53 protein-coding genes (2 of these 53 running past the window's edge) are annotated in these 56,487 nt (G+C 62.9%); 23 read left to right on the top strand and 30 right to left on the bottom strand.

Annotated features, from left to right (window positions below):
* Together CQ015_RS08120 and CQ015_RS08115 are read right to left on the bottom strand one after the other, a co-directional pair.
* Positions 1-342 carry the beginning of a spermidine synthase gene (locus tag CQ015_RS08120; RefSeq protein ID WP_258138082.1) on the bottom strand. It extends 483 nt beyond the left edge of the window, so only the first 342 of its 825 coding nucleotides appear in the window; it begins with the start codon at positions 340-342; its stop codon lies beyond the left edge, outside the window.
* Entirely contained in the window at positions 335-850 is a 516-nt protein-coding gene (locus tag CQ015_RS08115; RefSeq protein WP_105553682.1) for a GNAT family N-acetyltransferase, read from the bottom strand. Before CQ015_RS08115 ends, CQ015_RS08120 begins: the two co-directional genes overlap by 8 nt.
* A 141-nt stretch (positions 851-991) precedes the next feature.
* On the opposite strand from CQ015_RS08115, the gene CQ015_RS08110 reads away from it, so the two are divergent.
* Positions 992-1,369 (top strand): hypothetical protein, encoded by a 378-nt coding sequence (locus CQ015_RS08110; RefSeq protein ID WP_105553584.1) that lies wholly within the window; start codon positions 992-994, stop codon positions 1,367-1,369.
* Here the strand turns inward: CQ015_RS08110 and CQ015_RS08105 are convergent.
* Positions 1,366-2,055 (bottom strand): O-methyltransferase, encoded by a 690-nt coding sequence (locus CQ015_RS08105; RefSeq protein WP_105649820.1) that lies wholly within the window; start codon positions 2,053-2,055, stop codon positions 1,366-1,368. The genes CQ015_RS08110 and CQ015_RS08105 overlap by 4 nt on opposite strands.
* Positions 2,056-2,059: 4 nt before the next feature.
* The gene (locus tag CQ015_RS08100) at positions 2,060-2,368 is read right to left on the bottom strand and encodes a thiamine-binding protein (RefSeq protein ID WP_105553586.1); all 309 of its coding nucleotides are present in this window, start codon (positions 2,366-2,368) and stop codon (positions 2,060-2,062) included.
* 90 nt (positions 2,369-2,458) lie between these two features.
* Between CQ015_RS08100 and CQ015_RS08095 the strand changes: the two genes are divergently transcribed.
* Positions 2,459-2,908, top strand: a complete 450-nt coding sequence (locus CQ015_RS08095; protein ID WP_105553587.1) for a MepB family protein — start codon at positions 2,459-2,461, stop codon at positions 2,906-2,908.
* A 51-nt stretch (positions 2,909-2,959) separates the two neighbouring features.
* On the opposite strand, the gene CQ015_RS08090 is transcribed toward CQ015_RS08095, so the two are convergent.
* Genes CQ015_RS08090 through CQ015_RS08075 form a run of 4 tightly spaced genes read right to left on the bottom strand, consistent with a single transcriptional unit; the run spans position 2,960 to position 5,541 of the window.
* Positions 2,960-3,277 carry an AzlD domain-containing protein gene (locus tag CQ015_RS08090; protein WP_105649819.1) on the bottom strand — a complete coding sequence of 106 codons (318 nt, stop codon included), beginning with the start codon at positions 3,275-3,277 and terminating at the stop codon, positions 2,960-2,962.
* Positions 3,274-4,005, bottom strand: coding sequence for an AzlC family ABC transporter permease (locus CQ015_RS08085; RefSeq protein ID WP_258133577.1), 732 nt, complete (start codon positions 4,003-4,005; stop codon positions 3,274-3,276). Before CQ015_RS08085 ends, CQ015_RS08090 begins: the two co-directional genes overlap by 4 nt.
* Positions 3,986-4,675: a hypothetical protein gene (locus tag CQ015_RS08080; RefSeq protein ID WP_105649818.1), complete on the bottom strand. Its 690-nt coding sequence runs from the start codon at positions 4,673-4,675 to the stop codon at positions 3,986-3,988. Before CQ015_RS08080 ends, CQ015_RS08085 begins: the two co-directional genes overlap by 20 nt.
* Entirely contained in the window at positions 4,672-5,541 is an 870-nt protein-coding gene (locus tag CQ015_RS08075; protein WP_181150378.1) for a glycerophosphodiester phosphodiesterase family protein, read from the bottom strand. The genes CQ015_RS08080 and CQ015_RS08075 overlap by 4 nt, the downstream gene beginning before the upstream one ends.
* A 75-nt stretch (positions 5,542-5,616) precedes the next feature.
* On the opposite strand from CQ015_RS08075, the gene CQ015_RS08070 reads away from it, so the two are divergent.
* From CQ015_RS08070 to CQ015_RS19310, 6 genes are all read left to right on the top strand, one after another.
* Complete coding sequence (locus tag CQ015_RS08070) at positions 5,617-6,873, top strand: DUF445 domain-containing protein (RefSeq protein ID WP_105649816.1); 1,257 nt, start codon at positions 5,617-5,619, stop codon at positions 6,871-6,873.
* Between the two features lie 180 nt (positions 6,874-7,053).
* Complete coding sequence (locus tag CQ015_RS08065) at positions 7,054-7,947, top strand: LysR substrate-binding domain-containing protein (protein ID WP_105553591.1); 894 nt, start codon at positions 7,054-7,056, stop codon at positions 7,945-7,947.
* Complete coding sequence (locus CQ015_RS08060; protein ID WP_105553592.1) at positions 7,944-9,044, top strand: mandelate racemase/muconate lactonizing enzyme family protein; 1,101 nt, start codon at positions 7,944-7,946, stop codon at positions 9,042-9,044. Before CQ015_RS08065 ends, CQ015_RS08060 begins: the two co-directional genes overlap by 4 nt.
* A gap of 30 nt (positions 9,045-9,074) precedes the next feature.
* Complete coding sequence (locus tag CQ015_RS08055) at positions 9,075-9,353, top strand: muconolactone Delta-isomerase family protein (RefSeq protein ID WP_096285854.1); 279 nt, start codon at positions 9,075-9,077, stop codon at positions 9,351-9,353.
* Positions 9,354-9,547: 194 nt separating this feature from the next.
* Positions 9,548-10,405 (top strand): catechol 1,2-dioxygenase, encoded by an 858-nt coding sequence (gene catA / locus CQ015_RS08050; RefSeq protein ID WP_105553593.1) that lies wholly within the window; start codon positions 9,548-9,550, stop codon positions 10,403-10,405.
* 161 nt (positions 10,406-10,566) lie between these two features.
* Entirely contained in the window at positions 10,567-10,695 is a 129-nt protein-coding gene (locus tag CQ015_RS19310; protein ID WP_258133578.1) for a hypothetical protein, read from the top strand.
* 59 nt (positions 10,696-10,754) lie between these two features.
* Here CQ015_RS19310 and CQ015_RS08045 read toward each other — a convergent pair whose 3' ends face one another.
* The 7 genes from CQ015_RS08045 to benA all read right to left on the bottom strand — a co-directional run bounded on the left by CQ015_RS08045 (position 10,755) and on the right by benA (position 20,106).
* Positions 10,755-11,378 (bottom strand): GrpB family protein, encoded by a 624-nt coding sequence (locus CQ015_RS08045; RefSeq protein ID WP_105649815.1) that lies wholly within the window; start codon positions 11,376-11,378, stop codon positions 10,755-10,757.
* A 44-nt stretch (positions 11,379-11,422) separates the two neighbouring features.
* Positions 11,423-14,104, bottom strand: a complete 2,682-nt coding sequence (locus CQ015_RS08040) for a LuxR family transcriptional regulator (RefSeq protein ID WP_105649814.1) — start codon at positions 14,102-14,104, stop codon at positions 11,423-11,425.
* Positions 14,105-14,155: 51 nt separating this feature from the next.
* Entirely contained in the window at positions 14,156-15,523 is a 1,368-nt protein-coding gene (locus CQ015_RS08035; RefSeq protein ID WP_258138075.1) for an aromatic acid/H+ symport family MFS transporter, read from the bottom strand.
* A 190-nt stretch (positions 15,524-15,713) separates the two neighbouring features.
* Positions 15,714-16,553 carry a 1,6-dihydroxycyclohexa-2,4-diene-1-carboxylate dehydrogenase gene (locus CQ015_RS08030; RefSeq protein ID WP_308727280.1) on the bottom strand — a complete coding sequence of 280 codons (840 nt, stop codon included), beginning with the start codon at positions 16,551-16,553 and terminating at the stop codon, positions 15,714-15,716.
* Positions 16,553-18,100 (bottom strand): benzoate 1,2-dioxygenase electron transfer component BenC, encoded by a 1,548-nt coding sequence (benC, locus tag CQ015_RS08025; RefSeq protein ID WP_258138073.1) that lies wholly within the window; start codon positions 18,098-18,100, stop codon positions 16,553-16,555. Before benC ends, CQ015_RS08030 begins: the two co-directional genes overlap by 1 nt.
* A 98-nt stretch (positions 18,101-18,198) precedes the next feature.
* Positions 18,199-18,729 (bottom strand): benzoate 1,2-dioxygenase small subunit, encoded by a 531-nt coding sequence (gene benB, locus CQ015_RS08020; RefSeq protein WP_105553599.1) that lies wholly within the window; start codon positions 18,727-18,729, stop codon positions 18,199-18,201.
* Between the two features lie 18 nt (positions 18,730-18,747).
* Complete coding sequence (benA, locus tag CQ015_RS08015) at positions 18,748-20,106, bottom strand: benzoate 1,2-dioxygenase large subunit (RefSeq protein WP_105649811.1); 1,359 nt, start codon at positions 20,104-20,106, stop codon at positions 18,748-18,750.
* 242 nt (positions 20,107-20,348) lie between these two features.
* On the opposite strand from benA, the gene CQ015_RS08010 reads away from it, so the two are divergent.
* Positions 20,349-21,599 carry a benzoate/H(+) symporter BenE family transporter gene (locus CQ015_RS08010; protein WP_105649810.1) on the top strand — a complete coding sequence of 417 codons (1,251 nt, stop codon included), beginning with the start codon at positions 20,349-20,351 and terminating at the stop codon, positions 21,597-21,599.
* On the opposite strand, the gene xylB is transcribed toward CQ015_RS08010, so the two are convergent.
* Together xylB and CQ015_RS08000 are read right to left on the bottom strand one after the other, a co-directional pair.
* Positions 21,596-22,984, bottom strand: coding sequence for a xylulokinase (gene xylB / locus CQ015_RS08005; protein ID WP_105649809.1), 1,389 nt, complete (start codon positions 22,982-22,984; stop codon positions 21,596-21,598). The two genes, CQ015_RS08010 and xylB, sit on opposite strands and share 4 nt — an antisense overlap.
* A 2-nt stretch (positions 22,985-22,986) precedes the next feature.
* On the bottom strand, positions 22,987-23,778 hold the full coding sequence (locus CQ015_RS08000) for a DeoR/GlpR family DNA-binding transcription regulator (RefSeq protein ID WP_105649808.1): 792 nt from the start codon (positions 23,776-23,778) through the stop codon (positions 22,987-22,989).
* Positions 23,779-23,960: 182 nt separating this feature from the next.
* Here CQ015_RS08000 and CQ015_RS07995 point away from each other — a divergent pair, with 182 nt between their 5' ends.
* The 4 genes from CQ015_RS07995 (at position 23,961) to CQ015_RS07980 (ending at position 28,823) form a co-directional block, all read left to right on the top strand.
* On the top strand, positions 23,961-25,298 hold the full coding sequence (locus CQ015_RS07995; protein WP_105649807.1) for an MFS transporter: 1,338 nt from the start codon (positions 23,961-23,963) through the stop codon (positions 25,296-25,298).
* Between the two features lie 50 nt (positions 25,299-25,348).
* Positions 25,349-26,833 carry a mannitol dehydrogenase family protein gene (locus CQ015_RS07990; RefSeq protein ID WP_105553605.1) on the top strand — a complete coding sequence of 495 codons (1,485 nt, stop codon included), beginning with the start codon at positions 25,349-25,351 and terminating at the stop codon, positions 26,831-26,833.
* Positions 26,834-26,965: 132 nt separating this feature from the next.
* Positions 26,966-27,562, top strand: a complete 597-nt coding sequence (locus CQ015_RS07985) for a TetR/AcrR family transcriptional regulator (RefSeq protein ID WP_105649806.1) — start codon at positions 26,966-26,968, stop codon at positions 27,560-27,562.
* A 46-nt stretch (positions 27,563-27,608) separates the two neighbouring features.
* Complete coding sequence (locus tag CQ015_RS07980) at positions 27,609-28,823, top strand: MFS transporter (protein WP_181150377.1); 1,215 nt, start codon at positions 27,609-27,611, stop codon at positions 28,821-28,823.
* A gap of 88 nt (positions 28,824-28,911) precedes the next feature.
* Here the strand turns inward: CQ015_RS07980 and CQ015_RS07975 are convergent, their stop codons facing one another.
* Complete coding sequence (locus CQ015_RS07975) at positions 28,912-29,691, bottom strand: hypothetical protein (RefSeq protein WP_105649804.1); 780 nt, start codon at positions 29,689-29,691, stop codon at positions 28,912-28,914.
* Between the two features lie 132 nt (positions 29,692-29,823).
* Here CQ015_RS07975 and CQ015_RS07970 point away from each other — a divergent pair, with 132 nt between their 5' ends.
* Entirely contained in the window at positions 29,824-31,014 is a 1,191-nt protein-coding gene (locus CQ015_RS07970; protein ID WP_105649803.1) for an alanine racemase, read from the top strand.
* Positions 31,011-32,321, top strand: a complete 1,311-nt coding sequence (locus CQ015_RS07965) for a D-arabinono-1,4-lactone oxidase (protein ID WP_105649802.1) — start codon at positions 31,011-31,013, stop codon at positions 32,319-32,321. Before CQ015_RS07970 ends, CQ015_RS07965 begins: the two co-directional genes overlap by 4 nt.
* Here the strand turns inward: CQ015_RS07965 and CQ015_RS07960 are convergent.
* The 4 genes from CQ015_RS07960 to CQ015_RS07945 form a co-directional block, all read right to left on the bottom strand.
* The gene (locus CQ015_RS07960; protein ID WP_105649801.1) at positions 32,318-33,352 is read right to left on the bottom strand and encodes an endonuclease/exonuclease/phosphatase family protein; all 1,035 of its coding nucleotides are present in this window, start codon (positions 33,350-33,352) and stop codon (positions 32,318-32,320) included. The genes CQ015_RS07965 and CQ015_RS07960 overlap by 4 nt on opposite strands.
* A gap of 92 nt (positions 33,353-33,444) precedes the next feature.
* Positions 33,445-35,097: a thiamine pyrophosphate-binding protein gene (locus CQ015_RS07955; protein ID WP_105649800.1), complete on the bottom strand. Its 1,653-nt coding sequence runs from the start codon at positions 35,095-35,097 to the stop codon at positions 33,445-33,447.
* 230 nt (positions 35,098-35,327) lie between these two features.
* The gene (locus CQ015_RS07950; protein WP_105649909.1) at positions 35,328-36,998 is read right to left on the bottom strand and encodes an NAD(P)/FAD-dependent oxidoreductase; all 1,671 of its coding nucleotides are present in this window, start codon (positions 36,996-36,998) and stop codon (positions 35,328-35,330) included.
* A gap of 126 nt (positions 36,999-37,124) precedes the next feature.
* On the bottom strand, positions 37,125-38,606 hold the full coding sequence (locus tag CQ015_RS07945) for an amino acid permease (RefSeq protein WP_105553613.1): 1,482 nt from the start codon (positions 38,604-38,606) through the stop codon (positions 37,125-37,127).
* Positions 38,607-38,703: 97 nt separating this feature from the next.
* On the opposite strand from CQ015_RS07945, the gene CQ015_RS07940 reads away from it, so the two are divergent.
* Entirely contained in the window at positions 38,704-40,314 is a 1,611-nt protein-coding gene (locus tag CQ015_RS07940; RefSeq protein WP_181150376.1) for a PucR family transcriptional regulator, read from the top strand.
* Here CQ015_RS07940 and CQ015_RS07935 read toward each other — a convergent pair.
* Positions 40,311-41,111 (bottom strand): carbon-nitrogen hydrolase family protein, encoded by an 801-nt coding sequence (locus tag CQ015_RS07935; RefSeq protein WP_105553615.1) that lies wholly within the window; start codon positions 41,109-41,111, stop codon positions 40,311-40,313. The genes CQ015_RS07940 and CQ015_RS07935 overlap by 4 nt on opposite strands.
* Before the next feature lie 1,077 nt (positions 41,112-42,188).
* Between CQ015_RS07935 and CQ015_RS07930 the strand changes: the two genes are divergently transcribed.
* Positions 42,189-43,385, top strand: a complete 1,197-nt coding sequence (locus CQ015_RS07930) for a CynX/NimT family MFS transporter (RefSeq protein ID WP_105553616.1) — start codon at positions 42,189-42,191, stop codon at positions 43,383-43,385.
* Here CQ015_RS07930 and CQ015_RS07925 read toward each other — a convergent pair.
* Positions 43,382-46,216, bottom strand: a complete 2,835-nt coding sequence (locus tag CQ015_RS07925) for an FAD-binding and (Fe-S)-binding domain-containing protein (protein WP_105649798.1) — start codon at positions 46,214-46,216, stop codon at positions 43,382-43,384. The two genes, CQ015_RS07930 and CQ015_RS07925, sit on opposite strands and share 4 nt — an antisense overlap.
* A 127-nt stretch (positions 46,217-46,343) precedes the next feature.
* Between CQ015_RS07925 and CQ015_RS07920 the strand changes: the two genes are divergently transcribed.
* Positions 46,344-47,009, top strand: a complete 666-nt coding sequence (locus tag CQ015_RS07920) for a GntR family transcriptional regulator (protein WP_105553618.1) — start codon at positions 46,344-46,346, stop codon at positions 47,007-47,009.
* A 52-nt stretch (positions 47,010-47,061) separates the two neighbouring features.
* On the opposite strand, the gene CQ015_RS07915 is transcribed toward CQ015_RS07920, so the two are convergent.
* Entirely contained in the window at positions 47,062-47,421 is a 360-nt protein-coding gene (locus tag CQ015_RS07915) for a helix-turn-helix transcriptional regulator (RefSeq protein ID WP_105553619.1), read from the bottom strand.
* Between the two features lie 150 nt (positions 47,422-47,571).
* On the opposite strand from CQ015_RS07915, the gene CQ015_RS07910 reads away from it, so the two are divergent.
* The 5 genes from CQ015_RS07910 (at position 47,572) to CQ015_RS07890 (ending at position 53,601) form a co-directional block, all read left to right on the top strand.
* On the top strand, positions 47,572-49,155 hold the full coding sequence (locus tag CQ015_RS07910) for an ABC transporter substrate-binding protein (protein ID WP_258141575.1): 1,584 nt from the start codon (positions 47,572-47,574) through the stop codon (positions 49,153-49,155).
* Positions 49,152-50,159: an ABC transporter permease gene (locus CQ015_RS07905; RefSeq protein WP_105649908.1), complete on the top strand. Its 1,008-nt coding sequence runs from the start codon at positions 49,152-49,154 to the stop codon at positions 50,157-50,159. Before CQ015_RS07910 ends, CQ015_RS07905 begins: the two co-directional genes overlap by 4 nt.
* Complete coding sequence (locus tag CQ015_RS07900; RefSeq protein ID WP_105649796.1) at positions 50,152-51,705, top strand: ABC transporter permease subunit; 1,554 nt, start codon at positions 50,152-50,154, stop codon at positions 51,703-51,705. The genes CQ015_RS07905 and CQ015_RS07900 overlap by 8 nt, the downstream gene beginning before the upstream one ends.
* Complete coding sequence (locus CQ015_RS07895) at positions 51,702-52,418, top strand: ATP-binding cassette domain-containing protein (RefSeq protein WP_105649795.1); 717 nt, start codon at positions 51,702-51,704, stop codon at positions 52,416-52,418. Before CQ015_RS07900 ends, CQ015_RS07895 begins: the two co-directional genes overlap by 4 nt.
* A 199-nt stretch (positions 52,419-52,617) precedes the next feature.
* The gene (locus CQ015_RS07890) at positions 52,618-53,601 is read left to right on the top strand and encodes a diaminopimelate dehydrogenase (RefSeq protein ID WP_105649794.1); all 984 of its coding nucleotides are present in this window, start codon (positions 52,618-52,620) and stop codon (positions 53,599-53,601) included.
* Between the two features lie 12 nt (positions 53,602-53,613).
* Here the strand turns inward: CQ015_RS07890 and CQ015_RS07885 are convergent, their stop codons facing one another.
* The 5 genes in view from CQ015_RS07885 to ureC are tightly spaced (at most 47 nt apart) and all read right to left on the bottom strand, a layout consistent with a single transcriptional unit that may run on beyond the window.
* Positions 53,614-54,501, bottom strand: a complete 888-nt coding sequence (locus tag CQ015_RS07885) for an urease accessory protein UreD (protein ID WP_258138058.1) — start codon at positions 54,499-54,501, stop codon at positions 53,614-53,616.
* The gene (gene ureG, locus CQ015_RS07880; protein WP_105553624.1) at positions 54,501-55,112 is read right to left on the bottom strand and encodes an urease accessory protein UreG; all 612 of its coding nucleotides are present in this window, start codon (positions 55,110-55,112) and stop codon (positions 54,501-54,503) included. The genes CQ015_RS07885 and ureG overlap by 1 nt, the downstream gene beginning before the upstream one ends.
* Positions 55,113-55,159: 47 nt before the next feature.
* Positions 55,160-55,855: an urease accessory protein UreF gene (locus tag CQ015_RS07875; protein ID WP_105553625.1), complete on the bottom strand. Its 696-nt coding sequence runs from the start codon at positions 55,853-55,855 to the stop codon at positions 55,160-55,162.
* Complete coding sequence (gene ureE / locus CQ015_RS07870) at positions 55,836-56,309, bottom strand: urease accessory protein UreE (RefSeq protein WP_105553626.1); 474 nt, start codon at positions 56,307-56,309, stop codon at positions 55,836-55,838. The genes CQ015_RS07875 and ureE overlap by 20 nt, the downstream gene beginning before the upstream one ends.
* Before the next feature lie 35 nt (positions 56,310-56,344).
* Positions 56,345-56,487: the final stretch of an urease subunit alpha gene (gene ureC, locus CQ015_RS07865; RefSeq protein ID WP_105553627.1), read on the bottom strand. The gene runs 1,570 nt beyond the window's last position; the window shows 143 of its 1,713 coding nt (coding positions 1,571-1,713); its start codon lies beyond the right edge, outside the window; its stop codon occupies positions 56,345-56,347.

The following is a 56,487-nucleotide window of genomic DNA, read 5'->3' as shown; positions in this document are numbered from 1 at the left end:
GAGCTTCGCATCGAGTTCCACCACGACTTGGCGAGCATTCTCGTAGGCGGCGGCCACCCAGCGGGCCATCGAGCAACCGCCACCACCAAGGTGCAGCACGCGCAGCTTGCGAGCACGTCCGTCGAATTGTTCGGCGGGGAATCCGAAGGTGAAGACGGGTTCCATCCAGCGCATGTATTCGAAGTCCAAATAACCTGGATCATCGAGGTCTATATGCGAAGAGGGAACACCATTGACTTTGAGGATGAAGCGATTCGCCCCATAGGGGTCCGGTTCGATCTCGGCCAAACCGGTATCGATCTCGTAGCTTCCAAGCATGACGTTGCTATCGGTCTTAGCCATGTCGGCGCACCATCCGAACCTCACGCAGTCCGGCCCAAGAGCCAACGAGCTCTTCGGAAGTTCCGTCCGGGACGAATCCATGCTTGCTGTAGAAAGCGACTGCTCGCTCATTTCCCGCCAGTACCCAGACCAGAGCGTCACGCTGGCCAAGTACGGTGTCCATTAGATGGGCGCCGAGTCCACCGCCGTAGTACTCTTCCAGCACGTAGAGCACGCCTAGTTCGATATCGACCCCGGTGTCCTGATCTTCTTCAATGGTTGGAGTGCCACCGGCTAAGCCAATAATCTTTCCGTCGCCGGACTCGGCGATCCAGAATTGGGCTCCCCCGGCCAACCCACGTTCCCACCAGGCCAGCTGCTGCTCGAGCTGCGCTTCGTGGTAGGCGAAGAACTCTTCGTCGCGGAAGCCCGAATAGGCTTGGCGCCAGGCCAGCAACTTCATTTCAAGGGCCGCCCGCAAATCTTGTTCTTGGGCTAGTCGGATTCGATACTCGTTCAAAAGTGACACATACATACATTACGTCAGCGAGGCCCCCTGCGTCGCTAAGCACCACTACCCTCCTACTTAAGGACTATTGCTTGTGGCCGAGGAGTTTGAAAAACTGCCTAGATAGTTACTTAAAATGCTGTAGCGAAAGGGTGGTCACTGGTGGATCGGAACGAAAAGTTCGCGAACTTTACCGGCGGTGTCGTGACAGGCCTAACGCTGGTCGTCTGCCTGTCGCCGACGTTCTGGATCATCTGCTTCGGATCACTGCTTTTGATTATCAGTTTCAGCCTGCTGGCCAGGTTTGAAGGCATCTGGGGACCAACCACTGCCAAGCACTGGTACTACATTCTTCCGATGATCCTTGCTCCAACGATCGGGGGGCTGCTACGCGAAACGGGTTACGCATTATGGCTCGGGGCCATCGTCGCGGTGCTCGGCGGTTTTGCGACAAACTTGCTCGTTCGGCGTTTCCCGCCGTTCAAGATTCCGGCGTCTTCGGTGGCGAGCCAGTATTCCACCAGCTCGCTCTCTGGCTAGATCACCCGAGCAATAGCAAATCCGTCCCAGCCCTTGGTCCCAACGGTCTGCAGTGCGGTTGCCGAGACCCGTGGTGAATCGCGCAGCCACCTGAGCCCCTCTTGCACGCCCCGCACATCAGCCTCGTTGGCCCCGTGCTCGGCCGCGTCGTCAAGCACCGCACCACCGCGAATGACGTTATCGAGGATCAGCACCGTCCCGGGACGCGAGAGTTCTAGGGCAAGTTCCAAGTAGCGCACGTTATTGCGTTTATCTGCGTCGATGAAAACCAGTTCAAATGGCGCAGTGCCCGCGGCGATCAGATTCTCAAGCGATCCCTTGGCTGCGCCAAGTTTGATCTCAACGCGCTCCGAAAGTCCGGCACGTTGCAAATTCTCACGGGCAATGGAAGCATGCAGGGGCTCAAATTCGCAAGAGATCACCTGCCCGCGCTCACCCACCCCACGAGCTAGCCAGCTCGTTGAATACCCGCCCAGCGTGCCGACCTCAAGCACACGCCGAGCACCGACTATCTCGGCCATCAGCTGCAGGAACTTGCCCTGAGCGGTGCTGACCTCGATTCGAGGCAAACCTGAGTCATGCGCATGTTCTCTACCGGCCTCAAGTTCTGGGATTTCGAGCCCCAGTGCCTCGTTGAGGTAGGTGTCGACCTCCGCGCTCTCACGTTCTGCAGAATGGCGGATCATCTCATTACTCCTCGCTGGATTCGATCGCCTGCTCTAGGCGCCGGACTTTTCCGTCCAATTCACCCGTATACCCCGGGCGAATATCTGCCTTGAGCACCAGCGAAACTCGAGATCCGTATTTGCTTACGGCCATGGTGGCGTCTTTGACGACAGCCATGACTTCGTCCCATTCGCCTTCGATTTCGGTGAACATCGAACTGGTGCGGTTCGGAAGCCCGGAGGCGCGAACTATGCGCACCGCTTCGGCTACGGCGTCATGAACCGAGGCATCGGCGTTGTCGGTACTTGGGGCAACTGAAAAAGCTACGATCATGTCTCTACTCTCCCACCGACGCTCGAGCTTGTCACGACGTTGTTGCGGTTACCCGCGCGGGGATGCCGGCACACGCCTAAAATGATATTCATGGATTTCAGCGCCTTCTCTCGATACGCAGCACTTGGCTTAGCACCGGACGCGGACCCTCTGCTGGTTCGGGCAGAAGAGCAAAACAGCGACTACGAATCAGGGCTGGTCTCGTTCGGCGGCCGGCGGTGGAGGATCCGCACGGCCCGCATCACCGATACCAAACCTGGAGCGTTCCTCGCTTGCTGGACTCGAAACGCCGACGGACGCACCGAACCTTTTAGCTCGGACGAACAGATTTCAGGACTTCTGGTTTTTGTGCAAGACGCCGAGCGTTTCGGGGTCTTCCGGTTCACCGCCGAACTGTTGCGCAGTCTTGGTATCACCAGCTCGGAAGCGAAGCCCGGCAAACGCGGATTTCGGGTTTACCCCAGCTGGTGCACCGAGTTGAATCCGCAGGCGCAACGCACTCAGCGAGCCCAAGCTGCGGCTTTTAGCGTACTTGGCTAAGCGTCCTGGCTTCGGGCCACCGCGGACCTCGGCGAGCGCCTACCGGACCGCTTAGGCAGACAGTCCGGTGGCGCGCAGTGCGACCGCAGCCAAGGCGCCAACGAGCACCACCACGAGGTATGGGGCTTTGAAGACTAGCGCGATCGTTGCCGCGGCCAGCGCACCGATACGCGCGTCAATGACAAGTTCCTGCCCGCTGGTCACCGCGTTCATGGTGACCAGCGAGGCCAGCAGGGCGACGGTGAGGGTTGCTGCCACATGGCTCATCAACGGAGAATCAAGTACTTTTCGCGGCACAAAATAGCCGCAGATCTTCAGCGCGAAGGCCGCCGCGCAGGCGCCGAGCAGCCACCAGCTCAATTCGCTCATGACTTCTCCTGATCTACTTGCTGCAGGTCTCCGTGTTCGGTCGCCGGTTCGGCGCGGCGCCCGGTGAGCACCGCAAACGCCACCGCGCAGCCGGCGGTGATCAAAATTGGCACACCGGGAACCGTCAGCGGCACGGCAAACGCGGTGACCACGGCCGCGGCGAAGGCGACGATAATCGGCTGGGCGGATTTCAGCCGCGGCCACAATAGTCCGAGGAACGCCGCCACCGCGGCTCCGTCGAGCCCCCACGCTGCCGGATCCCCCATCCGTTCGCCGAGCAAGGCGCCAACGAGCGTAAACAGGTTCCAGAGCGCATACACGCCGAGCCCGGCGGTCCAGAAACCACGGTGCCGCTCGCTTTGGCTCGCCTGTCCAAGGCTTGTTGCGGTGGACTCGTCGATGGTGACCTGAGCCATCAGCGGAACCATGCGCGCCCCGGGGCGCAGGGCCTGCTTGAGCTGCATCCCGTACACCGCATTGCGCACGCCGAGCAGTGTCGCAGCAGAGAAAGCCGCCGAGGCGGCCCCGCCGCCGGAGATCACCCCGATGAAGGCGAACTGCGACCCGCCGGTGAACATCAGGGCGCTCAACGCCACCGTCTGCCAAAGGTTCAGCCCCGCGGCAATAGCCAGTGCGCCAAAGGAAATCCCGTAGAGGCCTGTCGCAAGCGCGATGGACAGGCCCATCTTGGTGGCCGGGGTCAGCCAGCTAGTCGGCGTGGCGGGCATCGTATCGAATCTTGTAGACACCGCGTTTGACCCGGGCTTGGCCAATTTTTACCTCGTCCAGCTGGTCCACGTGTTGCACATGGGTTCCACCGCACGGTTCGCTGTTCACTCCGGCGATGCTAACCGTACGGTGGCCCTGCTCGTCGATCAGGGTGCTGATTTCGCCACCTTGCGAAATCAGCTCATCCACCCGCTGTTGCAGCCAGGCTTCCGCCGCTGCCCGCTCGGTTTCGTCGCCCAGCGGCAAGTCCACGCTGGAGGGGTCAAAATCCAGGCGTGACTGTCCCTGGAAGTGCGAGTGGCCGCGGTGTTCCCAACCGCGCTCTTCCCCCGCAAAACCAAGAATGTGCCCCGCGGTGTGCAAGGCCGCATTGCTGCGCCGGTTCTCGGCGTCGATGCTCGACGTGACCGTTTCCCCTGCGGCATGGTCTCCTGCGCCGTAGAGAATCACCGTTCCGCTTGCCGAGCGGCCCACATCGACCCCAACGCCGTTGACCGAGCCGCGGTCCTCCGGCTGCCCGCCGCCGCGCGGGTGGAAGATATTGGGGCTCAGCGCAATCCAGTCCCCCGTCTCGTCGCTGCCCGTGGCGATGACCGTGGCTTGGGCGGTGAAGACGTAGGAGTCGTGGAGATACAGGTTATGCTGCGTAGCGGTTGTTTCGGTGCTCATGATTGCTCTAGTTCCTGCCGGAGCTCTGCCGGGCGGTTGCTGGTAATTTGGGTGACGCCCATGTTGATCAGGTACTGCGCGTCGGCGGGGCGGTCAACCGTCCAGATCCGGGCGGTCAATCCACGCTCCAGCCACCCGTGCACCAACGGCTCGTTGGCTCGGACCCAGGCGATGCCAGGGCCAATAATACCGGCGCCACCGGCGTCGATGAGTTCGATGCCCTCGGCCACCGAACGGCGCATGACCTCATAGACTGCCGCGCGTCCGGTCTGCCCGCCGGCCATCAGCTCGGTGACGTATTGCGGATCGATCTCGGTCATCAGCTGGCAGAGCTGTGCACGGTTGACCGTGCGCGAGAGGAACCGGAGGCAGTCCGGCTCGAAGCTCATCAGCGTCACCTGGATCTGCCCCCTCCGACCGGCTTTGCCGGTTTGCGGGTCGAACCCAAAGGCGGCAAGCACCTTCAGCGTTTCCTCCTCCAGCAGGTGGCCAAAGGGGCTCGGATGCTTGAGCTCTACGGCCAGCCCGATGCCGATGCCGCGTTCGTCGATGAGCTCAAGGAGTTCGCCAAGGCTCAGCAGCTGTTCATTTTCTGCCCCATACTCCGCGGGAACCGCTACCGGCAGGTAGGAGGAAAAGTCCATGGATCGCAGTTCGCCAAGCGTGTATCCGGCCAACTCTCCGGTGGTATCCGAGGTGCGGTCCACGGTCGGATCGTGGTGGCAGACCACTACACCATCCCGACTCAGATGCACGTCGCATTCGATGCCGTCAGCTCCCTCATCCATCGCCTGCAGATAGGCGGCACGGGTATTTTCGGCATATCTGTGCGAACTGCCGCGATGAGCGTAAAAGAACGTGTCCATAACTCCTACGCTACTGGTTTGCCGCTGTCGCATACGTGATTAATGCCGTGCCGCGCACTGGGTAAAGTGGGGCGCATGCCAGAACTTCTCGATCAGCGCGCCGAAGACCTACGAGGGATGAAACGAGTAGCTACCCTGCTCTTCTTGTTGATGTGCGCCCTGTTCATCATCAGCGTGCTGTTCCAGGAGCTTGTCCCCGGGCTTAGTTACCTGAAGGCGGCCGCAGAGGGCGGCATGGTGGGCGCCGTCGCCGATTGGTTTGCGGTGACCGCGCTTTTCCGGCATCCCCTCGGCCTGAAGATCCCGCATACCAACTTGATTCAACGGAAGAAGGCCGAGCTGGGCGCCTCGCTAGGCGACTTCGTCCAGCAAAATTTCCTCACTCCGGAGGTCATCTCAGCCAAATTGCGCCAGGCGGGCCTGGGCCTGCGCGCGGGCGGATACCTCTCCAGCGGCAAGGGAGCCGAAGCCACGACGGCACAGGTTTCCGCCGCGGCGATCGGTGCCTTGAAGTCCTTGGACGATGAGCAGGTGCTCACGGTGCTGCAGGTGCTGGCCACCGATTACATGGTCGCTCCCGAATGGTCCACGACCTTAGGCACGCTCGGCCAGAAACTCATAGACGACGGGCACCATGAGGCCGCGGTCGAATTGCTCGCGGAGCGGGCAGGTTCCTGGGTGGCGGAGCATCCGGAGGTTTTCCTCGAGGTAGTTTCCGGGCGCTCCCCCTCATGGGTTCCGCGTTTGGTCGACGAGATGCTGGCGCAAAAGGTTCATCAGGAATTGCGTGGATTGCTTTTCGCGGTGGCCGGAAATAAGCGCCATCCGCTGCGGCTGGCGCTCACCGGCTGGTTGGCGGAATTCACCGTGGCAATGCAGCACGATCCGGAAACCATCGCCAAGGTTGAGGGATTCAAGCACTCGCTGCTCGGCGATCAACAGCTGCGTGAGCTGGCAATACGTGGCTGGGCTTCGCTGAAGGCCGGGCTGATCGATTCCCTGCAGGACCCGGCCTCGCCCTTGCGCACCGCGCTCCGTTCGGCGATCGCCACCTTTGGCGGGCGGCTGCAAAGCGATACGCTGCTGCGCGCAAATTTGGAGGGCCGGGCCATCGATGGCGTTGCCGCGCTAGTTGCACGGCATGGGGCGGCGCTGGCCGGATTGGTCAGCGACACGGTCCAGGCTTGGGATCCTGCCGAGGCCAGCGAGAAACTCGAGCTGCAGGTGGGCCGGGATCTGCAGTTCATTCGAATCAATGGAACCGTGATTGGTGCGCTGGCCGGGGTGGTCATTTTCTCTGCCGGAGAGCTGATTTTGGCTTTTTCAAGCTGACCTGCCAATTCTTCCCTTCGTCACACGCATCGATGCATCTTTCCATCGGGTCGACGAGAGATTAGTATTCAAGCAGTCTCAATAACTGTTGAATAAGTATTTCTCACTATCGAACCGGCTGGCTAGAGTTGCCATGAACGTCGCTACAGCCTTCAGCGCGGATCGACGATCGGAGCATCCATGGAAACCAGACTTTTACGCTACTTCGTCGCAGTTGCCGAAGAACGCCATTTCGGCCGCGCTGCCGAACGGCTGCATATGGCCCAGCCCCCGCTCTCGCAGCAGATCAAGCAGCTCGAAGAGCAACTGGGGACCCAGCTTTTCATCCGCACCACCCGCAAGGTGGATCTCACCCCTGCCGGAGAGCTCCTGCTCACCCGCGCCCGGGCGCTGCTCGAAGAGCACCAGCAGCTGGCTCGTGACGTGCGCACCGTGGGCGCCGGGGCCAGCGGCGTGTTGCGCTTGGGCTCCACCGGCAGCGCCACCTACCGCATCATGCCGCAGGTCATTGCCGCGACCAGCGAGCACATGCCGGGGCTGCAGTTGAACGTCCAGGGGGAAATGCTCACCCCGGAAATGGAAGAAGCCCTCGCCGAAGGCCGGCTCGATATCGCGATCTTGCGCCCTCCTGTGCACAACGAGGAGGTCGAATACTCCCTGCTGGAGAAGGACCTGCTCGCCGTCGCCCTGCCGGCCGGGCACCGGCTGGCTTCGCACGAAGAGATCGATATCGCCGAACTGCGCACCGAGGACTTCATCTGCTATCCCACCGCTTCGGCGGTCAACACCATCTTCGTTGAGACCTGCCGCAATGCCGGGTTCATCCCGCGCACCGCGCAGGTGGCCCGCGAAACCTCGACCTTGCTCACCTTCATCGCGGCGGGCCTGGGAATCGGCATGGTTCCGACCTCCAATTACCTGCCGCACAGTGAACGGATCGTCTTCCGTCCGCTGCGCAACGCACCGGCCGTGGATCTTGCGGTGGCGTGGAAGGCCGGCAATCAGGCGCCCCTGGTCCAGAACTTCTTGAAACTTTGCACCGCCTTGACCTCCGTGGAAGGAAATTCCGAATGAAAATTGCGCGCATCGAAGCGATTCCCTACGCAATCCCCTATACCCATCCCTTGCGTTTCGCCAGCGGCGAGGTACATACGGCGGACCACGTGCTGGTTCGCGTGCACACCGACGAGGGGATCATCGGCACCGCCGACGCGCCGCCTCGCCCGTATACCTACGGTGAAACCCAGACCTCGATCCGCACTATCGTGCAGGACATCTTCGGCCCCCAGGTGATCGGGTTGGACATCTTCGACCGGGAAAAGATCCGCCAGGTCATGGAGCGCACCATCCACAACCAGGTGGCCAAGGGCGCGCTGGACATCGCCATCTGGGACGCCATCGGCCAGGCCGCCAATACCCCGGTGCACAAGCTCCTGGGCGGCTTCACCGATTCGATGCGGGTCTCGCACATGCTTGGTTTCCGCCCGGCCCAGGATTTGCTCGACGAAGCGCTGCGCTTCGGCGAAGAGTACGGAATCACCACCTTCAAGCTCAAGGTGGGGCGACGCCCCTTGGCGCTGGATATCGAGGCTTGCCGGGTTTTGCGCGAGGGCTTGGGCGAAAACGTTGAGATTTACCTCGACGCAAACCGCGGATGGACCGCCAACGAGGCCATGGAAGTTCTGCGTCAGACCGAGGGGCTCGGGCTGACGATGCTCGAAGAACCTTGCGACGCCAAGGAAGCCATGAGCCGGCGCCGCCTCGTCGAGCACTCCCCGATCCCGATTGTCGCCGATGAATCGGTACCAACCGCCGGTGATGTCTCGCGCGAGCTGCTCTCTGGCGGCGCCAATGCGATCTGCATCAAAACCGCACGCTCGGGCTTCACCGAAGCCACCGAGATCCTGGGCCTGTGCACCGGGTTGGGCGTGGACGTCACCATGGGCAACCAGATAGATACGCAGGTCGGTTCGCTGGCCACCGTCACCTTCGGCGCCGCCCACCAAGCGACCACCCGCAAGGCCGGCGAGCTGTCAAACTTCCTGGACATGACCGATGACCTGCTTGCCGATCCGCTGGTTATCAAGGATGGCCGCATTTCGGTGCGCAACGTTCCAGGCGTCGGTGCCGCCATCGACGAAACCAAGCTGGCGCACTACCGCCAGGACTAGCAGTACCCCACCCGATTTTTAGGAGAACCCATGTTGTTCCTTGCACGTATGGACGTAACTTTCCCGGCATACCTCACGGCCGAAGAAGTCACCGACTTCCAGGTCCGCGAGAAGGCCTATTCGGCACAGCTGCAGCAAAGCGGCAAGATGCAAGGCCTGTGGCGCATCGTCGGAGAGTACGCGAACCACTCGCTGTTCAACGTCGAGTCAAATGACGAGCTTCACCAGATCCTCAGCGGCTTCCCGATGTACGCGCACATGAAAATCAAGGTCACTCCGCTGGCAAAACACCCGAATTCACTGAGCTAGAGGCTTTTTGAGAGCCTACCGCCGGCCCGTACGCCAGCTCACAAGTATTGATAGGCAAACAGTCTCAGTGTGCGGGAAATAAGTATTTTACTCGCTATAGACCCTGCACTACATTGAATATCAATCGCACAGGATGATGGGGGTCACAATATGAATCCCCAGCAGCCACACCACACAAAGACAAGGGAGTCATCATGACCGCCGAAACTCCAGCAGACGCAACAGCAGCCAAGTCAGGCAATGCCGCTACCGACAGCTTCCGCAGCTCCGGCAAGCTCGCCGCGATCGAGACGTCCGTTGAGCGCGTGAACCTCTTGGCGAGCAAGCTAGTCAAGGCCGCAAACGACATCATCCTCGAAGAGCGCGTGAGCTACGACGAGTTCAACGCCCTGAAGGCTTGGCTGATCAAGGTCGGCGACGATGGCGAATGGCCGCTGTTCCTGGACGTGTGGCTGGAGCACTCGGTGGAAGAGGTCGCTACCGACCACCGCGAAGGCAACAAGGGTTCCATCGAGGGACCTTACTACGTGCCAAATGCACCGGAGCAGGCTTCCCCTGCCACCATCGCGATGCGCGAAGACGAGAAGGGCACCAGCCTGCTCTTCCAGGGCCAGGTCCGCTCCACCGACGGCAGCGCGCTGAAGAACGCGAAGATCGAGCTGTGGCACGCAGATGAAGAAGGCTTCTACTCGCAGTTCGCTCCAGGCATCCCGGAGTGGAACCTGCGCGGCAGCTTCATCGCCGATGCGGAAGGCAACTTCCAGATCAACACCATGCAGCCAGCCCCGTACCAGATCCCTACCGATGGCGCCTGCGGCCAGCTGATCGCCGCCGCCGGTTGGCACGCCTGGCGTCCGGCCCACCTGCACCTGAAGGTCTCGGCCGAGGGCCACGAGCTGCTCACCGCGCAGCTGTACTTCCCGGGCGACGCGCACAACGATGACGACATCGCCACCGCGGTGAAGCCAGAATTGATGCTCGACCTGCAGCCAGCGCAGTCCGGCGACGGCAAGCAGGTCACCTACGATTTCGTGCTTGACCCAGTCAAGTAGGTCTTAGCGCCACCTCACGGCGGGGCTCCCGGCAACACTGCTGGGCACCCCGCCGTTGTCGTACAACGAACGTTGCGCTTGCCGCCCTGGTCAACGCCTCGGCAGAAAGACCGCACGCCTTCGGATCCACCCCTGCAGCAAACGACCCATGGGAGCGCATCATGACTGCCTCAACACTGCTCAACCCTGCCGTAGAATTCCAGTCCGGAACCGTTGCATGGCCCGCTACCGGCACTCGGGAACCCCAGAACCACTGGGCCTGGACCGGCTGGATGCCCGAGAACGACTAAGGATTCTCTGCGGTTGCCGCTCCAGTAGCGCGCACGCACCCGGTGCCCGGTAGCCGCGATTATTGCCCAGGCGGAGCCTCGATGAGCCCCATGGCGATAAACGCCCGTTGGTAGATCTCTCTGATGACCGCTTCCTTGCGTGCGTTGTACTGCATGGAGTGCTCGCCGGCATCCCGTGACAAGTCTGACGCTTTTTGCTTGGCATTGGCGTAGAGTTCCCGATCGCTTGAGTTCGCTCGGAGCCAATCGCGGAAGATCCGATGCTTGATCGTCTCGGGACTGTCAAAGCCGAAAACGTGGAGATTGCAGGCCGGGTCGACGTGGCGCAGGAACCGATGCCCAAACCACCAAGGTTCCCGCACCCGCAGCTCGAAACCCGCGCGCTGAAGCGCGGGAACATACGAACGCTCGTCATTTGGATCGGCCACGATCAGATCAATGTCGATAATTGGCTTGGCCGGGAGTCCGCGTACCGAGGTCGAACCAACATGTTCGATAGCCAATGCCCGCCAGCCAAGGGCCTCCCGGACCCGTTCGGCAAGCAGCTGGAACTGCTCCGGCCAGGCATCGTTCCACTCGGCTATCTCAATCTCCGGTGATGGGCCGGCCCCCGGAAGGTACGCCGATTGCCCGGCAGGAACAGGCGGTTCGTGAAAGGTGACGATGTCGATGAGCTTTGGCATGAAACTATTCTCGCCGATTGCTGCCGTGCCTTGCGACGGGCAACCTAGTGCTCAAAACCCTCGCGAGTCAGCGCGGCAAGTTCGGTCCGCGTGGATACCGCAAGCTTCGCGTAGATTTTTGTCAGGTGATATTGCACCGTCTTGGTGCTGACAAACAGCTCCTCGGCCACTCGGCGGTTGCTTGCGCCCTCGCAGACGAGCTTGGCGACCGCCTGTTCCTGAGCGGTCAGCGTCGACCAGTCCATCGGTTCACGGCGCGCCATGCCAATGCCGCTCGCCTGCAGTTCGCGGGTGCAGCGTTCAACGTAGACGGTGGCATCCAGATGCGTGAAGATCGACAGCGCCCGGGTTAGCGGGGCAACGCAGTCCGCCCGCTTTCCCGCGCGCCGCAAGCACTGCCCGTAGGCAAAATCGATCCGTGCCCGGTGATAGGCGGTGCCAACGCCCTGGAGGCGAAGCAGCGCCTGCTCGAAGACTTCTCGCGCCGCATCGATGTCCCCCAAGGCCGCCAACAGCATGCCGCGCACCCCGAGGAAGGCGCCGATGCCGTTATTGTGCCCGGCCTTCATCGCGGCATCCAGCAAGGGGGCGATGAATTCTTCGGCTTCCTCCAGCCGCTCGCTGCGAATCAGCGCTTCGGCATACATGTCTTGCCAAGTCCAGAAGCCTGGCTCGTCGATGCCCTGGCTGCGGTCAAGGCGAAGTATGGGTTCCAGGGCCAGCAGCACTTCCTCGTGATTGGCCTGGGCGCGCGCGGCTTCGGCCCGCGCCATGCGATACGGCACCTCCATCACCTGGTAGCTGCCCACTCGCACCCACGATTTGGCCAGGTGGACCTCGACAAGTTCCGTGTTTCCCCGCAGCGCATGAATCTGCACCGCCGTGTACTGGATCAGCGGTCGCTGCACCTGAATCCCGAAGCGTTCCTGGATCGCTTGCGCCCCACGGACCGTCTCCAGCGCCTGGTCCCAGTCGCCCACGAGGAATTCGGCGCGGGCCAGCCAGGCCTTGGCCCACAACGAGATTCGCAGCGAGCCCTCGCTGAAGTCGGTGGAACTGGCTGCCGCCAGTTCGTGGCGGGCCAGCTCGATCCGCCCGCTTGCCAAATACACCCAGCCGAGGGACATCTCGGCGCGTTGCCGCTGGGCGCCGGTGGGAAGCTTGCCCAGCAACTCGAGCAATACCCGTTCGCCTTCCTCCCTGCGGCCCATCATCGCCAGGCCAAGGCCCTGGATGGCTGCGCTTTCGATGGCCTGCGGGCTGCCTGCCTGCGCCAGGCGCAGTGATTGTTCGGCCCATTCAAGAATTTTTGCGCCCTCGAGCTGGCACAGGGAATGCAGCACGCGGCGTTGCGAAATAACCGCCATCGTGTCGCCGAGCTGCAGGCGCACCGCACTCTGCCAGGCGCTGGTCAACCAGCGGTTAGCGGTCTGCGCCCGGCCCTGGAGGATGGCAATGTACCCCGAAAGCACGTCGCGTTCGGCGCTGCTTCCCAAACTTGCCAGCTGGTGGGAAAAGGTCAGCGCCCGCGGAATCTCTCCGGCGGCAACCACCGCGTCTACCGCCTTGAGCAGCAATGCCTCGCGTTGCGCGGGCTCAGGTGTCAAATGCATGGCGCGGAAGAATGCGGTTGCGGCCGAGGACCACTCACCGCGCTGCCCCTGGGCCACCGCGTAGGCCTCCAATTCGCGCGAAAGCCCGATATCCGGCAAGAGGCTCGCGTCGGCTCGATGGCCCAATACGACCCCGCGGTCTTCGGCAATCTCGGCAGCTGCCGCGTGCAGCCGAATGCGGGCGCTCAACGGAATCTGATGATAGACGGCCATCTGGGTCAGCTCGCTGTCAAAACCCAGCCGCACCTTGCCGCTATGCCCCTGGGTTCGCGCCAGCGAGGCATCAACAATCTGCTGGATGTAGGCCAGCGGGGAGTCTTCCTTGGCAAGCCTGACAATGAGGTCAATCCGAGCTTGGCGTCCAAGCACAGCGGCCGCCTCAACAAGCCCGCGGGCGCGCGGCTCCAATTCGTCGAGCAGCTGCTTGATATGCAGCGACAATGCTCGCGGCGCCGGCGGCCAACGATCCCATTGTTCCCAGCTTTGTTCCGGGTTTTCCTGTGCCAATTCGAGAACCGCATGCAGATTGCCTTGTGTGTAGCGCATCAGATGCTCGGCCGCCATGGACGGCAGCTCGATTCCCAGCCGGGTAGAGACGATTTCGCGGGCCTGGGCTGCCGTCGGCACGTCAACGTGCAGGACCTTTAGATCGGTGTCGCCCAAGAGCTCACGTGTTTCGGCGGGAAGCATCGCGATGTCTTGGTCGCGCAGGACCAGGACGATAAGTACGCGTTCGGTCTGCAACCGGCGCCAGGCGTAGCGCACCGCCTCGAAGCTTGCGGCATCTGCCCATTGCGCATTTTCGATGACCAGCACCCGGGTTTGCTCCTGGTCCGCGCGCAGGTATTCCAGCAACGCGGGGCCAAGATCTTCGCTTGGCCCGGGCTTGCCGCGTTCCAGCAGTGGTCCCAGAGCCGCGCCGGGGTGCCTGGATTCCCAGCGCGAGGCGGTGACTACGGTAACCGAGGCCATGTTGGAACGACGCAGCAGTTGCTTTATCACGGTGCTTTTGCCGCTTCCTTGCGGTCCTTGCAGGACGGCCAGGGCGCTGCGCTGCTGCTGCACTTCACGCAGCAGGTCGGCGAGCGCATCCTGGGCAACTAGTTGACTCATTTATGCGTTCACCGACCTTTCAGCGTTGCCGAGTTGTTTCTCGATCCGTCTCTACTTCTCTGCGTCCGCGGTTGCGAGTTCGACCCGCGCGGGCCGCAGCTTGGCGGTGATCTCGGAATTGCGCAGCGGAACGCCGAGGGTGATCAATGCACCAACGATAGCAACCCCGGAGAAGACATAGAAAGCAACATGGTTTTCCACACCTGCCGCCATCAGCAGCCCGCCGAACAACGGTCCGAAGATGCCGCCCAAACGGCCGAACCCGGCGCACCAGGCCACCCCGGCGCCGCGGGCGGCGCTGTTGTAGAAATTAGACACAAATCCGTAGATCAGCACCTGGGTGCCGATGGTTCCGACGCCGGCCACGGCAACCAGCGCCAGCAGGATGCCCAGCGGCAGGTGCATGGTCAGCAGCACCATGGCGAGAGCGGCGAGGAAGAAGGTGGTGAACACGGTGCGCTTCACGCCGAACCGGTCGGCGCCAACGGAGGCGATCAGCCCGCCGAAGATCGCGCCGGCGTTGAAGACCAGCAGGAAGGTGAGCGCGAAGTCCTTGCCATAGCCGAACTGCGACATGATCTGCGGCAACCAGGTGTTCAGCCCATAGGTCAGCATCAGGCCGGTGAAGCTCATGAATCCGAGCAGCAGGGTCGGGAACGCGTACTTCTTGGAGGCCAGCGCACGGAACCCGATCTTGTTCTCTGCGGGCGCGGCTTCGGCTTTTCCGGCAACGGGTACCAGCACGTGAATCGGGACACCGGTGCGGATCGAGACGCGTTCGGCTTCCGCGGTGCGGCCGCGGGCCATCAGCCATTCGGGGGATTCGGGGAGCTTGACCAGGGCCATCGGGAGCAGGAAGAGCAACGGCGTCGCGCCGATCAGGAACAGTCCGCGCCAGCCGATGGCGTCGAGCAGGATGATGGCCAGCAGGGAGGCCAGTACGCCGCCTACGGGAACACCGGAGTAGACGATCGCGTTGTAGAAATTGCGCTTGCCCTTGGGGGCGAACTCGGCGACCACCGCGCCGGCGGTGGCCACCAGTGCGCCCACCCCGATTCCGGTGGCGAAGCGCAGGGCGCCGAAGGCGGTGACGTCGTTGGTCAGGGCCGTCAGGCCCATGGCCACGGAGAACCAGATGATTCCGGTGATCATGATCTTGCGCCGGCCCAGGTAGTCGCCGATGGCGCCGGCAACCAGCGCGCCGACCATCATGCCGGCCAAGGCCCAGCTGCCCAGCGCGCCGGCGGTGGTCGGGGTGACCTCTCCGAGCTGCGTCGGATCGCCCAGCAGCAGCGGAACGATGGTTCCGTAGACGACCAGGTCATATCCGTCGAAGATCAGCGCCATGGTGGCGATGGCCACGACCCAGCGGACCGTGCTTTGCTGTTTCCTGTTGCTGCTTGCTTCCGAAGTTTTCACGAGTTGCTCCATTTTCATTGGCCCGGGCGCACGTCATCGTGCGGGTATCGAGGCACTGGGAAATACCGCGGCGCGAGGGCGCGGCGTGGGAACCGTGGCCCGAAAGATCGTCGGGCGGCGGGTTTTGGAGGGCACACAGGCGGCGGGGATCCCGCCGCCTGCAAGCGATCATTGATTTCTGGCGCGTTGGCTAGCCGAGGTCTCCGCCGGCCACCGCCAGGGTGGCGCCGGTGATGTAGGAGGCTTCGTCAGAGGCCAAGAACACAATCGGCGCGGACTGTTCGTCCAGGGTTCCGTAGCGCTTGAGCAACGTGGAATCGACCGTCTGGTCCACAATGCTCTGGTACCAGGCTTTTTCCTGCTCGCCGGTGGGCGCCGGGCCGCGCTTGACTACCCGCTCAGGGGCTTCGGTGCCGCCCGGGGCGGTAGCCACCACACGGATTCCGTGGGCGGCCCCTTCCATGGCCAGGGCCGAGGTGATCGCCTTGACCCCGCCCTTGGCCGCCGCATAGGGCACCCGGTTCACCCCGCGGGTGGCCACCGAGGAAACGTTCACGATGGTGCCGGACCCTGCCTTGACCATTTCCTCGAAGGCCGCACGGCACATCCACAGGGTCGGGAAGAGCGAACGCTGGATTTCCTTGCTGATTTCTTCCGGCGCGTAGTGCTCGTACGGCTTGGCCCAGATGGTCCCGCCGACGTTGTTGATGAGCACATCGATCCGGCCGAATTCATCCATTGCCGCGGTCACCGCCGCCAGCGCACCCGCGTAGGTTTCGAGGTCTGCGGTCACGCTCAGCGCATTCGCGCCGTGGGCGCGCAAGCCCTCGGCGACGTCGTGGATCAGCCCGGCGCGGTCAACCAGAACCAGTTCCCCTCCCTCGGCGGCGATGCGCCGGGCCACGGACCTGCCGATGCCTTGGGCAGCGCCGGTGACCATGACGACCTGGCCGGCGAAGCGCCCGGGGTGGAAGGACTCGGGCAATCCGGCGGCTGCGGTCTCGTTGGCCGGGGCGTTGTCCGCGCTCACTAGCTTTGTTCCTGCGAGGCCGCGGCCATGGTGGCCTTGGCGTGCTCGTTGTGCGAGATGATCGCCGCCCGGGCCGCCGCGATGTCCTGCTGCTCGAAGGCCGTGACGATGGCGAAGTGGTCGGCGTCCACCGCACCGTCGATCCAGTGCTCCTGGCGCAGCACCTTTGCCATGAGCGCCGGAACCTCCAGGCGGGTGTAGGCCTGGAGCAGGTGCTCGTTGCCGACGCAGGTGAACAGGAACTCATGGAAGGCATCGTTGGTGACGGTGAATTCGGCGGCGTTGACGAACTTCTCGCCGTCCAGGGTCTTGCCCGCAAGCTCCGCGAGGACCTTGAATTCACCTAGCTGGCCGTCGGTCAGCTTGCCCATGGTCAGTTCCACAATTGCCAGTTCAAGGGCCATGCGGGCATCGAACTGGGCGCCGAAGGTTGCGTGCTCCTCGCCGATTTCGTAGCCGGCTGCTGGCGCCTCGGCGGCCTCGGCCACCGGCGCCGCGGCTTCCGCTGCCGGTGCGGCCTCCGGCACGACGGCCAGGGCGAACTTCTCGAAGTAGAAGTTCTGCGGCTTGATTCCTTCGCCGTCCAGGTGGCGGCGCACGCCCTCAACCATCGGTGGCGGACCGCAGAGGTAGATGTCCACGTCGCCCTCGGCCAGGTGCTGCGGCTCGAAGTGGTTGGTGACATAACCCTTCTTTTCCGCGGCGCTGTTCGGGTCGCCGACCACGGTATCGAAGCTGAAGCCCGCGATACGCGAGGTATAGGCTTCGAGCACGTCCAGCTCGACCAGATCGGTATCGGTGTTCACGCCGTAGATCAGGTGGACCGGGTGCGGGTTTTCCATGCCGACCAGCTTTTCCAGGATGGACAGCAGCGGGGCCAGCCCGGTGCCGCCGGCCAGCAGCAGCGACTGGCGCTTGGGTTCGCGCAGGAAGAAGCTGCCCATCGGGCCGGTGAAGGTGAGCCGGTCCCCGACCTGCGCGGTATCGCGCATGTAGGTGGACATCAGCCCGCCGTCGGTGATGCGGATCAGGAAGGAGACGGTCTGGACCTCTGGTCCCGAGCTGAAGGAGTACGAGCGGGTCTGGCCGCCGGATCCGGGAACCTCGATGTTCACGTACTGGCCGGGCAGGAAGGACAACTCTTCGCGCTTGTCGACCTCTAGGCTGAAGGCGTAGGTGGTCTCGGAGATGCGGCGGATCTCGGTCAGCGTCGACTCGAAGGCGGTCGCGGCGGTCTTGGCCACATCCGAGGTGGTCGGGATCTGCAGCACGAGGTCGGATTCGGGGACCATCTGGCAGGGCAGGCAGAATCCCTTTTCGGCTTCGTCGTCGGTCAGCGCTTCCTCGATGTAGTCGCCGCCGTCGAATTTGCCCGATTCGCAGAAGGACTTGCAGGTGCCGCAGGCGCCGTCGCGGCAGTCAAGGGGGATGTTGATCCGGGCCTTGTAGGAGGCATCGGCGACGGTTTCGCGGGGGCCTACTTTAATGAAGCGGGTGATCCCGTCTTCAAAAGCTAAGGCGACCTGGTAAGTCATAAGGGTGCTCATTTCAAAATTGTGCTGGTGGGGCAGCAGTAAGTTCTTTGCTGCGCTGCGCCGGGCTGACGCCCGGCGCAGCGCAGGTCGGCTTGGCTAATGCGGCCGAATTAGATGTGGTAGATATCCACCACGTGGTGGATGAAGTCGTTCTTCAGCACTACCTTCTTCGCGGTGATCACCGGCTGGGTGCCGGAGTAGTCGATGGTGTAGAAGGAGTTGCCGAAGTAGGTGTCGACGTTCTGGTAGCGGTAGTACAGCGTGAACCAGTTGAAGCGGACCTCAACCTTGTCGCCATCCACGGCAACGATCTCCACGTTGGTGATGTTGTGCCCGGTGCGCGGCTCCGGCAGGCTGGTGGCCGAGGAGCGGTCGGTCTTGATGCGGAAGACGCGGTCTTCCAGGCCACCGCGGTTTGCGTAGTAGATCAGCGAGATCTCGCGCTGCGGGTCCTCGGTGAGCTTGTCGTCATCGGCCCATGCCGGCATCCAGAAGGTCGCCTCCGGGTGGTAGCAGTCGATCCAGCGGTCGAAGTCGCGGTCATCCAGGAAGCGGGCTTCCTGGTAGAGGAACTGCTCGACGTCCCCGGTGGTGACGGTGCCGTTGCTGGTTTTGGCCTCGGTCAATGCAATGGTGCTCATGTGGCTTTCCCTTCGGCCTTAGTTCTTGGTTTCGAGTTCGGTGGCCAGCGCCTTGCGCATGGTGTCCAGCCAGTAGCCATGCTGGATCGGGTACAGGCCCTCGTCCTCGGTGCGCGCACCGGAGGCGATGGGCTCCAGGCCGATCTTCTTCGCGTTCTCGTCGGCGCCGGTGATCTGGTGCGCCGAGCCGCGGCTCATGTCGTTCCACTTGGCCGCGGTGGCCATGTAGGTCTTCTGGCAGGAGCGGAATTCTTCCAGGTCATCCGGGGTGGCCATGCCCGAGGCGTTGAAGAAGTCCTCGTACTGGCGGATGCGGTTGGCGCGTGCGGTGTCGGACTCGCCCTTGGGTGCGATGCAGTAGATGGTGACCTCGGTCTTGTCCACGGCCACCGGGCGGAACACGCGGATCTGCGAGGAGAACTGGTCCATCAGGTACACGTTCGGGTACAGGCAGAGGTTGCGCGAGACACCGATCATCCAGTCGGCCTTGGCCTCGCCGTATTTGGCGACCAGCTCATCGCGCTTCTCGGCCAGCGGACGGTTTGCGGCGTCCAGCCATTCGGTCCACAGCAGCAGGTGGCCGTTGTCGAATGAGTAGAAGCCGCCTTCCTGCTTGTCCCAGCCGCCGGCATCCATGGTCTTGGTGTCGTTGGTCGATTCGCCGGCGCTGCGCCGGGCCTGGGTGGCGGCGTAGTTCCAGTGGGTCGCCGAGACATGGTAGCCGTCGGCGCCGTTTTCCGCCTGCAGCTTCCAGTTGCCGTCGTAGGTGTAGGTGGAGGAGCCGCGCAGCACCTCGAGGCCTTCCTCGGACTGGTCCACGATCATGTCGATGATCTTCGCCGCTTCGCCCAGGTGCTCTTGAAGGGGTAGGACGTCGGCGTTCAGCGAGCCGAAGAGGAAGCCGCGGTAGTTCTCGAAACGGGCGACCTTGGTCAGATCGTGCGAGCCGTCCTTGTTGAACTGCTCCGGGTAGCCGGCGCCACGGGAATCCTTGACCTTGAGCAGCTTGCCCGAGTTGTTGAAGGTCCAACCGTGGAACGGGCAAGTGAAGGTGGTGCGGTTATCGGTCTTGCGGCGGCAGAGCATCGCGCCGCGGTGGCTGCACGCGTTGATGATGGCGTTCAGCTCATCCTGCTTATTGCGCGAAATGATGATCGGCTGACGGCCGATGTTGGTGGTGAAGTAGTCACCAATGTTGGGGATCTGGGATTCGTGGGCCAGGTAAACCCAGTTGCCCTCCCAGATGTGCTTCATTTCCAGCTCGAAAACTTCTTCGTCGGTGAAAATGTTTCGGTTGGTACGGTATACGCCGGTCTCTGGGCTGTCGACAAGCGCGTTGTCGAGCACCTCTGATACGGCGTTCAAAGTCTCGGTCATGATGTGCTTTGCTCCATCCTTCATATGGGGCCCGGGAGGGCGCAACCGCTCGAGGCGGCCATTCAAGAACTCAATCCTGTCAGGCTGTGCGCGCCGTCACACTAGGCATCTGCCTAGGCTTAGCCTAGGCATCGGAACCATGAGTTTTTGCATATCAATGGCGGTATTTTAAGTATTTGTCGTTCACCTGTGACCTGCGTAACGTGGGCAGACGTTGCGGTCAGCGAAACGGGAGCCAGGTCATGCCAGAAGAAAAAGCGGTCCAACCGCGTGGGTTGCGCAGGCTCGGAAATGACATTTCCTTCTCCGCAATCTGCGCCGGATTCATCGCCATGGCCGTGTCGTACGCCGGCCCGATGCTGGTGATACTGCAAGCAGCACAGCGCGCCGGGCTCAGCGAGGCGCAGAGCAGTTCCTGGGTATGGGCGGTCTCGGTCGGCAGCGGAATCACCGGCTTGCTGCTCAGCCTGTTCACCCGCCAACCAATTATCGTCGCATGGTCCGTGCCGGGAGCCGCCCTCTTGCTGACGGTCCTCGGCGACTACAGCTATTCCGAAGCCATCGGCGCGTATATCGTTGCCGGGCTGCTTGGGCTGCTCTTGAGCCTCAGCGGGTTACTGGGATGGCTGCTGGCCCGCGTGCCAAAACCGGTCTTGGCCGCGGTTCTCGCCGGGGTGCTGCTGCCCTTTGTGATGGAGGTGGTTCAGGCGGTCCTTGATTCGCCGCTGATCGCCGGCGGCCTAGTGGCCGCCTACTTCTTGGCCCGCCGCTGGTCGCCGGGCTATGCGGTCCCGGTAGCGCTCTGCGCCGGCATCGCGCTTGCGGCAGGTTCTGGCCAGATTTCGAACGCACCGCTATCGTTCATGCTCACCTCTCCGGTATTCACGGTTCCGGCATTTTCGCTCTCCGCCATCATGGGCATTTCCCTTCCGCTGCTGATCGTGACCATGGCAGGACAAAACGGCCCGGGCCTGACCATGCTTCGCAGCAGCAATTACCGGCCAAATGATCGGCTCCTGCTCAGCGGGGGCTCGCTTGCGAGCGTCCTTTTCGCACCCTTCGGCTCGCATGCGATCAACCTTGCAGCAATTACCGCAGGGATCTGCACCTCCGCCCAAGCCCACCGGGATCCGGCGCGACGCTACGTCGCGGGCATTTCTTGCGGTGCGTTTTTCATCTTCTTCGGGCTGTTCAGCCAGACTTTTTTGCAGCTTTTTGCGGCGGTCCCGGCCGAGCTGGTCATCGCTGTCGCGGGCGTGGCCCTGCTTCCGGCCATGCAGGGATCGATGCAGGATATGTTTGACGGCCCGGCCAGCGGAGCGGCGGAGGCCGCGGTCTGCACCCTGATCATCACCGCGTCCGGGGTGGCGCCGCTGGGCATCGTCTCGCCCTTCTGGGGTATCGCAGGAGGCACCCTGTGCTACCTGGCGCTGCACAAACGACGCCCGGCCTACGCCGCAAAGGGCCCAAATGCGGCCGTGGCCTCCGGTTAGTTCCACCCCGCGGTTGCATCCCGGGTATCCACATAGCGCGCATAGATCTCGGGGCGCGGTTCACCCTGATAGCGGGTGGACGCCGCGACGTTCCAGACCGGTGGTTCTTTTTCTCCGCTCAGCGCCCAGGCGGCCTGCCGCGCGGCACCCAACGCCACATATTCGGCAGTCTGCGGAACATCTACCGCGACGCCAAAGATCTGCGGCGCGATGCGGCGCACCGCTTCGGACTGCGCGCCACCGCCGATCAGCAGGATTCGCCGGGTTGCTATGCCGGTGGCTTCTTCGAGGGCAGCGACCGCGTCCTTCATGGAGCACAGCAATCCTTCAACGTAGGCACGGGCGATCTGTTCACGGGTGGTCGTGGTACGCAGGCCATGCATCAATCCCGTCGCGTCGGGCCGGTTCGGGGTGCGTTCTCCGCCGAAGTACGGAAGCAGCACCGCTCCCCCGGAGCCGGGCTCCGCGGCCAGCGCAAGGTCAGAGAATTCTTTTTGGCCCACACCGAGCAGCCGGGCACCAAAATCGAGTACCGGAGCGCCGTTGAGGGTGCAGGCCAGCGGCAGGTACCTATTTGTGGCATCCACAAACCCGCTCACCATCCCGGTGCCATCGTGAACGCTGTGATCCACCACCGCGGAGGCTACCCCCGAGGTTCCCATGGAGACGCACACGTCCCCGGGCTGCAGATCCAGTCCCAGCGAGGCGGCCATATTGTCTCCGGTGCCGGCCGCAATTTTGAGGCCCGCAGAAGTTTCGCCGACTATTTCATTTGCCGCCGCGAGCCGCGGCAATGCCACCGGCTTGCCCAGTGCCCGGCGCGCCACCTCGGGCAGGAAACGACGCTGCGCGGTCGAGTAGTATCCGGTGCCCGAGGCGTCTCCGTGGTCGGTGGTCGCTTCCTTGCGTCCGCCCAGATGCCAGGTCAGGTAGTCGTGCGGCAGCAGAACCCGGGTGGTGCGGTTCGCATTTTCCGGCTCGTTTTCGCGCAGCCAACGCAGTTTCGAGGCGGTCAGCGATGCGACCATCACGCTGCCTACAAGTTGCGCGCACCCCTGCTCTCCGCCAAGCTCGCCGATCAGGTCCCGCGCCTGCCCGGCGGAGGAGATGTCATTCCACAGCATGGCGGCGCGCACCGGAGCGCCCTGCTCATCCAGGGCAACCATGCCGTGCTGCTGGCCGGCGATCGAGAGCGCGGACGCCCGCTCGAGCAGTCCTGCGGTGCTGGCTTCAAGGGCCCCAATCCACTTGGCCGGATCGACTTGGGTCCCGCCAGGGTGGGGCGCGCGCCCGGAGGCTTTGACCTCACCGGTATGCGCATCAACGAGCAGCGCTTTGCACGATTGAGTCGACGAGTCGATTCCCAAGACATAGGTCGATGGCATGGCTAATCCTTCGGTGAGCTAGCGGCGAGGTGGATATTGAGGTTTAGCGACTTCAGCAGGGCCAAGAGCTCGGGAGCTAGCTGGTCATCGATGACGATGTCATCGAATTCGTCCAATCCCATCACGTGATAGAGCCCGGAACCCTCAAATTTGCTTGAGTCAACGATCAAAATTTTCCGGCCACCGGTTTTCAGCAAGGCGCGTTTGGTCAGCGCCGCTTCGGCATCCGGGTGCAGCAATGCCTGATTTTTGACCGCGGTGGTCGAGACGAACACCGCATCTGCGGTGAGCCGTTGAGCCTGCTCGACTACCACCGAGCCGAGGAATGAATCGGTTTCTGCATAGTATTGGCCGCCCAACCCCACCAAGGCGATGGACGACTGGGCCGACACGGTGTTCATCAGTGCCAGCGAGTGGGTAATGACCGTGGAGGGCCGGCGGCTTTCCAGATGCGGCCCCAGCTCGCCGACGGTGGTGGAGTCGTCCAGGGCAATGACCGCGCCGGGCTCGATGAGCTCGGCTGCGGTGCGGGCGAGCCGTTGCTTGGTGCGCGCGTTGAGATGGCGGCGCAGCCGCACGTCGCGTTCGGCCAGCCGCGCGGTGATCGCTCGTGCGCCGCCGCGGATGCGTTCGAGGCGCCCCTCGCCCGCGAGGACGTCCAGGTCACGATGGATGGTCATGGCGCTGACCCCGAAGGCGTCGGCCATAGCTTCCACGCGCGCGGTGTGAACCTGATTGACGTAGCTGGTCAGCTCGTCGCGGCGGCTCTCCGGAGGCAGCCCACTGGATCGCATCACTGCGGATCTCCCTTCGGCAAGTTCATCATTTCTCACACCTCCGATGATAGATGCTGTGCTCGCACTCTCAAAACATCATGATCCAAACAATATTTAACAGAAAACCTGTTGAATTTGTTTATTTGGTGTTAGGTTAGTGAAATCACGAGCGGCAGCAATGCCCCACGCAAAGGAGCGCCATGATCTCGGAACCCTCGAACCCAAGTGCACCCCCAACAGCCAGGGGCGGCACCGGGCTGCTAGACCGCATGGGACTTCCGCGCCCGCTTTTATGGGGTTTCATCGGCTTGACCCTGTTCATGATCGGCGACGGCGTGGAAACCAATATCCTCACGCCCTACCTGACCGGCGAACACGGCTTCTCCATCCCGCTGGCCGGAACCCTGATCACCATCTACGGTGTCGCAGTGGCCATTGCCGCATTCCTTTCCGCCTCGCTCTCGGACCTGTGGGGCCCGCGCAAGGTGATGTTCATTGGCGCCGGAATCTGGGTGGCCTTCGAGCTGTTCTTCCTGCTCGTCGCGCTGAACTCCTCCAACGTGGTGCTGGTCTTCATCGCCTACGGACTGCGCGGCTTCGGCTACCCCTTCTTCGCCTACGGCTTCCTCGTCTGGATCTCCGCAACCGCCAACGCCAAGCGCCTCGCGGTTGCCATCGGCTGGTTCTACGTGGCCTTCAGCGCCGGCCTGCCCACGCTCGGCGCGCTGACCGCGACCGCCTCGTTGGAAATCTTCGGGCTGAACTATTACCAGACCCTTTGGATCTCGCTGGCACTGGTGGTCCTCGGTGCCGCGGTGGCGTTGCTCGGCGTCAAGGAGAAAACCGGGCGCGCCCCGCTGGTGGATAACCCGGAGCAGGTGTGGAAGACCATGAGCTTCGGGCTTCGCCTGTTGGTGAGCGACCGCAAGGCGTTGATGGTGATGCTCACCCGCACCATCAATTCGGTGCCCACCTATGGCATGGCGGTCTTCTTCCCTGCCTTGTTCGTGGATCGCTTCGGCTGGAGCGTAGGCCAGTTCTTGATCCTGACCACGGTGATCTACGCGGTGAATATTCCCTTCAACCTCTTCTTCGGGGCCCTGGGCGACAAGCTGGGCTGGTCAAAGACCGTGGTCTGGTTCGGCGCGGTGCTCTGTGCGCTGTCCATGGCGGGGCTCTATCTGGTGCCCGCTTGGGCGGTCGACAACGGGATCGAACACGCTTATCTGCTGACCTTGCTGATCGGCGCGGTCTTCGGCATCGGCTTGGCCGGGTTCGTGCCGCTTTCGGCCATCGCCGTCTCGCTGGCGCCGGAGCATCCAGGAGCCGCGATGGCTTCCTACAACCTTGGCATCGGTGCCGCGGTCTTCGCCGGACCGTTGCTGGTCGCCTTGCTCTACACCACCCTGGGCGCCGCAGGAATGGTGTATCTGTTCGCCGCGCTGTACTTGGTCGCGGCGCTGATGTCGCACTTGCTGCGCGGAACCCAACCCGGATTCAACGGCGTTCCCACCCCCGCCCCGCAGCGCGTCGCCTAAGGCGAGCGCTTGAGCAACTGACATTTCCCCCATAAGGAGACTGCGAATTCATGAAACTCTCTAATCAGACGCTGGCAGAAATCCCGCCAGAGGTACAGGTACCGGCCTATGACCGCAGCAAGGTTTCCGCTGGAATCGTCCACTTCGGCGTCGGCGGATTCCACCGCGCCCATCAGGCCATGTATCTCGATCGGCTCATGAACCAGGGCCGAGCCCTCGACTGGGGTATCTGCGGCATGGGAATCATGCCCTCGGACACGCACATGCGCGATACGCTCAGCGACAGCGACGGACTATATACCCTGGTAGTCAAGAATCCGGACGGCAGCCGTGAGGTGCGGGTCATCGGTTCAATTGTCGATTACCTGTACGCTCCGGATGACACCCGTGCGGCTATCGAGAAGCTGGCAGATCCGGCGATCCGCATCGTGTCACTGACCGTCACCGAGGGCGGATACAACGTCAACCCGGTCACCGGGGAATTCGACCTGCAGAACCGCGCCATCGCCGCGGATCTGGCCGATCCGGAAAACCCGAAAACCACCTTCGGCCTGATCAGTGCGGGGCTGAAGCTTCGCCGCGAACGTGGTCTCGCGCCTTTCACCGTCATGAGTTGCGACAACATCCAAGGCAACGGCGAGGTGGCGCATAAGATGTTTGGCGCCTTCGCCACCGCGCTGGATGCAGAATTCGGCACCTGGGTGCAGGCAAATGTTCCGTTTCCCAACTCGATGGTCGACCGCATCACCCCGGTCACCACGGACGCTGATCGGCGCGACGTGACCGAGCGCTATGGCATCGAAGATGCCTGGCCGGTAGTGTGCGAAGACTTCGTGCAGTGGGCGCTGGAGGACAAGTTCGTATCTGGCCGCCCGGAATTCGAGCAGGTCGGAGTCCAGGTAGTTGCAGATGTGGTGCCTTTTGAACTGATGAAGTTGCGTCTGCTCAATGCCACCCATCAGGGCCTGTGCTATTTCGGCCATCTGGCCGGATACCGTGCGGTGCATGATGCGGCACGCAATGAGCTCTTCGCCCAATTCTTGCTGCGCTACATGCGCACCGAGGCGCAGCCTACGCTGGCGGCCTTGCCCGGCGTGGACCTGGCCGCCTATCAGGACAAGCTGATCGAGCGGTACCGCAACGAGCACGTGGCCGACACGATTGCGCGGCTTTGCGCGGACTCCTCGGATCGCATCCCCAAGTGGCTCATGCCGGTGGTCCGCGAAAACCTCGCCGCCGATCGCGACGTGCGCCTTTCGGCCGCCATCGTGGCCAGCTGGGCACGCTATGCCGAGGGCACCGATGAAATGGGCGAGCCGATCCAGATCGTTGACCGTCTGGCTCAGGAAGTCTCCGCCGCCGCTGCGAAGCACAGCGAAGACCCCTTGGCATTCCTGCGCCAGCGGGACCTGTTTGGCGACATCATCAACGATGAACGGTTCACCAAGCCATATCTGGAGACCCTCGAATCCCTGCATTCCCAGGGATCGATTGCCACCCTGGAACGGGTTATGGCGCAGAGCGCCGCCCGTTAGATCGCCTGGACAGAATCCCGCCTTGCCGAGCGGCTCCTTTTGCAAGGAGCCGCTCGGACTTTTTGTACCTGCGATCCTTGAAACCAATTGAACGTTGCTAAAGTAAAGTGACACTTTAGTTTAGGAATCGCCATGAATGATGGAATTTTGCCGGTTAGTACCCGCCCACGCAGCGTGGCAACCCATCATAAGGTCTTGGACTCCACCAATGAACTACTCCGCGACGCGGGCTTCCGCGGGATTTCGATTGAGCGCATCGCCGAGCATTCAGGTGTCAGCACCGCGACGCTGTACAAGCACTGGCCCACCAAGAATGCAATCGTTGCCGAAGCTTTCGGACGTGTTGCCGCCCAAGCGCTGAAGATCCCCACCGATGGAGACCCCTTGGCGAACCTCATCGACTGCACGGTCGAATCGCTGACCTTCCACAGCGTGCAAAGCGGGCGCGTATTCTTTCAGCTGCTGGCCGCCTGCTCCCTGGAACCGCACGGTGCCGCGTATTTCGAGCAGTTTTATCTAGCTCCGCGGCGCAAGGCTCTCATACCCCTCTTTGCGCGCGCACTCGCTTCGGGCCAGTTGGCCGAAGGCCTGGATATCGACGTTGCCATGGACGTGGCCTTCGGCGCAGCGGTGTTCCGGCTGATGCGCGAGAGTGAAAGCGTTGATCTGGCCTCCATTGAAGAAACCGTCCGCTGGTCCGTGCGCGGATTATTGGCTGACCAGCCCTAGATGCATCACGAACACGCCCCATTCGCTACAACACAGAAGAGATCTCGTGGCACACGCCAACAATTACGTCGCCGACAAGCTCGGCTTCAGCACCGCACTCATTGGCCTTTGCCTCATCGCAGCGCACTCCGGCACGCCGTCACCGATCTTCCCGCTGTACTCCGAGCAATGGGGACTTTCTTCCCTTGAAGTCAGCAGCGTCTTCGCCGTATATATCTGCGGTTTGCTGGTCACCCTGCTGACCTGCGGGGCACTATCCGATCATATTGGACGCCGTCCCGTTGCCTTTAGCGCGTTGCTGATCGCCGCGGCTTCGATGCTCGTCATGGCATTCGCTGATTCGCTGAATGCACTGCTGATCGCCCGGATCTTGCAGGGCATTGCCTCGGGCCTCGGGTTCGGCACCCTGGGCGCAGCCTTGCTCGATTACTCCCCCGCCTCGCGCCACCGGACCGTCGCCATGCTCAACGGCGCCGTGCCACCTGCGGCAATCGGCCTCGGCGCCCTGCTCAGTGGCATTCTCGTGCAGTTCGCACCATACCCCTTCCAGATCCCTTATCTGGCGGTCGCCGCATTGTTGATCCTGGCGCTGATTCCGGCGAGCTTGCTCAAGGAGCGCCACCCACGCCGTCACGGTGTATTGCGTTCGCTCATCCCCTCGGTGATGATCCCCAAGGAGGTGCGCCGCGAATTCCTCGTCGCAGTCGGCGCATTGCTCGCCAGCTGGGCGTTGGTTGGAATGTATCTGGGGTTGGGCGCGAGCATCACCAAAACGCTGATGAATATTCAAGCACCAACCCTGAGCGGCTTAGCCATCTTTGCGCTGACCGGCGCGAGTGCGGTGCTCGGCGCCGTCACCTTCCAGTTCAACGCCTTGAAGGTCATGGCCCTTGGGTGCATCTCGCTGATCGTTGGATCTGGCGGGCTTGTGCTTGCTGTTTACACGGAAAACACGGCGATCTATTTCATTTCCAGCATCATCGGCGGCATCGGCTTGGGCGGCGCCTTCCAAGGTGGGCTTCGGACCATCGTGGAGCACGTTCCCGCGCTGCAACGCGGCGGCACGCTCTCCTCGGTATATCTGGTGAGCTACCTAGCCTTCGGCCTGCCAACATTGATCGGTGGACTGCTGATCCCAATCCACGGATTGAAGAACATCACCTACGGCTACGCCGGACTTGTTGTCCTGCTCTCTGTCATTGCCCTGGCATTGCTCGCCGGAACTTCCCGGAAGGGCAAACCGGCAGCTACCTCGCAATAGCCGCCGCCCAGCAGCTTCCGCCGCAGAAAGAAAAACAACCGCAGGATGTTTCACATGAAACATCCTGCGGTTGTTTTTCAGTTTCGGACTATTTACGCTTCCGCGGTTTCTCCACAATATCGGTGTCGATAATATCCGGGTCATCCAGCTCAAGCTGGCTTGGCGCCACGGTGTCGATTCCCTCGAAGGCCACGGCCGCGTTTTCGATAACCCGCTTGGCCAGGTAGCGATTGCCGGCCCCGCCAATGACTGCTCCGATGCCGAAAGGCACCAGCCGGCCAAGCATGCTGGCTCCTTGGGTGCCAACGATCTTGCGAATGAACTTCTTCTGCAAGCTCTTCTGCGCCGTGGCCATCAGGCTCGTTGACTTGTTCGAGCCAAAGGATCTTGCCCAGCCCTTCACCGGTCCGGAGCCGCGGCCGGCCGCCTGACTGGTCAGCGCCGAAATCATCGAGCTGCCTTCTTCGCCCATCAACACACCCATAACCAGCAGGCGCGATCGGTCCGGGTCGTCAATGGCAATGCCATGAAGCTCGGCCAAGGACTGCGCATAAAGCGCAGAGGCTTCCAGGAACCCGATCGTGGCGGCCAATGAGAGCCCCAGCGCTACGGCGGTACCTACCGCCGGTACCGCTGCGGTACCTCCGACGGCCGCTCCAGAGCCGGTGACCACGACCAAATAATCGCGTTCAACGACCTTGGCCAGTTCGGCCGCAGATGCCTGGGGATGTTTCGCGCGCAATCGCTTGAGATATGCAAGGACTAGCGGCCGCTGCACACCGACGCCCCGCATGATGGCGTCTTGGACGGCCGAACGAGGTTTGCCGCTCGAGTCTATGAATGTCATCGAAATGGGATCTTTGCTCATGATATTCCCAGACTAGTAGCTCCAGCCTGATAGTTCCCGGGAAAATGCCGGATTCTTGCCGCGAATTATCAATACCCCACCAGAATCGAACTTTTCCTTGAAACGCCCGTCCCGCGGTGCAAGAGTTGGCCTATGAAGAATGCACAGGCCAAGCGCTATAACCAGGCACTGGAAAAAGCCGGAATGCGTGAACGCCCGGTCGGTTTACTCGATTTAGAAGCCTTCGACCGGAATGCGGTCGCTCTGCGCGAAAGAGCCGGGAACATTCCCATTCGGGTGGCATCCAAGTCCCTACGAGTACGTTGGGCGCTTGAACGAGTCTTAGCGCAACCTGGGTTTAGCGGCGTCCTGTGCTTCACCCTCGCCGAGGCGCTGTGGCTGGCGAGCCACGGGCTAAAAGACCTAGTAGTCGCCTACCCGCAAACAGACCCGGGCGCAATCAGCCGGTGGGCCAGCAGCGAGCAGGCGCGCGACCAGATCACGGTGATGATCGATGACGTGGCGCAATTGGACCTCATCGACAAGGTTGCGCCGGGGCATCTGGAATTGAAAGTTGCACTGGAACTTGATGCGGCCTACTACCCCTCTCCATCATTGCGGTTGGGCGCCGCCCGTTCGCCACTGCATGATCCGGAAGACGTGGCCGAGCTGGCACGCCTAGTGCTCAGACGCGGCGGCTTCAAGGTTGAGGGGCTGATGGGCTACGAGTCTCAGATCGCCTCGGTGCCGGACGGAGGATTCGGGCTGAAGGCGCTGCTCGCGCGGACCATGCGCAAACGCAGTGCCGCCGAGCTAGCCGAGCGTCGCAACGAAACTGTTCAGCTAGTCAACGCGGTGGCCCCGTTGAGATTTGTCAACGCCGGCGGCACCGGTTCTATCGAGACCAGCGTGCAGGAGTCTGGGGTGAGCGAAATTTCGGCCGGATCAGGACTCTTCGCCCCGGCATTGTTCGATGCCTACAAATCTTTCCGCCCTACCCCAGCTCTATTCCTCGGATTCAGCGTGGTCCGCCGCCCCGAACCCGACATCGTCACCATCCTCGGCGGCGGCTGGATCGCTTCGGGTCCGTCGGGAAAGAGCCGCCTGCCACAGATCGCCTGGCCAAAACGACTCAAGTACCTTCCCTTGGAAGCAGCCGGCGAGGTGCAAACCCCGCTGCGCGGCGCCACAGCAAGCAAGCTCAAAATCGGCGACACCGTATGGCTGCGCCACGCCAAGGCAGGTGAGCCAGCCGAACGGCTCAATCGTCTGGCCGTGTACTCAAACGGGCAGATCGTCGAAGATTGGCCGACCTATCGTGGTGAGGGCAAGGCATTTTTGTGAAGCGTTTCGCCAATTTTTCGCGGACCGTCAGCGCAACACCGGCACGGTGGCAGAGCATCACCGACCCCGCCCAGCTTCCCGGGGTCTTCGCGAAGGCCGCGAAAGAGGGGCACACGGTGCGCACCATGGGCGCTGGGCATTCATTCACTCCGCTGGTCCAGACTTCGGGCGTACTGCTAAATCTCGATGGCTTCCAAGGAATCGAAGAGGTCGATGCGCTCACCCACGAGGTGACCTTCCGGGCGGGCACTCGGTTGTGGCAGATTCCCAGGCTGCTTAGACCCTACAATTTGGCACTAGCCAATATGGGAGACATCGATCGGCAATCGCTTGCCGGTGCGATCTGCACCTCGACTCACGGGACCGGGCTGGCGTTCACCGGATTTAGCGGAATGGTCAGCGGGCTACGCATCACGCTGGCCGACGGAACCGAGATGCGCGCCTCTCCCACCGAGAATGCGGAGCTTTTTCAGGCTGCCCGGGTAAGTCTCGGTGCGCTCGGGGTGATCACCCATGTCAGACTCCGCTGCGTCCCGGAATTCATGCTCAGCGCGGTGGAGCGCGTGGAAGACATTGACCAGATCTCGAAGAGTTTTATCGAACGGTCAAGGTCAACAGATCATCTGGAGTTCTTCTGGTTCTCCGGCACTAGCAGGGCTCTTGTCAAAGCCAATACTCGCCTGCCGGCAGGCAGCAGCGCACCGAACTCGCCGGGCAAGGTATCGACGTGGCTCAATGACGAATTGCTATCGAACGGTGCACTCCAGGCGATCTGTACCCTCGGCGCGCTGCGTCCGCAGTTGATTCCGCGATTAAATCGGCTGGCTGCCGCAGCGCTCTCCGAGCGCAAGCACACCGGTCAATGGTATCGAGTTTTCACCTCGCCGCGACGTGTGCGCTTCACCGAAATGGAATATGCCCTGCCCCTGGAAAGCTTCGGCACCGCGTTCGCCGAGTTCCGAGCCTATTTGGCCAAGGCCCCGGCACCAGTGGTGTTCCCGATAGAAGTTCGCACCGCGGCGGCCGATGACACCTGGCTGGGAACCGCCAGCGGGCGTCCGACTGTCTATCTCGCGGTGCATCGCTACGTCCGCGATAACGTGCCTGAATACTTCCCTGCGGCCGAACGAATTCTGCGCAGGCATGGAGGGCGGCCGCACTGGGGCAAAGAGCATTCATTGGGTGCTTCGCAGCTGTCCGCGCTATACCCGCGTTTCGCCGATTTCCAGGCGATGCGGTCCACGGTGGACCCGCAGGGGTTGTTCCTCAACGAGCACCTGCGGCGGCTGTTGGTGGAAGAAGTTTAGAACTGAATATCGGTCCAGATCAGGGCGGGAGCCGGATCGTTGATTTGGGGCGGGCCGTCGATGGTTTGCGCCTGGAGCGGTGCTCGGTCGCCGATATGCCCTTGGCCAAGGACCTGCCAGGCACTACTTGGGAGGAGATAATTTCCCGAATCGCTGAGCGCCTCGGGATGGTCGGCTTGATGCAGCAGCGCATCCCGCGCGGCCAACGAGGATGGCTGCTGGCCCAGGGAACCGGCTAAGACATATGGGCTTTTTCCGACTCCACGGGTTTTTACCCCCTGGTCACCCTGCAGGTATTTTTCGCCATCGAGGTAATCGGAGATAACCCGCAACTGGTCGAGTTGACGAGCTTCGGCAAAGGAATAGCCACCGGAAGCGTCGTCCGTTTGCACGGCGAGCACATGTACGTGCTTGCCGCGGTACTCGATCGGAATATCCCAAAGTCCGCTGCTCATCACGGGAATTGAAGCCGCCAGTGCGCCGCTCAATCCAGAATCATCGAGCCTGCTCCCCGGCACGGCTGACCATTTAAGCTCCGAAATTCCGGTGACTGATTCTTGGTCTATCTGATATTTGGAAAGGACAACGACGGCGCCTTGGCCTTCGAAGTTACCCTGCCCCCAAGCGTCTTCGGGGCCGCCGACAATCCGGTCCCCGTTGAGATCCGCGCCGCTTGGTTTACCTTTGTTGCCCGTGCCTAGGTAAACGTAGTCGTATTCAACGTCCCGCCGGGAGTCCTCTGGACTATTCAGGTAATGGTCCTGGAACGCCTGCACGGCTTGTTCATCCGCATCCATCCCGGTAAGCACCACGAAGTCGGCATTGGCTGCGGTGATGCTGTCCGCTGCCTGCGCGGCTTCGCGGTCGTCTCCCTGCATGAGGTCTGCGGAGAGCTGCCCCGGAACATCCCGGGTCATCTCGGTGGCTAGCGTGGCGACACGCAACGATGTTTCAGACAGCCCCTGGCTCGGCGCGGGGTTGGGGTCTTGCGCGTCCCAAGGGGCGGCGATGGCGCCCGTGGCGGGGAACATTAATAGTGCTCCCAAACCTAGGCTTGCCGTTCCTACTAAGACTTTGCGCACTCTGCAACCCTACGCCGAATCAGCACTCATAATCCAGCATCTTAATCGGATTGTGATGCCTGCGCCGCGGCGGCCCGCGCGTTCGCGACCAGTATTTCTTCCATATATGGTGCCCGAACGTTCGGTGAGATCCGCGCATCCACCAGACATATTCCCTTCGCCCCTTGATCTACCCACTGCCGAACCTTGGAAAAAGCGGCCAGCGAGTCGATGCGAATGCCCGTTGCGCCCACCGCGGTGGCGAGTGCCGCGAAGTCGACCGTTGGGATGAGCATTGGATCCTCGTGCAGGCCAATGGATCCGTATTGGTGGACCTCCGCTCCGTAGGCTGAGTCGTTGTAGATCACGATGACTCCGCTGCTGATGGTGCGCACGATCGATTCGAGATCGGCTAGGCCCATCAGGAATCCGCCGTCTCCGGCGGCTAGCACTACGGTGCGGCCTTCGGCCGCTGCCCCCGCGCCGACCATGGATGCAATGCCTAAGCCAATGGACTGATAAGCAGTGCCTACGCAGGTCAGCGATCGCGCCCCGGAGGTTGACCAGTACATGGGCCCCCAACCGATGAAGTGCCCGCCGTCCTGAACCAGCACCCGGTTCTGGGGCAAGATCTCTTCCAGTTCACTGGCCACTCGACGCGGATCGAGCAGACCGTCCGCGGCGCGCGCCTCCCCCCGCGGGCGGTCGCGGACCGAGCCCAGGTTTATCGAGCCGGCCCATCCCGAATCTTGGGCGCCCACGGTGCCCAGGAGACCTTTAACCGCGGCGGCGACGTCTCCGGTGGCGAAGTAATCCACTCGCGGACTCGTGGCGCTGGCCGCAAGATCGATCTGCACTACCTGTGCTCCGACGTTCACCAGCTCCCCGAAGCGCATGGTGAACTGATTAAGTCCGGCCCCGAGCACCAGCACGGTATCGGCCTGTTCGATGATTTCGGCGTTTCGTTCGGTGGCGAAGCCACCGGTGATTCCCAGATCGTACGGGTAGTCCAACAGGTCGCGGGCCAGCAGGGTTCCCGAGGTGGTGGCTCCTAGCCGTTCGGCAAGTTCGGCAATACCCGCTGCCGCGTCGATGGCTCCACGACCATAGAGGATGTGCGGGCGTTTGGCGGCCAAAAGCAGGTCGGTGATGGCCCGTAGTTGAGTTGCATTGAGTTCAGGCGCCGGAGGAACACTGCGGAAGCTGTTGAACTCGGGCAGTTCAACTTCGAGGCTTGGGGCCGCAGCGAGGTCGTAGGGGATTGACAGAACCACCGGGATCTGTTCGCGCAGCGCGTGGGCGGCCGCGGCGAGAGCCGTTGCGCCCGGGGTGTGCCGGTCCACCTCGTAGCGCACGGCCCGCACACCGGAGTCGATGGCGGCCTGGTCAACGTCCCAACCGCGCAAACCGGTCGTCGGCGCATCGCCGGTAACTAGCAGCAATGGAGTGCGCGCGGCCGCAGCCTCGGCCAAGGCGGTGACGGCGTTGGTATAACCTGCGCCGTACGTGGTCGAGGCGATAGCGAGGCGGTTTGAAATCCTGAAGTAGGCATCGGCGGCGGACACCGTTGCGGACTCGTGGCGCACGGCGGTGTAGCTAAAGCCTGCGCGAACGGCGGCATCGAGGAAGTGTGCGTTGCCGTTGCCCATCAGACCAAAGATCTGTGGAGCAATCGGCTTAAGGGCATGGGCGATGGCAGCTGAAACGCTGGACATAATGGACTCTTTTCCTGAAGAAAACTAAAGAAAATTCCATATATGTCTGCCGTTACCAGTTGCTTTCGGCAACGGGTATCGCCCCTTTTGAGAGCGCCGGAGCCTTATGAGGCGGCTCCTGACAGGAATCAGCATAGGCCATGCCACACCGATTGCGCTAGCTGGAGCCGGGCGTTGCCACGAGGTGGGACACCGAGCGCCCGGGGACGATTCATCCCCGGGCGCTCGAATCAGGAAACCAGTTCGTCCGCGTCTTTCAGCTTCATCGGCCCCAGCTCGTCAAGGAACTGGCCCGGGCCAGGATTTTGCGCGGCATCCTGGCCGCCGAGGTGCTGGAGCACACCCCAAACGGCGTTCAGCCCTGTGGTCACCGCGCCCTCGGCCCACCCCGCAGTCCACGACACGTCATCACCAGCCAGGAAGATCCCGCGGTGTTCGGCGGGCAGCTCCCGCTGGTCGAAGTGCGTATACAGGCGTTCCTGGTACCGGTAGTGCCCGGGCAGGTTTGCCTTGAATGCACCCATGAAGTTCGGGTCTGCCTCCCATGAAACCGTAATCGGTTGACCCACGATGTGGCTTCGGATGTCCAGATTCGGGTAGATCTTCTCCAGCGAATGAAGCATGAGTTCCATGCGGCGTTCGGCAGGCAGCGACAGCCACTTCAGCGCGTCGTCATTCCAGGTGTAGGAGAGCAAAATGACCGCCGGCTGGCCCTCGCCGTTATCCAAGAGGTAGGTGGCACGATTCAACCGGTCGGTGAGCGTCATGGACATCAGGTACTCGCCGGTGACTGGATCGCGGTCCTTCCAGAACGGACGATCTACCATGACGAAGGTCTTGGATGACTGCATATAATGGCTCCGCTCGATAGCGGTCCACAGTTCTGCCGGGAATAGCCCCTCTTCGGTTTTGATACCGGTGGACAGCAGCCAGGACTGCACCGTGGAGACCACCGCGCCGAAGGTGCGGCTGCTGCCGAAGCGCTCGGTCACCTCGATCGCTTGGGCGCCGCCGAAACCCTTCCGTTGCGAGCGCCGAATCTCGGCCACGGCCCCGCGCGGCGCGCCACCATGCAGCGAGGCCAGCGAGGTGCCCGCAGGCCAGTGGGCCAGCTCCTGTGGCCCGTGGTTCCACAGGGCATGCGGGAGTTTCGCGGCGCCGCCGCTCAGACCCCGGTGGTTGTCATCGGCATCCGTGTACACCACACGAAGAATTTCCAGGATGGAGTTCGGAAAGTCGGTATCCCAGCCACCGGAGCCGAAGCCGACTTGGCCGAAGGCCTCGCGGTGCTCAAAGCCGGCTTCCTTGAAGGCCCGGGAATTCGCGATGAATCCATAGAAGCTTTCCTCGTCATATTCGTCGAGCAGATCATTCCAGATGCTTTTGATCTTTGCGGTATCGCGGGCTTTGATGGCCTGCTGCATCTGCTCGAACTGGGCATCATCCTGCAGGGCACGCTTCCACGCCTCGGCCACTTCACGGTAGAAGACCGGCAGGTCGTCCGGGTCTTCCACATAGATCTTCTGGCCCTTGAGCTCTATGACGGTTGAACCGGTTGGCTCCGCCAGCGGGTTCGGGAAATCGAAGGTTTCCAGCCCCAGCTCGTCGATGTAGTGGAACAGCGCCTTGCTGGACACCGGGAAGCGCATCCCTCCAAGGTCGCAGGTGATCTGCGGTGCTGCCTGGAAACTGGCGGTGCGCAGCCGGCCTCCAATTTCGTCCGCTTCGAAGATCACTGGCTTGAGCCCCATCTTCATCAGCTCATACGCGGTGACCAACCCCGACAATCCGGCGCCAATGACGGCCACCTCGGTGCCGTAGAGCTCCGCCGGCACGCTTCCCAGGCCGTCGGGGTGCGCCAGAAAGAGGTCGTAGCCGAACGGAAAGTCCGGATTGAGCATATTGATGCTGCCATCGGTCTGTGGCGCGGTGCCGGAAGATGAGGTAGCTGCGGTCTCAAAAGTGCTCATGGGAGTGTCCTGCGTTTCCTTTGGTTCGTGCCATTAGTTGGAGTATAGGGAAAATTGCTACTGTTCGCCGATGTGGCTGGCGATGTATTCTTTCTTGGATAATTGGCCCAGCCGGGAGCGGCTGCGCCCGTAGCCCAGGTAGATGCCGATGCCTGCAAGCATCCAGATGCCGAAGACGAACCAGGTGTCAGGTCCGAGCTGGCTCATCAGGAACACGCAGGCGGCAACGCCGAGGATCGGGGTTAGCGGGTAGAAGGGCACCCGGAAGGTCCGCGGCGCCAGCGGCTGCCTGCGACGCAGATACATCACCGAGACGCCCACCAGCGCAAAGGCGAAGAGCGTACCGATACTGGTGGCATCCGCCAGCGCACCGAGGGGAATGAAGCCGGCGGTGGCCGCGACCAGGAAGCCGGTAATGAGGGTTCCGCGGACCGGCGTTCCGGTACGCGAAGAGATCTCGCCGAAGGTCTTGGGAATCAGTCCGTCACGGGACATCGACAGCAGAATCCTGGTTTGCCCGTAGAGCACCGTGAGCACCACGGAGGCTATGGCCAGCACCGCGGCGACCGCGAAGAGCAGCACTAGCCAAGGCTGGCCGGTTACTTCACCGATGATCTGCACGAGCGCCGCTTCGGTTCCCTCGAACCAGTTCCATTCGCGTGCGCCAATAGCGGAGACGGCTACCAGCACATAGGTGATGGTGACGATCAGCATGGACCACAGGATGGCGCGCGGCATGTCGCGTTTGGGATTTACCGCTTCCTCTCCGGCCGTGGACGCCGCATCGAATCCGATGTAGGAGAAGAACACCGTCGAAGCGGCCGCGGTCACTCCGGCGGCGCCCATCGGCAGGAGCGGTTCGAAATTTCCTGCGTTGAACGCGCTGAATGCCACCGCGCAGAAGAGCAGCAGGATGCTGGCCTTGATGATGACAACCACCGTGTTGACCCAGGCGGATTCCTTGGCGCCGCGCACCAGCAGCAGCGTCGCCAGCACCACGACGATCAGTGCAGGCAGGTTTGCCACGCCGCCCTCGGCCGGTCCGCCAGCCAGCGCGGTGGGCAGTTCCAGGCCGAAGGCCCGCAGCGTCTCGTTCACGTATTCACCGGCGCCGACTGCCACCGCGGCTACCGAGACCGCGTATTCGAGCACGAGGCACCATCCGCAGATCCAGGCGATGCCTTCGCCCATGGTCGCATAGGAATACGAATAGCTCGATCCGGCCACCGGGACCATGCCCGCCATCTCGGCGTAGGAGACCGCCGAGAGCAGAGCCGTCACGCCGGCAATCACGAAGGAGATCCAGATGGCCGGGCCGGCGATCGGCACGGTGGCACCGAGGATCACCAGTATGCCGGTACCCATGGTCGCACCGATGCTGATCATGGTCAGTTGGACCACGCCGAGCGAACGGCGCAGCTGGCCATGTCCCGAATTCGTCTCCGCTTCCCGAAGCATGCTGCTGATCGACTTGCGTCGGCGCAGCTGCGGCCCGAGGGCAGTGCTTGGCCGATCAATCGTTTCGAGGGTGCTGTTCATGCTGAAACCTCACTGGGGAGAAATTTTCTGTCGAACTCAACCCTATGGCTGTGAGTCACATCTCAGGGGAGGCGTTTTTGAACTAATATTATTGAACATGGGACAAAATGCACCTAATGGGCAAGCGCCTGGATCGACTCGAAACCTCACGGCGCTCCCCGGAAATACGATGAGCATGGGCCGTTTCCTCCGCCAGCTGCCGGGCGAGGTGAGAGTGGTCCACGACTCCGGGGATCTCCCCCTGCGCTGGGTCGAACCCAGCGATATGGATGACCCAACCGATTATCTGCTGGATAACGAATTGATTCTCACCAGCGGATTTCCCCTAGTCGGCGTCGAAGAAGACCAGCAGAAGGTGGATGAGTTCATTCACCGGCTTTCCGAAGCGAAGGTCAGCGCCCTGGGTTTCGGATTGGAACCCTATTTCACCGAGATCCCGAAAACGGTAATTCGAGCCTGCAAGCGCTTTAATCTGACGCTGTGGGAGATACCGGCCAGCCTTCCCTTCGCCGCGGTGGGCATCGCCTTTTCCAAGCTCCTGGAAGCCGACGGTGCGGCCCTGCTGCGCAATAATGCGGAAGCGAACCGTGCGCTCATCCGCTGCGTCTCGGATCGAAACCCCGAACAGCAGCTCGTGGCGACGCTTTCGCAGCGTGCCCAGTGCACGGTCCGCCTCTTCGGCAGCACCCTGCGGCTGCGCTATTCTGCCTGCGCTCCGGACGGCCCCACGCTCTCCTCCGAAGTAACTGAACTGCTGTACGAGCAGGCCACACAGTCCGACGGCAGCCAACAATTTGCGCTGCTTCAGGACTCGACGGGCACGCATCTTGGATTCCCGATTCGCGCGGTGGCCCCCGGGCGCCGCCAGGCGGCGTTGCTGGGCGTCCTGCAGGCAAGCTTTGCGCAGACCCCCACGGCCGTGGAGCATAATCTGGTGGCTACCGCGCTCGGATTGCTGGAAGTCGTGGCTAGGCAGAAGGTCTCAGGTTCGTTCGCCCCGACGCAGCTTGCAAGCAGCCTGCTGCTGGGATCGCGTAGCGCACTCGATGAGCAGCAGCTGCGACTGCTGATCCAGAGCACCGGTGGTGCGCAACGCCAGATCCGTGTGGCCGCCATCGCCCAGCAGAGTCCGGATCCCGAATCCAATTTCGCCCACCACATCACCACATTGCGTTCCTTGCTGGAAACAAGGCTGGTGTCCTCCTCCGGCGAACAGCTCCTGGCACTTACGCAAGCGGCCCCGAACCCGCACCTGTTCAAACGGCTCGAAGACGCAGGTTACCTGGCCGCATTCAGCCACCCAGCAGCGGTGGACGAGCGAGCTGGTTCTTCACTTGGGGATCTGGCGATCCAGGCCAAGGCCCTGCTCCCTCGAATTCTCGAAGAACGCCGGAGCCTGGACGCGGCACAATTGCCGCGCACCTTCGCGTCGCTGCTTCCGCAGGAAGCGAGCATGCAGTTGGCAGAGCAGCGGCTTGCCGGGGTCTTGGCCCTCCCGGCTGCGCGTCGAGATCTGTATTTGGCGGTACTGCGGGCGTGGTTGGGCGCCAATGGCTCGTGGGATCTGACGGCCAGCACCGTCAGCTTGCACCGGAACTCGGTGCGTCGGCATATCGGCACGATTGGCGAACTGCTGCACGTGGACCTCACCGAGGCCACGATTCGGATGGAGCTGCTGCTGGCGTTGTCGTTTATCAAGACCAGTTAGGGGCGCTCCTGAGCCCACTGTCGGTACAGGTCAGGTCTCGAGGCGTTCAAATACGGGACCCGGGCTTGCGCCTCGGCAATATGCCGCGGCTTGATATCAGCAAAGAGCAGCTCCGGTTCGGTCCCGCCACCGGCCAGCAGCTCACCGTCCGGTCCTGCAATGACGCTGGTCCCGGCCAGGGCAAATCCATTCTGCGTTCCGGTGTGGTTTGCGTAAGCCACATACAACTGGTTTTCCATGGCCCTTGCGGGCACCAAGGTGGTGCACACCCGCTCATAGCCCACCCCCAAGGCAGTGGGCACCAGCAAGAGCTGAACGCCGCGGACGGCTGCTTCGCGGACCACTTCCGGGAACTCGATGTCGAAGCAGATGGCCAGCCCAAGCCGTATCCCGCGGTAGTCGAGCACCGTGGCTGCCAAAGATCCCGGAACAAAAGCTTGCAGTTCTTCAGTGCCGAATAAGTGCACCTTCACGTAGTTCGCCAGCATCTTCCCGGAATCATCAACGAAGGTCGAGGTGATGTGCCATCCGGTGTCGCCGCGCTGCGGCAACGAATAAAGCAGCGCAATCTTGTGCTTCGCCGCGATCTGCGCAAGCCGTTCAACCACCGAAGGAAGCACCGATTCTTCAAGGCCGGCACGGAGCAACTTGGGTGCATAGCCCACGGTGAAAAGCTCCGGGGTTAGCAGGATACTTGCTCCTCCGGAGGAGGCGCGGGCCGCGGCATCCTCAAGCAAGGCGAGGTTGGACTCAATATTCAGCACCGTTGCCTCGGCTTGCAGTACCGCGATCCGCATTCGATTCTCCCTAGTCTCCGTATGTGATTACAGACTACGTGCTGGCCACCGAGGAATCGCAGGGGTGAATAGCACCGAGAAGGTGGTATTCAGGATAATTTGAACCGCCATTCATGCCCATGGAGCGGGCTGATGCCACTTGGGGAGCCTTTCGAACCAGGGAATTTTCCAAGATTGCCCACCGCTTCAGGCGGTTTGCCGCAAATGGCAACCCGAATTTACATGCAGCCAGAGCAGTATTTCGTGGCACCCGGCAAGCAAATGACCGGGACTCGTGCCGCGTATCGAACCAGCGCCGGATTGCTCCGACCGGCCCGCATTGCGGTCAGGACGCAATTGCCGCAAGTCGCCTGCGACGCCAGCCAAGGGCGAACGCAGATTTCAGGGCTTCCCCTTGAAATCCGGCGCATCGACGGTCCTCGTTTTCGCACGGTAATTTGTTCCGCCTAGTGAATTAATTGTAGGAACCGGCCGTCAGCTTTGATCATTTCGTGGAAGACATTTCACCCTGAGTGAGCCCGGGCCGATATGCCTCTATATATATTCCAAAACAAGAATGTGTTATTTGACCTGATCATACAGGTTTTTCACACTTGTTCACCTTGCTCAGATTCGTACGAACGCCACCATTTCGCTTGCCGATGCAGCGGCTAGCTGGCTAAAATCGTTGTAGCTAGAAGTTTCAAGTTGTTGCGGTGTCGTTAGTTCTGGTAGATCGATTAACGTCGTCTCCAGCCCATTCTCGCATAGGTGGCCAGCGCCCCAGCATCTGCATTATTTTGGGGGCAAATGCTGGGTAGCCACAGAAGCTTTCTGTTTCCTCCCGCGAGGGTCGAATACTCGAGCGCCTTCGAAATCTGCGAAGGCGCTCGACCTATTTGCCGCTGGCGCCGAACTCTTGTGTTACCACGGATGGCAGAGGGCGATCTCTGCGGGCAGAAGGGGCCTCGTGTTGTTGCGTCATATTTAGGAATAACCGACCCACTAGCGTTTCTGCTCTAGGGTTTGAGGTGAGCCCCGACTCGTGTACTTAAGGAGATCGCCACGCATCGCAACCCAGCCAAGAAGAATTGGGCCTTGCTCTGGGTCATCGCCGGAATCGCCATTTTGGCGCTGAGCCTGCGTGCGCCGATCATCTCACCCACCGCGGTCATGGCCGACATCCAATCCGACACCGGGCTCAGCGCCGCCGGAGCCGGATTGCTCACGGGTCTGCCGGTTTTACTTTTCGCCATCGCGACGCCTCTGGCAACCGGCACCATACGCCGTTTCGGCGCCGAGGCCACCGTCATCTTGTGCTTGGTCGGCGTGCTGGTCGGGACGATAATCCGCTCGCTGGGCTCTGCCCCGCTCCTGCTGGCTGGCACGGTGCTGATCGGCGCGGCGATAACCTTGGGAAACATCGTAGTTCCGGTCATCATTCGCCGCGACGTGCCGTGGCGGCGGGCCCCGGTGGCGACGGGCGTGTATTCCGCGGCCATGAATGTCGGTTCCATGGTGACCTTGCTCGGGACCGCCCCGCTCGCGGCCGCTTTCGGCTGGCGCATCGCGATCGCCGGATGGACGGTTGTCACCGCCTTGGGGCTGGTTTTCTGGCTGCTGCTTCTCCGGATGCGCCGCGCGGGCGCCACGTCCGCCGAGTTGCCGGACGAGCCTGCTCCCAAACGACCCACGACCGAAGCCGACGCCGCGATGCTGGTTGCCGCGAGATCCCGGAACCGCAAGGTGACCGCCCTGCTGGTCTTCGGTTTCTGCGGCCAATCCGCCGCCTACTACGCGACCACCACCTGGCTTCCGTTGCTGCTGGCCGAAACCGCGGGGCTTTCCCTTGCTTCCTCGGCCGCTAGCGCTTCGCTGTTCCAGATCGCCGCGGTGGTGGGCGCCTTGGGCGTTCCGCTGCTGGCCGCCCGCACCGGCCCCTGGGTTCCGGCGCTCGTCGTAGCCATCTGCTGGATTGCACTGCCCTTGGGATTGCTGGCCGCACCAGAGGCCTACATTGCATTCTCGGTGATCGGCGGAGTCGCCCAGGGTGGAGGGTTCACCGCGATCTTCTCGCTTATCCCGCGGATCACCAGCACAAATGCGCAGGCGGCCTCCGCCTCCGCTCGAATCCAGGGCGGAGGCTATGTAGCGGCTACCATCGCTCCGCCGTTGGCCGGGTGGCTCAATACCACCACCGGGGGCTGGGACGCACCGCTGGCTCTGGTGCTGGCCGCAACCCTGGTCTTCGCCATCGGCACCTTGTCCGCGGTCCGCCTCGTCGCGCGCGGCTAAGCGGTCCCGGTGCCTTGCGCCAGCAGTTCAATTACATGGCGGTAGTCCTTGCCGGTAGCCCGGCTCATGCCCAGCTCGCAGGTGCGGTTGCACGAGGCGTGGGCGCTGGCGTCCAGCTCGCGCACCTCGGCGGCTTCGCGTGCGGTGGCCGAGGCGGTTAGCTCCGGGTGCAGCATGCCGCGGTCTCCGGCAAAGGCGCAGCAACCCCAATTCACCGGAACGTGCACGGTTTCCGCGACCGCTTCGGCGACCTGCTGCAGATCACCGTTCAGGCCCATCTGCGTTGACGAACAGGTGGGGTGCAGGGTCAGCGAATCGACCCGCTTGGCTTGCGGGAGCTTGTCCAGCAGGTGCCGCGAGGTGAAGGCCAGCAGGTCGACTACCTCAAAGCCGTGCTCTTCCAAGGTATGCGCGAAGCCCTCGGTGCAGCTGGTTGCATCGGAAATTACCGGTAGCCTAAACGCCGGCTGGGCGGCGTGGACTTGATCGAGCACGCGTTGGGCCATCACCGCATGCCCGTCCTCGTAGCCCTTCGAGCTCCATGGGGTACCGCAGCACATCGATTCGATGCCTTCCGGAACCAGCACCGAAATGCCTGCCTGCTGCAGCAGCTGTTCGAAGGCCGGAGCCACCCCCTGCCCTTCGCCGCCAGGGCCGAACATCGAGTTCACGCAGGCAGGCAGGTAGATGGCGCTTGGCTCGGTACCCGCGGCACCAAGATTTCCCGTCAGCGGCTTGCGCGCCTTGCCGCCGGCCGGCAGATCTGCGTCATAGCGCGGCATGGTGTCGTTGCCCACGACCTTGCGGGCCACGTCGGTGGCGCCACGGACCAGCGACGCCGGGAACTTGTCTGCAACGCTCAACGCCACCGAGCCGACGCGAGTTGCCGCGCCCCAGCCCTTGGCCGCGGCCTTGAACCCGGCCGCCATCGCCGGGTTCGCATCCTCGCGGCGCAGACGCTTGACCAGCAGGCCGGTATTGATCTGCACCGGGCAGGCGGTGACGCACATGCCGTCCACCGCGCAGGTCTCCACCGCGGAGTATGCGAAGTCGCGCTCGAGCTCTGCGGCGAGCTCCTGGTTGCCTTCGGCCTCGGCCTTGGCGATCGCGCGGCGCACTGCGATGCGCTGGCGTGGGGTCAGCGTCAGGTCCTTGGATGGGCAGACGGGCTCGCAGTAACCGCACTCAACGCAGCGGTCGGCTTCAACCTCGATGGTCTCGTTCAGCTTGATGTTGCGGATGTGGGCTGCGTGGTCTTCATCGATGATGACCCCCGGGTTGAGCATCAGCCGTGGGTCGCAGGCAGCCTTGAGCTGAACCATGACTTCGTAGAGCTCATCGCCGTACTGGCGTCGGACGAAGGGCGCCATGGCGCGCCCGGTGCCGTGCTCGGCCTTCAGGTTGCCGCCCTTGGAGAGCACCAGGTCGACCATCTTGTCGTTAAAGGCGTTGTAGCGGTTCAACGCTCTCTCGCCCTCGAAGCGGTCGGTGAGCATGAAGTGGATATTTCCATCCTTGGCGTGGCCGAAGATCACCGAATCTTCATACTCGTACTCGTCGAAGAGCTCCTGCAGGCTTCCGCAGGTTTCGGCCAACGAGGCAACGGGCACCGCAACATCTTCGAGCAACGCGGTAGTGCCCGAAACGCGTGCGCCAGCCACCGACGCATAGAGTCCCTTGCGGAACTTCCACGCGGCCTGGCGGTTCACCGCGTCGGCCGAAAGCACGGCCGGGGCGCGAAGCGAGGCCGCGTCCAGCAGGCGCTGCCCATCACCTTGCAGCCCGGCAAGCTCCTCGTCCGAGTCCGCATGGTACTCAACGAGCAAGGCTGCTTGCGCGTTGACTTCGAAGCCCATAATTGCCTCGGGCACCCCGGGCAGGCTCTGGCCCACGCGCAGCGAGGTGGAGTCCATGAGCTCCAGAGTCGCCGCGCCCGAGTCCAGCAAATCCGGTAGCGCGCGAGTTGCCAGATCCAAGGAATCAAAGACCGCCAGGGTGGCGATCGCGAGCTTGCGAATCGGCACGGTCCGGAAGACCGCCTCGGCGACAAAAGCCAAGGTGCCCTCGGAGCCGATAATCAGGTGCGCGAGCAGATCCGCCGGCGTCTGGTGGTCCAGGAAGGAATTGATGCCGTAGCCCATGGTGTTCTTCAGGGCAAAGTGCTTTTCGATCAACGCCACGGAATCCTTATTTCCGCGCACGCGGTCCCGCAAGCGCTCGAGGGTGGCGACAAGTTCCGGCTCGGCAGCGGCCAGTTTGGCATCGGCATCCGGGGCAGCGGTGTCGATCATGGTGCCGCTGGGAAGCACAAAGGTCATCGATTCCAGCGTGCGGTAGGTGTTGAACTCGGTACCGCATGCCATGCCCGACGAGTTGTTGGCGATCACGCCGCCAATGGTGCAGGCCGCCTCGCTGGCCGGGTCTGGCCCAAGCTTGAAGCCGTATGCCGAGAGCCGCGCATTGACCTGACGCACCGTCGCGCCGGGCTGCACACGCACGCGCTTGCCCTGATCAAGCACCGTGATGCCGCGGAAGTTTCGACGCACGTCGAGCATCAACCCGTCACCGCTCGCCTGGCCGGCGAGCGAGGTGCCGCCGGAGCGAAGCGTTACCGGCTGGCCGGCGCGCATGCTGGCCGCAAGAAGCTGCGAAACCTCGACTGCGTCCTTGGCGATGATCACCGCCTGCGGGGTGTAGAGGTAGTGCGAAGCGTCGGAGGCGTATGCCACCCGGTCGATTGACGTGGTTTTGACGCGGTCGGGCTCGGCGACCAAGTCAAGGATGCTCGGCGAAACCTTGGTTTCGCCGAGTGCCGGCGTGCTCAATGCCATGATGCGCTCCTGTGCGGTTGGTAGGCCCAGCCTACCGAATAAGAAAATTGTCTAACAAGTACACATGCTATGTTAGTGCCTTTCGTGGGATACTCGAGGGGTCAGCAAGTTTCTTGAAAGGAATTCCATGCCCGCAAGGCTCGGTGTCGTCTCGGTAGTCCAGGCGATCATCAATGATCTGCGGAGCAGAATTTTCGCTGGCGAACTGACCCCCGGCACTGCGCTGAGCGAGGTGGACGTCGCCGCGCATTACACCGTGGCGAGACCCACCGCGAAGGCGGCACTCGAAAACTTGGTGGCCAGCGGGCTCTTGACCCGCAACGCGCATCAGAGCGCCCGGGTCACCGTGCTGAATTCGGCCGACGCCCGAGACATCTACCGGACGCGCGCAATCATCGAAGCCGAAGCGGTGCGACTGCTTGCAACTACCGGGCATGTTCCACCGGCAGCATATGAGGCCAACGCGCAAATCACCGCGCTATCCAATGCCTCACCGGTGCAGATCGTGGAACCCGATGTCAGATTCCATTCTGCGCTGGTCAATGCCTTGGGCTCACAACGCACCAGCGCAAGCTATGCCCAGCTCAGTGACGAGATTCGGTTGTGCATGACGCACGTGCAGGATGCCACGCTACTAAGCACCAAAGATATAGCCGCGGAGCATCAAAAGCTCCTGAAGCAGATCGAGGCCCATGACGCGCAGGGGGCCGCCAGCACCTTGGCCGATCACCTCAGCCGCGCCAGCAACAAGCTCGAGGCGCATCTGGACCATATCCAGCAGACCGCCAAGTAAGTGTCTGGCCGCCTTTCCGGCGAGCGCCGCCGGAGGACGCCGATGTGAGTGCTTATTCGGCTTGTGGCGGCAGGTGTTCGGGGTGCAATTCGGAATGCGGCGCATCCATCTGGTGCAGGAGTTGGTGAACTCCTGCGTGAACTAGCCGCCAGCGCCGGAAACGCCCGTCAGGCGTGGATTGAACTACCTGCGCCCGCTGCAGTGTCGCCAAGGCTTGGGTGACGGTATTCGCGCTGAGCCCCGCCGCCGCAGCGAGCTGACTCACCGAGGAATCCGGGGCCGCATGAATGGCGAAAAGTATTTTTATTCGGGTCGGATCGGCGCAGAGGGAAAACACCTCTGCCCACTGGGAAATGCGTCGTTGGGCATCGTTGACCGCATCGGCAGCGATCTGGCTGCGCTTGCTTTCCATCTATTCGCTTCCTCCCCCGAATTTCGGTCCCCGCGGCGTGACACCTGTTCGGCTGGACACATGTATCCTGTGAACATATCCCCCAACCCTAGAGTAGCGAAAGGATCCTCCCTGCGTACGCCAAACAGCCGCAGCCGCGTTATCGCCTTCTTGACGCTTCCGCTGATCTTATTCACCGCCGGCTGCCAGCCTGCCAGCGGACAGGCTGCTGATGAGCAACCCATCTCCCTGCTCACCGCGGCGCTGCCAGAAACCCTGAATCCGCTGGCCGGCTTCGACAGCTACGGCCTAGGGAAAATCAACGAGTCGCTGTTCACCCTCGAAGGCGAACAGGATCAGCTTCCGAATCTCGTGCCCCTCTTGGCGGCCAAAGAACCAAAAATTTCCGCCGACTCTCTGGTTTGGGATATCTCGCTAAGCCAAGACATCAAGTTCAGCGACGGCACCACCTTCGACGCCCAAGACGTCGTGGCCAGCTACCAGGCGATCCTCGATCCGCGAACCGCCTCGCCCCTTGCCGGCAGCTTGGAGAACCTGGAGTCCGTCTCCGCGCCCAACGAACATACCGTGCGCTTTAAGCTCAAGGAAGCGCAGGTGTCCTTCAAGACCTCGCTGCTGATCGGCATCGCCCCGGCAGAACTCGTCGACCCGGCAAAACCGGTCGCCGAATCGGCGCTCAGCCGCACGCCGGTTGGCACCGGGCCGTACGTCGTGGAGAATTTCTCCTCTGCGCAGCTGGTGCTCACCGCCAATCCGAATTACCGCACCGGTCCGGTCCAGGCCTCCCCGGTAATCTATGAGGCGGCGCCCGATGACAACGCCCGGAGCCAACGATTGGCCACGGGAGGATTCACCGGCACGGTGCTGCCTCCGCGGCTGGCCCACAGCTTTGCCGGCCGCGAAGGCTACGAGGTGCTCACCGCTACCTCGGCGGACTGGCGCGGCATCTCCCTGCCCGCGGAGCATCCGTTCACCTCAGAGCCCGAGGTACGGCTGGCGCTGAACCTCGCGGTCGACCGCGAGCAGCTGATCGACGCCGTGCTCGATGGCAGCGGCCGGCCGGCATATACCTTCGTTTCCCCCGAATACGGCCGGAACTATGCGGCGAAGGCGACCTTCGCGCATGACCCGGAACGCGCCGCCGCCTTGCTCGACAAGTCCGGTTGGGTCGAGTCGGAGCACGGGGTTCGCAGCAAGGACGGGGCCGAGGCGGCATTCACCGTGCTGTACAACCCGGGAGACACCTTGCGCCGCGACCTCTCCCTAGCGGTGGCAGCGCAACTAGCCGAATTCGGCATCACGGTGGATGTTCGGGCAGCGACCTTTGACGAGGCCGAGCCACGCAGCACCCAAGATGCCATCATGCTCGGCGGTGGCGACGACCCCTACGACGTTGATACCCAACTCTATAAAATGCTCCATTCCTCCTACCCGGAAGCCGGGGCCTACTATGACAACCCCAGCCGGTATGCCGACTCGGAGATGGACGAACAGCTGCATATCGGACGCACCAATCTGGACCCGGACGCGCGGTCCGCGGCCTACCGGAAGGTTCAGCAGCGCTACGTTCAGCAGCCTTCCATGCTCCTGCTCGCCTTCCTGGACCACACCTACGTGCAGCGCAGCGACGTCAGCGAACACTGGAATACCTCCTCGCTGCTCCTGGAACCCCACGACCACGGAACCACCTGGGGCCCTTGGGCAAAAACCCATGAATGGACCCGCAAGCAATGACACGGCGCCGCGGGCAGCCAGGTGGCCAACGGCTACGGGTGCGCACCGCCTCAGGCATCCTCGTGCGCCGGTTGCTCCTGGCCCTGCCGGTCACCGCGGGCATCACCGCCCTGGTGTTCTGGCTGGCCTCTGTTGCTCCTTTCAACCCGTTAGCCAACTATCTCGGCTCGCGCTACGTACGCACCGATGCCACGCAGCGCGAAGCGCTGAACGAACAGTTGGGGCTGGACACCCCTTGGTTCCTCATGTGGCGGCGCTGGGCAGTAGACGCCGTGCACGGCGACTGGGGATTCTCCCGGCTCTACGCGCAACCGGTGCGCGAGGTACTGCTTGAACGATTGCCCTATACCGCGCTGCTAACCCTGACCGGTTTGCTGCTTGCGGTCGTGGCTTCTCTGCTGCTGGCCTGGCTGGCCGCACGGCACCGAGCGGGCGTCCTGGACCGGGCGGTGGTGCTCTTCGCGCAGTCTGCCCAGGCGCTGCCACCCTTCGTCCTGGCCTTGATCGCCATCGCAATCTTTGCGTTGGGATTGGGCATGCCCGCCGGCGGGGCCTCCTCGGCCGGAGCGGCCCCGACCGCCGGCACCGTGCTGGTGCATCTGATCCTTCCGGCGATGGTCCTGGCCGTGAGCCTCCTGCCCTGGCTGCTGCTGAACCTGCGCAGCTCAATGTTCGAGGTCCTCGAATCGGATGCGGTACTCGCCGCGCGTGGGCGCGGGGTATCCGAAGCGCAGATCCTGCGCCACGAGGTATTGCCGGTTGCGGCCTTGCCTTTTTTGACCGTGGTGGGCAGCAGGTTGGGCGAGCTAGTCACCGGGGCGCTCCTCGTGGAGAGCGTATTCGCCTGGCCGGGCATCGCCTCGGCCGTCATCGATGCAGCGGTGGCGGGAGATTTTGCCCTGCTCGCGGCCGTCACCGCTTGTTCCTGCCTGATGGTTTTTGCCGGCAACGCGTTGGCCGACGCCGGTTACGTCCTGGCGGATCCGCGGGTGCGCGATGTCTAGACGACAGCTTTCCGCAGGACTCATAGTTGGCGCGCTGGTGCTCTATGCGGTGTGCGTGCCGTGGCTGAACCCGCAGGCGGTTCACCGCGCAGACCTCAGCGCCGTCTTTCATCCGCCAAGCCTCGATCACCTGTTCGGCACCGATCAGCTGGGACGGGACCTGTGGGTGCGTTCGGCGCAGGCGCTGCGGCTCTCACTGCTGCTGGCAGCGGCCTCCGCTGCCGCATCCACGCTCATCGGTGTGGGAGTCGGCGTGCTGGCCGCCTACGCAGGGGGAATCGTCGACCGGATCGCCATGCGTCTGGTGGACACCTTGAACGCGGTGCCGCACCTGCTGCTGAGCGTGGTGGTGTTGTCCATGTGGCCCGGGCGGTGGTGGGCTATTGTCGCCGCGATCGCGCTGACGCACTGGACGCAGGTCGCGCGCATTGTCCGTTCGCGTTTGATCAGCGAACGCGAATCACAGTATGTGGCGCTGTCCCGGGCGGCTGGCGCGCGGCCCCTGGCGATCTGGGTAAATCACCTGATCCCCGCGGTAGCTCCCCAGGCTGCCATCGCCTTGGTGCTGCAGCTGCCCCATGCCATCTGGCATGAATCGGCATTGTCCTTCCTGGGCGTGGGACTGCCCCCGCAGGCGGCGTCCTTGGGGCTCATCCTGGAAGACGCCCGCGGCGGGGTGCTCTCCGGAGCCTGGTGGCTGCTGGTGATCCCCGCGGGCTTGCTGGTGCTGCTCAGCGCGGCGCTCTCCGCACTGGCCCACGAATCGGTTTCGCGATCCCGGACTCGGCGGCCGGCACCGCAGAACGCTTCCGGGGGATCCGCACCCACCGCAGCGAACCAGCCCGCCATTGAGGTCCGGGACCTGCGGCTCTGGTCCGAGTCCAAGGCCGGGGTGCGCACCGAGATCCTGCACGAGCTGAACTACCAGGCAAAAACCGGACGCGTCAACGTCATCCTCGGGCCTTCCGGCGTCGGCAAAACCATGCTTCTGCGCGCCATGGCAGGGGTGCTTCCGCCTGCGCTGCAGGCCACCGGTTCCCTGTTTCTGCATGGGGCACGGCTGCAGTTGGGAACCACGCCTCATGCCACCGGCGGGAGGTTGGCCTTCGTTCCGGGGTCCGCGGCCACCGCGCTCAATCCGGTGCGCACCGTGGGCGCCACGATGCGACGCGAATTGCGCCGGCAGCGCCGCGGCAGCTCCGCCAAGGCGGTGGGCCAGACCTTGGAACGGGTCGGGCTGGATGCGCAATTGCGCATGCGCTTTCCGCATGAGCTCTCCGGCGGCCAGGCCCAACGCGTGCTGCTTGGCTTGGCATTGCTCGGCGACGCGCAGCTGATTCTCCTCGACGAACCGACCTCGGCCTTGGACCCGCAAAGCCGGCAGCAGCTTGGCGAGGTGCTGCAGGATCTGGCCCGTGCGGGCCGCACCGTTGTCATGGTCACCCATGATCTGGAACTTGCCGCCGAGCTGGCGGACGAGGTGAGCGTGGTGCAAGACGGCCGCGTGGCGCGCAGCATAGAAACGCGGCAGGAGAAGATCCAATGAGCCTGGAATTAGTCGATGTCTGCTCTGGATATCCGAGTGCGCCGCACCTGCTTCGCGGGGTGAATCTGCGAATCGAGCGGGGCGAAGTAGTGGGTATCCGAGGGGACTCCGGGGCCGGGAAAAGCACCATGCTCAACATTGCGGCGTTGCTGAAGTCCCCCGCCAGCGGGCGGGTAATGGTCGCCGGGCAACCGGTGGACCAGCGCCGCCCGGTGCCGCTGGAAATCCGCACCAAAATTGGCATCGTGCCCCAGTCCCCGCGCGCGGCCACCGATCCCCGACAACGTCTAGGTGCCCTGTTGGCGGCCCCGCTGGCCTTCGCCGACGGCGCGATCAAGGTCCGCCCCGAACGCTACCGCGACCAATTGCACCGGCTATGCCTGCGCGTCGAGCTCGACCCGGGATTGCTGCAACGCCGCGCGGCGGAGGTTTCCGATGGCCAGCTCCAGCGGGTGCTGCTGGCGCGCGCGCTGAGCCTGGACCCTTGGGTCCTGGTGTGCGACGAACCGACCGCGCAACTCGATGAGCAGACCAAGGCAACGATCTTGCGGCTGCTCACGGCGCAGGCGGCGGCAGGTTCGGCGGTGCTGCTGGCCTCGCACGACGCCGTCGGCCTGCACGCGATTTGCGACCGGGTACTGGACTTCCCCGGCTCATTTATGCCACCTTTAGCCACTGCCCGGAAAGCACCGGGAGCACCAGACCTCGTGTGAAGCGGCGCCAATCGGTCTCTTTGACCCACTATTTAGCCTGCGAGCCCGGTGTTTAGGGTTCCGCTTGCTTCTTTGGAATAATCCCAAGTGGTGGCGCTTGGCCACCGGCGCCTTTCGCCACTTCTTCTCCGGCCAGTGAGCCACCTCCTGCCGGCCAATGACCGCGGCTCTCAAGCCAGATCAAGGGACTGTGATTCTAATGTCTTCGAAAATCCGTATTGGCATAGCCGGCTATGGCAACCTCGGCCGCGGCGTGCAGGCCGCAATTTCCAAGAACCAGGATATGGAACTGGTCGGTGTCTACAGCCGCCGCGACCCGCAGAGCCTCGAACTGGCCCAGCCAGCCGCGCGCTACTCGGTCGACGTCTTGGCCGAGCACGTCGACGATATCGACGTGCTGATCCTCTGCGGCGGTTCCAAATCCGACTTGCCCGAACAGGGCCCGCGGCTGGCGGCGCTATTCAACACCGTGGACAGCTTCGACACCCACGCGCGCATCCCGGAGTACTACGAGTCCGTGGACGCCCCGGCGAAGGCCGCGGGCAAGACCGCGCTCATCTCCGCCGGTTGGGATCCGGGCATGTTCTCCATCAACCGGGTCTATGGCGAAGCCCTGCTGCCGGACGGGGAAACCTACACCTTCTGGGGCCGCGGGCTGAGCCAGGGACATTCCGACGCGGTGCGCCGCGTGCCCGGAGTCGCCGCCGGCGTGCAGTACACCATCCCCAGCCCCGAGGCGATCGAGCAGGTGCGCGCCGGGCTGCGCCCGAGCCTGAGCACCCGCGAGAAGCACCAGCGCGAATGCTTCGTGGTCCTTGAAGACGGCGCAGATGAGAACACCGTGCGCCAGGCAATCGTGAGCATGGAGCACTATTTCGACCAGTATGACACCACCGTGCACTTCATCGACGCGCAGCAGCTGGCGGCCGAGCACTCGGACATGCCGCACGGCGGATTCGTGATCCGTTCGGGCACTACCAGCGACGCGCAGAAGCAGGTTATCGAGTACTCGCTGGCGCTCGGCTCCAACCCGGAGTTCACCTCCAGCGTGCTGGTGGCCTATGCCCGTGCGGTGTACCGCATGAACCGCGCCGGGACCACCGGCGCGCAGACCGTCTTCGATGTGGCCCCGGGGCTGCTTTCGCCACGCTCCGCGGCGCAGCTGCGCGCGGACATGCTCTAAACCCAACCTGCGCTAGTACTTGCGCAGGTTCACCGGCCCCTGGCCGCGCAAGCGCGCACGCAGCTCGTTGACGATGCCCAGCATCACCGCGGTGGCGGACTCGGTCGAGGTGCCAAGCGTGCGCACGGCCACCCCGGCGGTAGGCGTCTGCGAGACGCCCACCTGCACCGCTTGGCGCTGCTGCCCGGCAATCCGGTAGGCGACCTCGCGCAACTGCTCCACCAGCGCCGCGTCGATGCGCGCATCCACCGCCAACAGCATGCCCACGTGGGTAGCTTGCTGGAGGTAGAGCTGCGAGTCGAGCGACTGGTCCCCCGGCTGCACCCAGAGGTTGTCCAGCACCGCCAGCTTTCCCTCCACCCGCACCTGCGTGCGAAGCCGCAACTGGTCATAGCGGAAGAGCGTGCCGTCCGGGCTCCACCCCGGGGTGAGGATCTCGAACTGCACCAACGAGGCATCGGCCGCCATATCCACCACCAGTTCCTGGCGGTAGCTGGCATCCCGGTAGGCGATCAGCTGGTCGGGCAGGTATTCAAGTACCGCACCGGATCCCAAGCGCACCAGCATCTCCTGGCTGGCCTCGCCCTGCGGGGTGCGGTAGACCTTGGTGGCCGACTGCGTGGTCAGCAGCAGGCTGCTGCCGGCTTCCACCTCCACCTCGATGCCGTAGCGATCGGCCCCCAGGTACCCGCCGCCGGGGTTCACGATGGTGTAGCAGACCTGCGCGCTGTCATCCAGGTAGTGCGGGCGCAGTACCCGCAAGGCACCCTGATGGTACTGCGCGGTGGCGATGTCCTTGCCCGAACGCCGGCCGATGCGCAGCCGCAGCTCCCCGACCAGCCGGCCGGTGAACGGAGTGGGAGCCAGCGCCGGCGCGCGGCGCGCGGTGGGAGCGGCCACTAGCCCAGATCCGTCATCAGCACGTCGCGGCGCAACCAGCCAATAACCTGCTCCAGGCCTTCATCGGTTTTCAGGTTCGTGAAGCAAAATGGCTTGTCCGCGCGGAACTGCTTGGAGTCCGACTCCATCACCGACAAATCGGCTCCGACGTATGGGGCCAGATCGGTCTTGTTGATGATGAACAGATCGGATTTGATCATGCCCTGCCCGGCCTTGCGCGGGATCTTCTCGCCCTGGGCCACGTCGATGATGTAGATGGAGAAATCCACCAGCTCCGGAGAGAATGTGGCCGAGAGGTTGTCTCCCCCGGATTCCACGAAGATGATCTGCAGATCCGGGTGCTTGGCCTTCAGCTCCTCGATGGCCGCAGAGTTCATCGAGGTATCCTCGCGGATGGCGGTGTGCGGGCAGCCTCCGGTCTCGATCCCGACGATCCGATCCAGCGGCAGCACCCCGTTGGCGGCCAGGATCTTGGCGTCCTCGATGGTGTAGATGTCGTTGGTGATGGCGGCCATGGAGATCTCGCCATCCAGCGCGCGGGTGATGCGCTCGATGAGCTGGGTTTTGCCGGCCCCGACCGGGCCTCCGACGCCAATGCGGATTGGTTCCATTGTTGTGCTCCTCAAATTATTGGGGCCGCCAATCGGCGGCCGGTGTACTAAGACATGAACATGCGGGCGCGCAGGTGCTCATGTCGCATTTGCGCGATCTCCAGGCCAGGGATCGCGGCGCCCAGGTCTCCGTCATCAAGGCTGAAGATCTTCGCCACGGAGCGCGTCACCGGTTCGTGCATGGCGCGCAGTACCCGTTGGCCCGCATTCTGGCCCAGCGGGATCGCGCGGATGGCGTTCTGCGTCAGGCTCGTGACGGTGGAGAACAGATAGCTGTTCACGGTGTCCGCCACCGGGGCTCCGGCCGCGCGGGCACCGAGCGCGAAGGCGATCCCCGGATGCCCGGCGCAGCGCCCGGATTCAACCGCCTGCACATAGCCTTCGAGTTCCTCGCTCGGAGAGACGACGCTGGCCACCGCGAGCATCCGCTTGCCCATTTTGACGGCGGCTTCGCGCAGCTGCCGCGGCAATGCCGCGGCGTGGATCATCGCGTCCAACTCCATGATCCGCTCCGGGCTCATCGCCTCGTGGGCCAGGCGCACCACCAGCCCGTCGGTGTAGCTCAGCGATTGGGTGAGGAACAGCTCCACCCACTTGGCGAAGCTCTCCTCGTCATGCACCCCTCCGTCCGCCAGATAGCTTTCCATCCCGAAGGAGTGGCTGAATGCCCCGGTGGGCAATGCCGAGTCGGAAAGCTGCATCAGGGTCAGCAGGTGCGATGCGCTAGTGGGTGTGTTCGGCATGGCGGAACGGTACCGGCATCACGCGTTCTTGCCGGTTGTACGGGGTTTGCTGGTGCTCCAGGAAGTCGGACACGGTGTGGTCGTACTGGACCACCATCACCTGCGCCGCGTATTCGGATTCTTCGCCGAAGAACTGCGCCTGCAGGTGGCGGTTGCCCAGCGCGTGGGCGACCTGCCCCATTTCCAGGATGCTGCGCGGGGCGATCACCAGCACGTCGGTGGGCAACACCGACACGGTGATCATTTCGGTATCCGAAAGGTACAGGATGTCCCCGTCCCGCAGGTCCGGGCCGGGGGCCAGCCGGATCCCCAGTTCCCGGTTGTGGTCGCTGGTGACGCGTTGAATCCTCTTGACCAGCGCGGAGCTGGGCAGCACCACCTTTTCGTGGTGCCGGCCGGCGTACCGCTCGGCCGGCAGCTCGTGGACATTGCCCACAAGTTGTTCAATGATCATAGTTCTCCTCTAGAATTTGCCGGGCCGCAAACGGCCTAGAACAGGAAATAGCGCTGAGCCATCGGCAGAACCTCTGAAGGTTCGCAGGTGGCCAGCTCACCGTCCACGGTGACCTGGTAGGTCTGCGGGTCAACCAGGATCTCCGGGGTCCCGCTGTTATATTTCAGATCCGACTTGG

Origin of the sequence: Arthrobacter sp. MYb221 (assembly GCF_002979835.1) — a bacterium.
Taxonomy (GTDB): domain Bacteria; phylum Actinomycetota; class Actinomycetes; order Actinomycetales; family Micrococcaceae; genus Glutamicibacter.
Note: the sequence above shows the minus strand (reverse complement) of the source record. Positions and strands in the feature narration are given on the sequence as shown.

Coding starts and splice junctions, on each gene's coding strand:
- CQ015_RS08105 (WP_105649820.1), bottom strand. CDS start 2,055: ATGATCCGCCATTCTGCAGAACGTGAGAGCGCGGAGGTCGACACCTAC.
- CQ015_RS08100 (WP_105553586.1), bottom strand. CDS start 2,368: ATGATCGTAGCTTTTTCAGTTGCCCCAAGTACCGACAACGCCGATGCC.
- CQ015_RS08095 (WP_105553587.1), top strand. CDS start 2,459: ATGGATTTCAGCGCCTTCTCTCGATACGCAGCACTTGGCTTAGCACCG.
- CQ015_RS08090 (WP_105649819.1), bottom strand. CDS start 3,277: ATGAGCGAATTGAGCTGGTGGCTGCTCGGCGCCTGCGCGGCGGCCTTC.
- CQ015_RS08085 (WP_258133577.1), bottom strand. CDS start 4,005: ATGCCCGCCACGCCGACTAGCTGGCTGACCCCGGCCACCAAGATGGGC.
- CQ015_RS08080 (WP_105649818.1), bottom strand. CDS start 4,675: ATGAGCACCGAAACAACCGCTACGCAGCATAACCTGTATCTCCACGAC.
- CQ015_RS08075 (WP_181150378.1), bottom strand. CDS start 5,541: ATGGACACGTTCTTTTACGCTCATCGCGGCAGTTCGCACAGATATGCC.
- CQ015_RS08070 (WP_105649816.1), top strand. CDS start 5,617: ATGCCAGAACTTCTCGATCAGCGCGCCGAAGACCTACGAGGGATGAAA.
- CQ015_RS08065 (WP_105553591.1), top strand. CDS start 7,054: ATGGAAACCAGACTTTTACGCTACTTCGTCGCAGTTGCCGAAGAACGC.
- CQ015_RS08060 (WP_105553592.1), top strand. CDS start 7,944: ATGAAAATTGCGCGCATCGAAGCGATTCCCTACGCAATCCCCTATACC.
- CQ015_RS08055 (WP_096285854.1), top strand. CDS start 9,075: ATGTTGTTCCTTGCACGTATGGACGTAACTTTCCCGGCATACCTCACG.
- catA (WP_105553593.1), top strand. CDS start 9,548: ATGACCGCCGAAACTCCAGCAGACGCAACAGCAGCCAAGTCAGGCAAT.
- CQ015_RS19310 (WP_258133578.1), top strand. CDS start 10,567: ATGACTGCCTCAACACTGCTCAACCCTGCCGTAGAATTCCAGTCCGGA.
- CQ015_RS08045 (WP_105649815.1), bottom strand. CDS start 11,378: ATGCCAAAGCTCATCGACATCGTCACCTTTCACGAACCGCCTGTTCCT.
- CQ015_RS08040 (WP_105649814.1), bottom strand. CDS start 14,104: ATGAGTCAACTAGTTGCCCAGGATGCGCTCGCCGACCTGCTGCGTGAA.
- benC (WP_258138073.1), bottom strand. CDS start 18,100: ATGAGCACCCTTATGACTTACCAGGTCGCCTTAGCTTTTGAAGACGGG.
- benB (WP_105553599.1), bottom strand. CDS start 18,729: ATGAGCACCATTGCATTGACCGAGGCCAAAACCAGCAACGGCACCGTC.
- benA (WP_105649811.1), bottom strand. CDS start 20,106: ATGACCGAGACTTTGAACGCCGTATCAGAGGTGCTCGACAACGCGCTT.
- CQ015_RS08010 (WP_105649810.1), top strand. CDS start 20,349: ATGCCAGAAGAAAAAGCGGTCCAACCGCGTGGGTTGCGCAGGCTCGGA.
- xylB (WP_105649809.1), bottom strand. CDS start 22,984: ATGCCATCGACCTATGTCTTGGGAATCGACTCGTCGACTCAATCGTGC.
- CQ015_RS08000 (WP_105649808.1), bottom strand. CDS start 23,778: ATGCGATCCAGTGGGCTGCCTCCGGAGAGCCGCCGCGACGAGCTGACC.
- CQ015_RS07995 (WP_105649807.1), top strand. CDS start 23,961: ATGATCTCGGAACCCTCGAACCCAAGTGCACCCCCAACAGCCAGGGGC.
- CQ015_RS07990 (WP_105553605.1), top strand. CDS start 25,349: ATGAAACTCTCTAATCAGACGCTGGCAGAAATCCCGCCAGAGGTACAG.
- CQ015_RS07985 (WP_105649806.1), top strand. CDS start 26,966: ATGAATGATGGAATTTTGCCGGTTAGTACCCGCCCACGCAGCGTGGCA.
- CQ015_RS07975 (WP_105649804.1), bottom strand. CDS start 29,691: ATGAGCAAAGATCCCATTTCGATGACATTCATAGACTCGAGCGGCAAA.
- CQ015_RS07970 (WP_105649803.1), top strand. CDS start 29,824: ATGAAGAATGCACAGGCCAAGCGCTATAACCAGGCACTGGAAAAAGCC.
- CQ015_RS07960 (WP_105649801.1), bottom strand. CDS start 33,352: ATGTTCCCCGCCACGGGCGCCATCGCCGCCCCTTGGGACGCGCAAGAC.
- CQ015_RS07955 (WP_105649800.1), bottom strand. CDS start 35,097: ATGTCCAGCGTTTCAGCTGCCATCGCCCATGCCCTTAAGCCGATTGCT.
- CQ015_RS07950 (WP_105649909.1), bottom strand. CDS start 36,998: ATGCTCAATCCGGACTTTCCGTTCGGCTACGACCTCTTTCTGGCGCAC.
- CQ015_RS07945 (WP_105553613.1), bottom strand. CDS start 38,606: ATGAACAGCACCCTCGAAACGATTGATCGGCCAAGCACTGCCCTCGGG.
- CQ015_RS07940 (WP_181150376.1), top strand. CDS start 38,704: ATGGGACAAAATGCACCTAATGGGCAAGCGCCTGGATCGACTCGAAAC.
- CQ015_RS07935 (WP_105553615.1), bottom strand. CDS start 41,111: ATGCGGATCGCGGTACTGCAAGCCGAGGCAACGGTGCTGAATATTGAG.
- CQ015_RS07925 (WP_105649798.1), bottom strand. CDS start 46,216: ATGGCATTGAGCACGCCGGCACTCGGCGAAACCAAGGTTTCGCCGAGC.
- CQ015_RS07920 (WP_105553618.1), top strand. CDS start 46,344: ATGCCCGCAAGGCTCGGTGTCGTCTCGGTAGTCCAGGCGATCATCAAT.
- CQ015_RS07915 (WP_105553619.1), bottom strand. CDS start 47,421: ATGGAAAGCAAGCGCAGCCAGATCGCTGCCGATGCGGTCAACGATGCC.
- CQ015_RS07905 (WP_105649908.1), top strand. CDS start 49,152: ATGACACGGCGCCGCGGGCAGCCAGGTGGCCAACGGCTACGGGTGCGC.
- CQ015_RS07900 (WP_105649796.1), top strand. CDS start 50,152: ATGTCTAGACGACAGCTTTCCGCAGGACTCATAGTTGGCGCGCTGGTG.
- CQ015_RS07895 (WP_105649795.1), top strand. CDS start 51,702: ATGAGCCTGGAATTAGTCGATGTCTGCTCTGGATATCCGAGTGCGCCG.
- CQ015_RS07890 (WP_105649794.1), top strand. CDS start 52,618: ATGTCTTCGAAAATCCGTATTGGCATAGCCGGCTATGGCAACCTCGGC.
- ureG (WP_105553624.1), bottom strand. CDS start 55,112: ATGGAACCAATCCGCATTGGCGTCGGAGGCCCGGTCGGGGCCGGCAAA.
- CQ015_RS07875 (WP_105553625.1), bottom strand. CDS start 55,855: ATGCCGAACACACCCACTAGCGCATCGCACCTGCTGACCCTGATGCAG.
- ureE (WP_105553626.1), bottom strand. CDS start 56,309: ATGATCATTGAACAACTTGTGGGCAATGTCCACGAGCTGCCGGCCGAG.